This window comes from Roseococcus suduntuyensis (assembly GCF_014196305.1).
Taxonomy (GTDB): Bacteria; Pseudomonadota; Alphaproteobacteria; order Acetobacterales; family Acetobacteraceae; genus Roseococcus; species Roseococcus suduntuyensis.
The window spans coordinates 1,067,999-1,121,967 of record NZ_JACIDJ010000001.1; the positions used below are offsets into that span (position 1 = coordinate 1,067,999).

Sequence of the window (53,969 nt, forward strand, 5' to 3'; positions counted from 1 at the left end):
CCTCGGTGCCATAGGCCATGATGGCGCCGATCGCGCCCATGTTCGCCTCGACGGCGATGCGGCCGCAGACGGCGCAGGCCTTGGCGAATTCCTCCACCACCAGCACGGCATCCAGGTAGGACCCGCCACGCCCGCCCCATTCGCGCGGGATGGTCAGGCCCATGAAGCCGCCCTCGGTCATGCGGCGGACCATCGGCCAGGGATAGTGGGTGCTGCGGTCGGTCTCGGCGGCCTGGGCCGCGGCTTCCTGCGCCATCTCGCGCGCGGCGGCGCGCAGCTTCTCCTGGTCGGCGTTCAGGCTGAACATGGCAGTTTCTCCCGCGCCGCGCGCGGGCGGCGTCACATGCTGTGCAGCCGCGCCTCGATCGCCTGGCGGGCCGTCGCGTCCAGTTTGAGGGCCGTGCCCAACTGGTCAAGCCAGGCGCGCTCGGGTTCCGTCATGTCGGCGGCGGCGAAGACGGCGGCGGCATAGACCTGGGCGGCCAGCATGGGGTCGCGCACGGCGCGGCCCAGCTCCTGCGGGGTGGCGGGGCGATCGAAATCGGCCAGCAGGGCGTCGCGCTCCTGGTCGGTGAAGCCGCCGGCGTTGAGCTGTTCCAGGATGGCGGCGCGCTCGTCACGGTCCACCACGCCATCGGCCTTGGCGGCGGCGATCATGGCGCGGAGCATCAGCCGGGCCTCGGCGCTTTCGACGCGCACTTCGGGCACGGGTTCCGGCCTGGCGGCGGGCGCTGTCTCGGGCACGCGGCGGGCGGGCGCGGCGGGGCGGGGTGGCTCACCGGCCGTGGCGCGGGTCCTGGCCGGCGCGCGTGGGGCGGGGGCGGGGGCAGCGCCGCCCTTGCCCGCCATGGCCGCGGCCGCCGCGGCGGCCAGCGTGCCCAGCGCGCGGCCGATCTGCCGCGTCTGCGTCTGGGTCAGTCCGAAGGCGCCGGGGCGCGCGGCACGGCGGCGCGGCGGGGCGGCACCCCGCAACAGCGCCTGCAGCACGCGTCCGAAATTCACCTCAGGCCTCGACCTGTTCCACGGCCAGCACCTCGGGGATGTAGTGGCGCAGCATGTTCTCCACGCCGTGCTTGAGCGTGGCGCGCGAGGAGGGGCAGCCCGAGCACGCACCCTGCATCTTCAGCTTCACCACACCGTCGCGGAAGCCGCGGAAGACGATGTCGCCGCCATCCCCGGCCACGGCCGGGCGCACGCGCTGGTCGAGCAGTTCCTTGATCTGCGCCACGGCGTCGGAATCGGCCGGGTCGAAATCTTCGTCCGCGTCCTCGCCCAGGCCGTCCAGCACGGGCAGGCCGGCCAGCATGTGCTCCATCACCGCGCCCAGGATCTGCGGGCGCAGCGCCTGCCATTCCGTCGCGTCGGTCTTGGTGATGGTGATGAAGTCCGCACCCAGGAACACGCGGGCCACGCCGTCCAGCGCGAAGAGACGCGCGGCGAGCGGCGAGCGCGAGGCATCCTCGCCCGCCACGAAATCGGCCGTGCCCGCGCTGCCCATGACGTCGCGCCCGGGCAGGAACTTCAGCGTGGCGGGGTTGGGGGTGCTTTCGGTCTCGATGAACATGATGTCCCTGGCGCTCTCTTTCTGGTGACGCGGCATGGGCCTCGCGGCCTGCGCGCTGCTTTCCGGACGGATGTTGTCCTGTTTGCGCCCGGATGCAAGCACTCCCTGCATGCCCGGCGGGAATGGCCGCCCCCGGGTGGCGGTGGGCTGGCACGCCGGTTGCGTGGTGCGGCGCGCAGACCGAAAGGCCCCCGCATGACGCAGCCCATCCCCGCCCGCGCGCCCATGACCACCCATGGCGCGCAAATCCTGCGCCCCGCCGAGCCGGGGGGGATGTTCCGCGCCCGGCTGGAGCCGCAGATCTTCCGCAACAGCCCGGCGCAAATCATTCGCACCACGCCGTCCTGGACCCCGCCGGCGCGGCCGCCCGTGCCGCCCCCGGCGGCACCGCAGGCCCCGGCGCAGGCCGCATCCCCGCCGACACCGGCGGCGCCCGCCGTGGCGCCGGCCGCCGCGTCCCCGCCTGCGGCCGCGTCTCCGGCCCCAACCGCACCCGCCGCCACGCCGCCTGCGGCCGAACCCCCCGCCGGCACGGCCGCGCCCGCCGATGGCGGCCCGCCGCTCGGCCCGGACGAATACGCCCCCATCCCCGGCGAGATGACCTTCCGGCAATTTCTCCAGGGGCTGAACCCGCTGCACCATCTGCCCGGGGTGGGCATGATCTACCGGGCGGTGACGGGGGCGGAGATCCATCCCGTCATGCGCGTGCTGGGCGGCGCGGCCTTCGGGCCCATCGGCATGATAACGGCGGCGGTGGGGGCGGCCTTCGAAGCCACCCGCCCGATGGAACGGCTCAGCGCCACATGGGCGGGGCGGCCGGACCCGAACATGCCCGCGCCCGGCTCGGCCGCCGCGCGCGCCGCCGCGGCCTATGCCCGATTCGGTGAGTCCAGCTAGCGCCTGATCCGCGGAGGCGGCACCCGGAGCGGTGAATCAGTCGCGGCCAAGCGCCTGATCCGCGGAGGCGGATGCCGGAGCGGTGAATCAGTCGCGGCCAAGCGCCTGATCCGTGGAGGCGGGAGCCGGAGCGGTGAATCAGTCGCGGCCAAGCGCCTGATCCGCGGAGGCGGGTGCCGGAGCGGTGAATCGGTCGCTCAAAAACCCAGTCAGCCGCGCGCCCCGAAGATCGCGCTGCCGACGCGGACATGGGTGGCGCCTTCGGCGATGGCGGCCTCGAAATCCCCGCTCATGCCCATGGAGAGGATGGGCAGGCCCTCCCGCGCGGCCAGGCCGGCCAGCCAGGCGAAATGCGGGCGCGGGTCGCCCTCGGCGGGGGGGATGCACATCAGGCCGCGCACGGGCAGGTTCCATTCCTCGCGGCAGGCGCGCAGGAAATCGGCCGCCTCGGCGCGCGGGATGCCGGCCTTCTGCGCCTCCTCGCCCACATTCACCTGCACCAGCACGTCGGGGCGGCGGCCTTCCTTCGCCATGGCGTCCATCAGCGCGACAGCCAGCTTCGGGCGGTCCAGGCTCTCGATCATGTCGGCGATCCGCACCGCGTCCCGCGCCTTGTTGGTCTGCAGCGCGCCGATGATGTGCAGGCGCAGCCCGGGATGGGCGGCGCGCAGGGGGGGGAACTTCTCCGCCGCCTCCTGCACCCGATTCTCCCCGAAGAGGAGCTGGCCCGCCGCCAGCGCCTCCACCACCGCTTCCCCCGGGTGGGTCTTGGAGACGGCGACCAGCGACACGGCATCGGGGCCACGCCCCGCGGCGATGCTGGCTTCGGCGATTCGGGCCCTGACCTGGGCGAGGCTCTCTGCGATGCTCATGGCATGACCTTTATACGGCACGCGCCGCGCCGGGGGCAGCCGCCCGCCAGGCTGCTTCTGTCCGACCCCGCCCGCCTGCCGGACCCGCGGGCGGCGGCCGCGCGCCTGCCGCCTGGTTCGGGCGTGCTGGCGCGGGATGTGGCGCCGGGCCTTCTGCCGGGACTGGCGCGGCTGTGCCGGGCGCGGGGGCTCGTGCTGCTGGTATCGGGCGAGGGCAGGGTGGCGTTGCGGCTGCGCGCCGGGCTGCACCTGCCCGACCGCCGGCCCGCCCGGCACCTGCTGCCCTTCCTGGCCGCGCGGCGGGCCGGCGCGCCCTGGGCCGCGCTGTCGGTGGCCGCGCATGGGCGGCCGGGGCTGGCGCGGGGGCGGCGGCTCGCGGCGGATTTCGTGCTGCTCTCACCCGTCTTTCCCACGCGCAGCCACCCGGGCGCGCCATCCCTGGGCGTGTGGCGCTTCGCCGCCCTGGCCGCGCGGGCCGGGCGGCCGGTGCTGGCGCTGGGCGGCATGACGCGGCGCAACGCGAGGCGGGTGCCGACGGCGGGCTTCGCGGCCATTGACGGGCTGGGCTGATGGGGGTGTGTGTTATTCGCGCCACAGTGTCTCGCGGAAGTCGCGCCGGGCGCATTCAGTAGGTTGCCCCGGAGTAACCGCCTGAACCATAGTCCGCTCGCAGGTGAGGCCGGTACCAAGCGCATGATCTCCGTGGGGGGGCGGCGGGCGGCGGACGAACCAGTGAACCGCCGGGGCAACCTGGCACCAAGGAGGGATAATATGCGCAAGCTTCTGCTTGGCACGACCGCTGTGGTCGGTGCCGCGCTGCTGAGCACGGGTGCGTCGGCTCAGGAAGCCCCGACCGTGCGTATCGGCGGCTACATGGACTTCTCCTACACGTTCCTGAGCGACACCGCGGACCGTGGGACGCAGACCTTCAGCCCGACGGCGCGCCGTCCGCGCACCTCCGACTTCCGCTCCGACATGGAAGTCCACGTGCTGGTCAGCGGCAAGACGGCCGGCGGCATCACCTACGGTGCGCGCATCGAGTTCCAGAACGACAACATCCCGGGCTCGGGCCAGACCGCCGTCGACACCGACGAGACCTGGCTGTTCGTCAGCTCGCCCACGCTCGGCACGGTTCGCTTCGGTGACACCGACGCCGCCGCGTTCGTGATGCAGGTGCGTCCGCCCCGCTACCCCGCCTTCTACCGTCCGTCGTGGTACGTGGCGCGTCCGGGTGGCTTCAACTACGTGAACTCGGGCCTCACCGACGGCTCCGACATCACGAAGATCACCTACATGTCGCCGCAGTTCGCCGGCTTTGACTTCGGCGTGTCCTACGCGGTCAACGGCAACGAAGGCCCCCGCAACAACAACGGCACGACGACGGGTCTGATCGACCGCGACCGTCAGGGCCGCCAGAACGAGATCACGGCCGCGATCCGCTACCGTGGCAACTTCTCGGGCGTGGGCGTCGCCGCCGGCTTCGCGATGACGCATGCCGAGTCCGGTGCGAACCAGCGCGCCGCCGCGAGCCTGGTCAACGCCGGTGCCCGCAACACGATCACCTCCTACGGCGCGGGTCTGACGGCCAGCTTCCAGGGCTTCACCTTCGGTGGTGAGTACGTGTTCGGTAACTACCGTGGCGCCTCGGTCGGCACCGCGCCGACCGCGCGTGGTGCGGACATGAGCTGGCACTACCTGCTGGGCGCGTCCTACACCTTCAGCCCGGTGACCATCACGGCGAACTTCGGCCAGGGCTTCCAGGACGGCCGCCGTCCGACCGCCGCGGCCACCGTGCGTGACATGCGCCACACCCATGTCGGCGTGGGCGCCAGCTACACGATCGCCCCGGGCCTGCTGGGCTACATCAGCTACGAGTACCAGCGCTTCCGCGGCTGGCCCGGCAGCAGCGTCGGCAGCGTGGCCGCCGGCGGCAACCGGACCATGCAGGCTCTGACGGTCGGCACCACCCTCTCGTTCTGATCCTTCGGGACAAGAACGGGCCGGTTGGTCCAGCAAAGGGGGCGGCGGGGAAACCCGCCGCCCTTTCTGTTTTGCGGGCTTTCGCGTGGGTTCCCTTTTGCGCGCTTTCGCGAGACGCCCCATGGACGGCGGCCGCTGCCCTGCCCTACAAGGCCGCGTGATGATCACCACGAGGACCCGCGCCATGACGTCGCAGCCCCAGATTCCGAGCGCCCCGAGCCCGGCCGGCGCGCGCCTCCTCGCCGCCTTTACCGCGCTCGCCCTCCTGGCGGGCTGCGGCGCCGGCCAGCTCCGCACGCCCGGCGATGACGAGTACAACGTCTCCAACCGCCGCGACGAGGCGCTGCGCCTTTCGGGCTCCGCCTCCGATGGCATCCTGATCTTCGGCACCGATCGCACGCGCCGTGGTGGCGCCGATGCCGGCGGCGGGCCGGGGCTGGGCGTGAACGCCTTCCTCTGGCGCGCCACGCTGGACACGCTGTCCTTCATGCCGCTGGTCAGCGCCGACCCCTTCGGCGGCGTCATCATCACCGACTGGTATTCGCCCCCGCAGGCGAGCGGCGAGCGCTTCAAGGCCACCGCCTATGTGCTTGGTCGCCAGCTCCGCTCCGACGGGGTGCGGGTGCAGGTGTTCCGCCAGGTGCAGCAGGGCGGGCAGTGGCTGGACGTGCCCACCGCTTCCAGCACCAACACCGAGATGGAAGACCGCGTGCTGACCCGCGCGCGTGAGCTTCGGGTGATGTCGGCGGGGCGCTAAAGCCTCAGGCGCTAGCCTCCGCCGCAGCTTCTCCGCCGCAGCCCGCGCGGTGCGGCCGGTTCCGGCGCGCGCAGCAGCGTCAGCACGCAGGCGCCATAGTCGCGGGTGAAGCGCCAGTCGCGCGCGCCGGAATGGCCGCGCGCCGGGCCATTGGGAAACAGCGCCAGGGTGGGCGCCGCCCGCCGCGCCGCCAGCCCCGCCACCGCCTGGGCCCGCGCGCCCGGGTCCGGGTCGAACTCATCGCCCTCGAAGGTGATGACCAGCAGCCGCGCGGGCGAGGCGGCCATCCCGGCCAGCAGCCGCTGGAAATCGGCCAGGGCATCGGCGCGGGTCTCGTTCTCCTCCACCTCTCCATGCGCGGCGGGGGCGGCGGCGATTACGGCGTCCACCAGTTCGGGCCGTTCGGCCGCGGCCATCAGGGCCTGCCAGGCCCCGCGCGATTCGCCCCCCAGCACCACCTGGCGGTAGCCCTGGGCACGCAAGGCGGGCAGGCCGCGCACCAGGCGCGGCTGGGAGATGAACAGCGCGTCGTCGCCGGGGTGGCGGTCGAAGCGCAGGATGTCGAAGCCGGCCTCGTTCAGCGCGGTGACGAAGCCGGGCAGGGGCTTGCCACGGAAATCCTCGTCCGGCCCGCCATAGCCGTGGCCCCAGACCAGCACGCCCGCGGCCTCGGCCGGGCCGCGATGGCGGTGGAAGGGGCTGCGCTGGAAAGGGCCCAGGCCGCCGCGCTCCACCCGGATGGTGCCGCCATCGCGCAGCGCGCCATCGGTGGCGAGCAGCTGGCAGGACTGGTCTGGGGCGCTACGCATCTGGCGCAGGCGGCGGGTGCAGGAGTCCAGCGCCTCGGCTTCGGCCTCCGACGGCGTGGCGTGGCCCGAGGACATGGCCCAGACCGCCCGCCCATCCGCCCCCTGCGCGAAGGCGAAGGCCGCGTGCGGCACGGCGCCGCGATAATGCTGGGTGAAGCCGATGGCGAGGCTGGCGGTCGGCAGCCCGCCCCGCAGGATGCTCCCGGCCGAGAAGACGCGCTGGTGCGCCGCCTCCTCGTCGGCCCAGGCGGGCGCGCTCGCGGGCAGGGCCAGCAGCAGACCGAACAGGAGCGGGAGGACGGCGCGCACGGGATGACAGGTTGGGCAAAGCCACGGCCGATGCAAGCGCCACATTTCCGCGCCGCGCGTTCTGCTTTATGGAAGCTCCATGCCCGATACGCCCGCCCCCGCCAGCCTCGATGCCCGCTATGATTTCCGCGCCGCCGAACCGCGCTGGCAGCAGGAATGGGATGCGGCGGGCTGCTTCCGCGTGCCCGATGTGCCGCCCGCCGATGCGCGCAAATACTACGTGCTGGAGATGTTCCCCTACCCCTCGGGCAAGATCCACATGGGGCATGTGCGGAACTACACGCTGGGTGACGTGGTGGCCCGCTACAAGCGGGCGCGCGGCCACCTGGTGATGCACCCGATGGGCTGGGACGCTTTTGGATTGCCCGCCGAGAACGCCGCGCGCGAACGCGGCACGCATCCGGCCAAATGGACCTACGCCAACATCGCCAACATGCGCGCCGAGCTGAAGCGCATGGGGCTTTCGCTGGAATGGGAACGCGAATTCGCCACCTGCGACCCCGAATACTATGGGCAGCAGCAGAAGCTCTTCCTGGATTTCCTGCGCGCGGGCCTCGTCGAGCGCAAGGAAAGCTGGGTCAACTGGGACCCGGTGGACAACACCGTGCTGGCCAATGAGCAGGTGATTGACGGGCGCGGCTGGCGTTCCGGCGCGGTGGTCGAGAAGAAGCTGCTGAGCCAGTGGTTCCTCTCCATCACGAAGTTCGCCCCCGACCTGCTGGAGGCGCTGGGCGGCCTGGACCGCTGGCCCGAGCGCGTGAAGCTGATGCAGGCCAATTGGATCGGCCGCAGCGAGGGCGCGCGGCTGCGCTTCAAGCTGGCGGAGCCGGCGGATGGGGTGGGCCGTCCTGATGACCCGACGCCTTCGGCGGAGGGTCTGAATCAGGCCGGCGCGCCGCAGGCGCCAAAGGACATTGAAGTTTTCACGACGCGGCCGGACACATTGTTCGGCATGTCCTTCCTGGCCGTCGCCGCCGAGCACCCGCTGGCCGCCGCGGCCGCGGCCCGCAACCCGGACGCCGCCGCCTTCATCGCCGAATGCCGCGCCATGGGCACGAGCGAGGCCGTGATCGAGCAGGCCGAAAAGCGCGGCTTCGACACGGGCTTCACCGTGATCCATCCCTTCACCGGCGAGACGCACCCCGTCTGGATCGCGAATTTCGTGCTGATGGAATACGGCACCGGCGCGCTGTTCGGCTGCCCCGGCCATGACCAGCGCGACCATGACTTTTCCACCAAGTACGGCCTGCCCATCCTGCCCGTGGTGAAGCCGCGCGAGTCGGGCGAGGATTTCTCGGTGGCGAAAGCCCCCTTCACCGAGGACGGCGTGCTGATCAACAGCCGCTTCCTGGACGGGCTGGACGTGCCCGCCGCCAAGCGCCGCGTGATCGAGGAACTGGAAAAGCTCGGCCAGGGCCAGGGCGTGGTGAACTGGCGCCTGCGCGACTGGGGCGTGTCCCGCCAGCGCTACTGGGGCTGCCCCATCCCCGTCATCCATTGCGATGATTGCGGCGTGGTGCCCGTCCCGGCCGACCAGCTGCCCGTGGTGCTGCCCGAGGATGTGGATTTCTCGAAGCCCGGTAACCCGCTGGACCACCACCCCACGTGGAAGCACGTCAACTGCCCGTCCTGCGGCAAGGCCGCCCGGCGCGAGACGGACACCTTCGACACCTTCGTGGATTCGTCCTGGTATTTCGCGCGTTTCTGCTCGCCCCGCGCCGGCGTGCCGGTGACGCCGGAGGCCGTGAATTCCTGGCTGCCGGTGGACCAGTATATCGGGGGCATCGAGCACGCGATCCTGCACCTGCTCTATTCCCGCTTCTTCACCCGCGCCATGCGCGCGGCCGGGCATGTCACGCTGGACGAACCCTTCGCCGGCCTCTTCACGCAGGGCATGGTCCAGCACGAGAGCTACAAGGGCGCCGATGGCCGCTGGCTCTACCCCGAGGAGGTGGAGAAGCGCCCTGACGGCACCGCCATCGTGAAGGGCGGCAATGAGCCCGTGACGGTCGGCCGCATCGAGAGCATGTCCAAGTCGAAGCGCAACACGGTGGACCCGGGCGCCATCATCGACCGCTTCGGCGCCGACACCGCGCGCTGGTTCATCCTGAGCGACAACCCGCCCGAGCGCGACATGGAGTGGTCGGAGGCCGGCGTCGCCGGGGCGTCCCGCTTCATCCACCGCGTCTGGCGCCTCGCGCAGAACCTCGACGGCGGCGCGGACGAGGCCGCCGGCAAGAAGCTGCGCCAGGCCACCCACCGCACCATCGCCGCCGTGACCGAGGCGCTGGAGGGCTTCGCCTTCAACGTGGCGGTCGCGCGCATCCATGAACTCGCCAATGCCGTCGCGGAGGCTGGCTCCGCCCCCCGCGCCGCGCGGGCCGAGGCGCTGGAGGCGCTGGTGCGTCTCGCCTCACCCATGATGCCGCATCTGGCCGAGGAACTCTGGTCCACCCTTCGCCCCGATGCCGGGCTGGTGGCGAAGCTGCCCTGGCTGGAACCCGACCCCGCGCTGCTCGCCGCCGACACGCTGACGCTGGCCGTGCAGGTGCTGGGCAAGCTGCGCGCGACCATCGAGGTTCCGGTGGACGCGACGGACGAACAGGTCTTCGCGCTGGCGGAGGCCGAACCCAATGTGATCCGCGCGCTGGACGGCAAGCCCGTCCGCAAGCGGATCCATGTGAAGGGGCGGGTGGTGAACCTTGTGGCATAGGCGCAACATCCTGGCGCAAGGGGTCATCCTTGGGGGCGCCACCTTGCTCGCCGGCTGCGGCTTCCGGCCGCTCTACGGCCCCGACGGCGCGCGTGGCGGCGGCGATGATTTCCGTGGCGAACCGCGCCTCGTGCAGGAAATGGCCGCGGTGCGCGTGGCCAATATTCCGGAGCGCGGCGGCCAACTGCTCCGGCGCATGCTGGAGCGACGCTTCGAATCCCTCAGCCCCGGCACCGCCGCGCGCTACCAGTTGCAGACGAGCTTCGGCGTGACGACCGAGGCGCTGGGCTTCCTGCGCGATGGCAACACCAGCCGCGTGCGCGTCATCGGCAGCGCGCCCTGGACGCTGACCGATGGCGGCACGCCGCCCACCGTGCTGGGCCGCGGCCTCGCGCGGACGATCGATTCCTACAACATCCCCACGCTGCAGTTCTTCGCCGCCGACATGTCGCGCGAGGACACCGAGCGCCGCATGATCGAGGAGCTGGGCGACCGCATCGTGCTGGGCGTCGCCGCCGCGCTGCGCCGGCGCCTGCAGGCCTGAGGCTTGGCGGCCAAGCTCGACGCGCGGAAGCTGCCGGCATTCCTGGCGGCCCCGCCGGCGGATTGCCGGGTGGTGCTGCTGGTGGGCGATGACGCGGGGCTGATCAGCGAGCGCGCCGCCAACCTCATCGCCGCCGCCTCGGGGGGCGACGCGCTCTGTGTCACCGAGGCGGGGCGGGAGGCGCTGAAGGATGCGGCCTTCCTTGCCAACACCGCTGCCTCCACCCCGCTGATGGGGGGCCGCCCCGCCATCCGCGTGCGCGACGCCAAGGATGGCTGGGCGGAGGCCGCGCGGCTGGCGCTGGCCGGGCCGGGGCCGGGGCTGGTGGTGATGGAGGGGCTGGGCCTGCCCGGCCGGTCCAAGCTGCGCGCCCTGGTGGCCGCCGATGCGCGCGGCCAGGTCATCGAATGCTATGCCGAGCGGGGGCGGGACCTCGCGGCCTCCATCGCCCGCATCCTGAATGAGCTGGAGGCGCGGACCGAGCCCGCCGCGCTGGACTGGCTGGCCGAGCGGGGTGGCGAGGACCGCCTGGCGCTGCGCCGCAACCTGGAGGTGCTGGCCCTGCACGCCACCCCAGGCCAGCCCATCACGCTGGAAGACGCGATGGAGGTGCTGGGCGAGGGCAGCGCGCTCGACCTCGACGAGGCGCTGCTGGCCGCGACCGAAGGCAATGTGGCCGCGGCCGACCGCGCCATCGCCAATGCCTTCGCCGAGGGCGCCAACCCGGTGCAGGTGCTGCGCGCGGCACTCCGCCATGTGCAGCGGCTGCATCAGGCGGCGCTCGCGGTGCAGGGGGGTGCTTCGCCCGACGAGGCGCTGGGCGCGCTGCGTCCCCCGGTGTTCTGGCGGAACAAGCCCGCGATGGAACGCGCGCTGCGCCGCTGGCCCGCCGCGCGGCTGGAGGCGCTGGGCGCCGCCCTGCTGCGCGCCGAGCGCCAGTCCAAGACCACCGGCCTGCCCGACGAGGTGATCGCGCGGCAGGTGGTGCTGGGGATGGCGCGGCGGTAACGCCGTTTTGGCGACTGATTCACCGCTCCGGCGATGCCGCCTCCGCGGATCAGGCGCCGGCCCCGCGCCGGCGCGGGGCACCCCCGCGCGATTCCCCCTTGATCGCCGGGGGTGGCTGTGGTTCATGCGCCCCACCCTGCCGCCGGCGTTGGCACGCCCGCGGCTATGCCCGTTTGCGCGCCCCGATCCCCGGGGCTCAGGGCTGAGCATCCAGAGGGAGATCCCATGCCACTCTACGAATGCGTGTTCATCGCGCGCAACGACATCACCCAGCAGCAGGTCGAGGCGATCGCCGACCAGATGGCCGAAGTGCTCACCGAGCAGGGCGGCGAGGTGAAGAAGCGCGAATACTGGGGCCTGCGCGGCCTCGCCTATCGCATCAAGAAGAACCGCAAGGGCCACTACATGCTGCTGGGCCTCGACTGCCCGGCGCCGGCCATGCAGGAGATCGAGCGCCAGCTCGGCCTGAACGAGGATGTGCTGCGCGAGATGACCATCCGCGTGGAAGCCATCACCGAGGAGCCCTCGGCCGTTCTCGCCAAGCGCACCGATGACCGTGACCGTGAGCGCGGCTTCCGCGGGCCCAAGCCCGCCGGCCGCTTCACCTCCGGCCGCGGCCGCACGGGTGGTGACGATCGCGAGGAATTCCGGGCCCGTCCGCGCGACGAGATGGACCCCTCCATGAACGACGAGATGTGAGGACGCCATGAGCGAGTCCGCCGAACCCAACATCGCCGCCCGCCGCCCCGCCGTGGGCGCCCGCCGGCCCTTCTATCGCCGCAAGAAGTCCTGCCCCTTCTCCGGCGCCAACGCGCCGAAGATCGACTACAAGGACGTGCGCCTCCTCTCCCGCTTCCTGAGCGAGCGCGGGAAGATCGTGCCGAGCCGCATCACGGCCGTCAGCGGCAAGAAGCAGCGTGAGCTGGCCCAGGCCATCAAGCGCGCCCGCTTCCTGGCCCTGCTGCCCTACGTCATCAACGACTGACGCAGGAAAGGCCGGCGGCGTGAGCGGGTCTTCGGGACAGGGTGGCATGTTCAGCCAGCCATGGGCGCTGGCCGCGGGTGCGGCCGGGCTGCTCTCGGCGCTGTTCGCCCTGTTCGCGATGCGCGGCATGCCGTTCGGCGGGTTGCTGATGTGGGTGGCGCCGTTGCCCATCCTGGCCGCGGGGGCTGCCTTCGGCGGCCGCGTGGCGGGGGCGGCGACGGGGCTGGCGGCGGCGGTGGTGCTGCTGGGCAGTTCGCTGCTCGGCATGGGCATGTACCTCGTGATGTTCGGCCTGCCGGCCGCGCTGATCGCCATCACGGCGCTGCCGCCCGGCAAGGGCCGGATGGTGCTGTCCACGCCGCTGGCGCTGCTGGGGCTTTGGCCCACGGCGGTGCTGCTGCTGGTGGCCCTCTTCGTCACCGACCTCGAGGGCGCCATGCGCTCGGCGGTCGAGATGGGCGTGGCCCGCATGGGCGTGGACATGCCCGAGGCGATGATGGACCAGGTGGCGCGCGTGAAGGCGGCCGCGGCGGGGCTCTGGCTCGCGCTGCTGCTGCTGGGCAACGGGCTGCTGGCGCAGCGCTTCGTGGAGCGGCGGGGGTTGGCCCTGGCCGCCCTGCCGCCCGTGGACGATCTGCGCCTGCCCGGCTGGTACGCGCCGCTGCCCCTGGTGGCCCTGGTGCTCTGGACCGTCTCGGACGGGGTGCTGGCGCTGTCGGCGCTGCTGCTTCTGCTGCTGCCCTTCTTCCTGCTGGGCGTGCTGGGGGTGCATCGGCGGCTGCGGAACCGTCCCGGCCGGCGCGCCTTCCTGACCGGCTTCTACCTGCTCATGCTGCTCTTCCTGCAGCTCATGGCCCCGCTGATGGTCGGCGTGGGCCTCTTTGACCAATTCCGGCGGCGCCCGGCGCCGCCCAACCCGTGATGTGAGGCCTGTGCCATGATTGACCTGATTTTGATGCAGCGCGTGGACAAGCTCGGCCAGATGGGCGAGCTGGTGAAGGTGAAGCCCGGCTACGCGCGCAACTTCCTCCTGCCCCAGGGCAAGGCGATCCGCGCCACCAAGGCGAACATCGCCAAGTTCGAGGTGGAGCGTGCCCAGCTCGAGGCGCTGAACATCAAGCGCCGCGAAGAGGCCGAGCGTATCGCCGAGCGCATGGAGGGCCTGTCGGTCGTCCTAATCCGCTCGGCGGGTGAGAGCGGTGGCCTCTACGGCTCCGTCTCCGCGCGCGACATCGCCGATGGCTGCACCGCCGGCGGCCTGACCGTCACGCGCAGCCAGGTGCTGCTGGAGCAGCCCATCAAGACGCTGGGCCTGACCACGGTGAAGGTGGAGCTGCACCCCGAGGTGCACCTGCCCATCATCGTGAACGTCGCCCGCAGCCCGGAAGAGGCCGAGCGCCAGGCCCGCGGCGAGGAGATCGAGCGCGAGGAGGAGATCACCCTCGAAGCCGAGCTGGTGGCCGAGCTGGGCGCCGCCGCGCGCGATTGATCGCGGCGCCGTCCAGGCCTGAAGGAGGGGAGGCGTCGTCCTCCCCTTTTTTCATGCGCGCCCTTTTTCATGCGCCGGCGTGATGTGTCAGTCTTATTGACCTAAATCCCGCCACCGCGTCATGCTGGGGCCATGGACAGCCTGCTGGCCCTTATCGCTTTTGCCATCGCGACCTCGGCCACGCCGGGGCCGAACACGCTGATGGTCTCGGCGGCCGCGGCGCGGTCCGGGCTGCGGGCGGTGGTGCCGCACATGCTGGGCATCACGCTGGGCTTCCCGGCCATGCTGGTCGCCATCGCGGCCGGGCTGGGCTGGCCCTTCCAGAGATTCCCCTGGCTGCACCCGGCCTTGCAGATGGTGGGCGCCGCCTGGCTCGTCTGGCTGGCCTGGAAGATCGCCCAGGCGCCCCCGCCCGATGGAAGGCCGGCGGCGCCGCCCCTGGGCTTCTGGGGGGCGGCCGCCTTTCAATGGGTGAACCCCAAGGCCTGGATGATCGCGCTGGCCGCCGTGCCGGCCTTCACCCGGCCGGAGGCGCCGCTGCTGCCCCAGGCGCTCGGCATGGCGGCGGTGTTCGCCCTGGTCTCCCTGCCGTGCCTGCTGATCTGGGCCGGGGTGGGGCTGGGCGCGCGACGCTTCCTGGCCACCCCGGCCCGCCTGCGGACCTTCAATCGCGTGATGGCCGTGCTGCTGGTGCTGAGCCTGGTGCCGGCTTTTCTCTGACCCTCCAGGTTGCGGGACGCCCCTTGGCAGGGCATAGCGGCGCGTCCCGATGTACCTCCCCTCCATCCTGCCCACGCTGCTGCTGGCGCCCTTTCTCGTGCTCGTCTCGGCGGTCGCGGTGCGGGCGATGATCGCGCGGCCCATCCTGGACCACCCCGAGGCGCGCAAGATGCACGACCGCCCCACGCCCAAGGGCGGGGGCGTGGGGCCGGTGCTGGCCTTCGTCCTGGGCATGCTGGTGCTGTTCCACATCATGCCGGCCAACCCCATGGCCGATGGGCGCTATGTCGGCGTCATCCTGGCCGCGGTGGCCATCGCGGGCGTGGCGCTGGCCGATGACGTGCGGGATTTCCGCTTCCTGGTGAAGCTGGCCGCGCAGACCCTGGCCGCGCTGGTGGCGCTGGGGGCGGGGCTGGTGCTGCACACCCTCTCCCTGCCGGTGATCGGCCCGCTGCCGCTGGGCGTGCTGGGCCTGGCCATCACGCTGTTCTGGATCGTGGGCTGCACCAATGCCGTGAACTTCATGGACGGCATGGACGGGCTGGTGGGCGGCGTGGTGGTCATCGCCTGCGCCGCGCTGGCGGCCATCGCGGCCTTGCAGGGTGGCTGGTTCATCCATGCGGCGGCGCTGTTCCTGCTGGCGGGCTTCCTGGGCTTCCTGCCCTACAACCTCCACCCCGCGCGCATCTTCATGGGCGATGTGGGCAGCCAGTTCGCGGGCTTCATGCTGGCGGTGCTGGCGGTGGCGGCGGCCGGGCTGGAGAGCAGCCAGGTCAGCTTCCTCATCGTGCCGCTGCTGCTGTTCGGCCTGTTGTGGGACGCCGCCTTCACCCTGGCCCGCCGCGCCCTGATGGGCGAGGCCGTGGCGGAGCCGCACCGCACCCACCTCTACCAGGTGGCGACCGCGACGGGTCTCTCGGTATGGCAGGTGGTGGCCACGCATTGGGGCTTCGCCCTCTTCCATGTGGCGCTGGCCTTCCTCTTCCTGCGCCTGGGGCCGGAGCTGAAGCCCTACATCGTCCTGCCCGCGCTGGCGGTGCAGCTGGGCTGGACGGGCTATGTCCTGGCGCGGATGCGCCGCACCGGCACGCGCTTCCGCGCGCCAGCGTAAGCGTTCACGCCCGGCGGATCATCCCCCAGCCCGGTTCCTCCGCCACCAGCGCCCCCAGCCCGGATTGCCGCAGCATGGCGGCGGTGGCGGCCTCGGCCTCGGCGACGATGGCGCCCTGGTCCAGGTGGGGAACCTGGCGCCCCTGCATCAGCACGCTTCCCTCCACCACCACGTCGCGCACATCGGCGCCCGTGGCGAAGTGGATGACGCGGGAGACGGGCATGTTCGCCGGCGCCATGTGCGGGGCCGTGAGGTCCACCGTGATCAGGTCCGCGCGCTTGCCGGGCTCCAGGCTGCCGATCTCCTTCTCCATGCCCAGCGCGCGGGCGGCGTTGATGGTCATCATCTCCAGGATACGGCCCGGCGGCAGCAGCTTGTCGTCGCGGGCGTGCTGCTGGGCGTAGCGCATGGCCGCGAAGCCGTGGCGCAGCATGTCGCCGCTGCGGTCGGGCGCCGTGCCGTCGCTGCCTATGACGACGTTCACGCCGGCCTCCAGCATCCGCACCACGGGGCAGAAGCCGCGCACGGCGGCGATGGCGGTCGGGTTGTGGACCACATGGGCGCCGGTGCGGGCCAGGGTCTCGATGTCCGCGTCGGTGAGGTCCACGCAATGCGAGAGGAAGGCGTCCGGCCCCAGCAGCCCGAACATGGCGTCCGCCATGGCGATGCTGCCATTGCGGTGCCCATCCTGGTGGAAGCGCGCGCCGAAGCGGGCGCCCAGGGCCCGCACCGCATCGCCCTGGGCGCGGATTTCCGCGACCTTGGCGGCATCGTGCTGCGCCTCGCGGTAGACGGGCATGAGCGTGCAGAGCCGCATCAATTGTTGGCCGTGCAGCCGTTCGAAGAGCAGGCCCATCACCTCCAGCTGTTCGGCAAAGGACACGTCGCGGTCGTCATAGCGGCGGGGGAAGGGGGGGCGCGTGGGGCCCACCGCCATCACCTCGCGGATGCCGATCTCGGCGATGGCCTGGGCGCGGGCCTCGCCGGCCGCGGTGCTGTCCACCCGCATGATGGAATCGCCGCCGCCCAGCAGCGAGACGCCGGTGGTGACACCGGCCATCAGCCGTTCCAGCCCTGCCAGCCGCGCCTCCGCCGCCCAGAAGGAGGGGGGCGAGGCCGTGGTATAGATGACACGGCAGGCTTCCATCCAGGCGGCGCTGTCGCCATTGCCCATGGTCTTGACCAGGCCATGCCCGGCATGGGCGTGGGTGTCCACGAAGCCCGGCAGGATGGCCTTGCCGCGCGCGTCCAGCACGCGGTCGGGGGCGGGGAGGGTGGCCTCCACCTCGGCGCGCGGGCCCACGGCCGTGATGCGCCCGCCCTCGATGGCCACGGCTCCGTCGGGGATGACGCGGCGCGCGGGGTCCAGCGCGATCAATACGCCGCCGGTGACGAGAAGCGTGCCCATCAATGCCTCCAGACCACGTTCTCGGGCGCGCCGGCCGTGGGGTCGGCCTCGATCATCTGCCCGTTCATCACCGATTGCCCGGTGAAGGCCAGGATGAAGCCCCAGTGGGAGACGACCAGCGTGTGCGCCCAGTCGTCCAGGGCCGCCATCTCGGCCCGGAACAGGGCGGCGCGGGCCAGCACCTGGTCCTCGGGCTCCTCGATGGGGGGCCACCAGATCTCCTCGATGGCGTGGAAACCCACGCCCGGCCAGTCGCGTTGGAGGTGGCTGACGGGCGTGCCCACGTCGCAGGAGAAGGCGTAGCGCTCGCGCACCGTGGGCGTGACCGTCAGCGGCAGGCCCAGCGCGCGGGCCACGGGTGTCGCGGTCTGCAAGGCGCGGGTGTAGGGCGAGGTGATGACACGGCGGATGTCGCGCTTCGCCAATTCCTCGGCCGCGCGTTCCGCCTGTTCATGGCCCAGCAGGGTCAGCTTCGGGTCTATGATGCCGGGGTCGCGACGCGTCTGGGTGAAGAGAAGGTTGAACTCGCTCTGGCCGTGGCGCAGGAAGATCATGTCTCGGCTCATTCCCCTTGGATGGGTTCCGGGTAGCGGCGGCGCGGCTGGCGGGCAAGTCGGCTGGTGGAGACGTGGAGACATTGCGGCCACGCCACGTCATGCCTAAGTAGATGGCTCCAGAGGAGGTCCCGATGCAGGGCGGTTTCCCGATTGATCTGATCCTCTTCGCCATGGTGGCCGCTTTCCTGGTCCTGCGCCTGCGCAGCGTGCTGGGCAAGCGCACCGGCTATGAGCGGCCGCCGCAGCAGCCCCAGGGCGTGCAGGGCCCCACGGCCCGTGCCGAAGGCGTGGCGGAGGAGATCATGCCCGCGCAGCGCAGCAACACGCGCCGCGTGGTCCCGGATGTGCGCTCGGCCACCGGCGCGGCCTTGGCGCGCATTTCCAGCGCGGATCCGCAATTCGACCCGAACACCTTCCTCGACGGCGCCGAGGGCGCCTTCGCGATGATCGTGAACGCCTTCGCCCAGGGTGACCGCGAGACGCTGCGCGCCCTTCTCTCCGACGACACCTATGCCGGCTTCGAGGGCGCCATCACGGCGCGCGAGCAGGCGGGCGAGCGTCAGCGCACCGAAATCCGCTCCATGCACGAGATGGTGGTGGAGGGCGCCGACCTGCGCGGCACGGTGGCCGATGTGACCGTGCGCTTCATCTCCGACCAGGTGAACATGACCACGGGCCGCGATGGCGAGATCGTGGCGGGTTCGGACGCCATCACCGAGGTGATCGACATCTGGACCTTCCAGCGCGATGTCGGCACCGATGACCCCGCCTGGCGCCTGGTGGCCACCCGCTCGGGCTGAGCCGCCCGATGCCCACGAACAGCCCCGCGCCGGATCGCCCGGTGCGGGGCTTTTTTGTCAGCGCAGCGCGACGAGGCCGGGCAGCGCCGAGCCCTTCCACAGGGCCTCCAGCAGCGCCTTCGCCTCGTCATCGCCCGTCTCGGGCCCCACCAGTTCGAGAAATTTCTCGGAGAGGTCCTGGTCGGTCAGCGGCGCGTCGGGGTCGCCCTTGCGGGTGGGCTGGAACTGATACAGCTCCCGCTCGTCGCGCAACCTGATGGTCACCTTGGCGCTGCGCTGGGCGGGGAAGGCCGCTTCGCACTCCGCGTCCTGGCTGACGGTGATGCGGGGCATCACGGCGCGGATGGCGGGGTCGGAAAGTCGCACCGCGTCGAAGGCCGACAGCCGCACCGCCCCATGCAGCAGCATGGTCGCCACCGTGAACTGGGTGGAGAAGCGGCATTCCTGCTCGGTCCGGGCTTCGGGCCGGTCGCAGACATTTTTCGTCGCTGCGTAGCCGGCCACATGCACCCCCGCCACATCCTCGGCCGTGAAGCCATGAGCGCGCTGCAATTCCCGCACGGCGTCGAGGGCGGCGAAGATATGCCCGCAGCAGCCATGGTTCTTGATGGTCATCTCGGTGATGGCGAGCGGCTTGCCGATCAGCGAGAGGGGCTTGTCCCACTTGCCGGTGTCCTCGCTGGTGGCGGCGGCGAAGCCCGCTTCGCCATGCAGCACGTCCAGCGCGCCGGTCATGCCCTCGCGCGCGGCCATGGCGGCGAGTGCGCCGGCCTCGGCCGCGTGTCCCGGGTGCAGGGGCTTGCTCATCCCATCGCCCCGGAAGGCCTGTTGCAGCCCGCCCGCCATGGTGGCGGCGGTGGCGATGGCGTGCGCCGTCTGCTCCGCATCGCAATCCAGCAGCACGGCCACGGCGGCGGCGGCCCCGAAGGTGCCGACGGTGCCGGTGGTGTGCCAGTAATCGTAATGCGAAGGCTGCACCGCCTGGGCGATGCGGCACGAGACCTCATACCCCGCCGTCATGGCGCGCAGCAGCGCGGCCATGTCCGTGCCGCGCGTCTGCGCAGCCGCCAGCGCCGCCGCGATGGTGGGGCAGCCGGGGTGATAGACGCCCCAGCGCCAGATGTCGTCGAACTCCACGATGTGGCTGGCGGTGCCGTTGATCAGCGCCGCGTGGCGCAGCCCCGTCCGCGCGCCATCGGTGTAGCTGACGGCCTGGCCCGTGCCGCGTTCGGCGGCCAGCGCCCGCGCCATGGGCGTGGCCGGTTCCTTGCGCGCGCCGGCCAGCACGCAGGCGAACCAGTCGATCAGCGCGCGGCGGGCGTGGCGGTCGAGGTCCGCGTCCAGCGTCGCGCCGCGCCAGCCGGCCGCATGCTCGGCCAGGACCAGAAGCGGGTTCATCGGTTGCCCCGCAGCACTTCCTTGTTGATGACCATGTCCTCGTCCAGCTCGCCCTTGAAGTGGCCGATGATGGAGGACACGGCCGAAAGCCCCATCCGCCGCATGCCCTGGTCCGTGCCGGCCGCCGAATGCGGTGTGGCGATCACGTTGGGCGCGTTCAGCAGCGGGTTGGAGGCCTTCACCGGCTCCTCCCAGAACACGTCCACGCCGGCGGCGCCCACCTGGCCGGTGCGGAGTGCGGCGGCCAGCGCCTCCTCGTTCACCAGCGTCCCGCGCGCGGTGTTGATGAGGCGCGCGCCGGGCTTCATCGCCGCCAGGAATTCCGCGTTCACCATGCCGCGGTTCTGCGCGTTGGACGGGCAGTGCATCGTCACCCAATCCGCCTGGGCCAGGCCTTCCTGCATGGTCTTGGCGTAGCGGAAGCCCGCGCCCTTCACGGTGTTCATCGGGATGGCGGGGTCATGCACCAGCACATCCATGCCGAAGGCATGGCACAGCCGCGCGACGCGCCCGCCGATGCGGCCGAAGCCCACCACCAGCACCGTCATGCCCGAGAGGTCATAGGCCTGGGGCGCGTCAATCGTGCTCCACTTCTCCGCGCGGGTGTTGATGTCGAAGGTCTTGAGCTGCTTCGCGATGTTCAGCATCAGCATCATCGCGTGCTCGGCCACCGAGAGTGCGTTCGCATCGGCCGTCACGGTCAGGGGAATGCCGCGCTTCGTCAGCTCCGGCACGTCCACCGCGTCATAGCCCACGCCATGCCGCGCCACGATCGAGAGCTTGGGCGAGATGTCCAGGAAATCCGCGTTGATCGGCGTGGCGCGCACGATGATCGCGTCCGCCTTCGCCATGACCGCCGGCAGATTGTCCTTGTTGGGATTCAGCAGCGTCTCGACCGTGTAGCCAGGCTCCGCCTCCAGCCGCGCGAGCGCATCGGGGTGGACAGGACGCAGGAGAACGACATGGGGCATCGGGGGCCTCTCGGTGTGGCGATGTGGTGGGCGGGCACCCCGGGGAGGACGCCGTCCTCCCCGGACCCCACCTGCCAAGGGCCAGTGGGCCCTTGGAACCATTGAGTTTTGTTGGGTTTCGGGAGGGGGTTTAACCCCCTCCCGAAACCCAACCAGGCTGAACGAGGTCCAGGAGCCCACCGGCTCCTGGCAGGGTGGGTTCGGGAGGGGCGGCGCCCCTCCCGAGGTGCCGTCCCCACAAGGCTCACGCCAGGTGCGCCTGCGGCCCCATGAGGTGTTCCCGCATCCTGGCCTGCAGGATGGCGCCTTCGCGGGGCGGCAGGACGAGGGGCTTGTTGCCCGCGTCCACCTTTACCACGCCGAAGAAGGGGCCGTCGCTTTCGCGGGCGGCCTTGACCAGCGCGGCCACGTCTCCCGCCTCGGTGACGAGCATGGTGTTCTTGATGCCCGCCCCGCGCGCCATGGTGGCGAGGTCCGTGCCGTGGCGCGTCGCCGTCTCCTGCATGCCCGTCTCGCCGTAATGCTCATTGTCCTGCACGACGATGGCGAGGTTCTTCGGCGCCTGGTGCGCGATGGTGGCGAGGCTGCCGATGCCCATCAGCATTTCGCCATCGCCCGTCAGCACCAGGACGCGACGCGAAGGCTGGGCCAGCGCGAGGCCAAGCCCGATCATCGCCGCCCCCCCCATGCCGCCCCAGAGCGGCAGGTTCTGCGGCCCGTCATCCACGGCCGTGATGTCCCAGGCCGGCGCGCCGAGGCCCGCGATGACCAGCATGCCGCCACGGTCTGTCAGAAGCGCGCGGGTGAGTTCGCGCCGGTCGATCTTCCCCGAGGGTGCGAGCATGGCTCAGTCCTTCCCGAAGGTCTTGGCGCCCAGCACCCGCTGGCCGATCAGCGTGGCGGTGGGTCGGAAGGTGTTGAAGGCGAGCTTGAGGGAGGCTTCCACGGTGGGCAGCACGTCCTCGGCGCGGTCGGCGCGATGGACGAGGGTGCCCATGGCCTCCAGCACGCTCTGCGTGGCCTGGCCCATGGCGACCTGCGCCGGATTGAACTCGCCGAAATCGCCGCGCATCGTCACGATCATCGGCATGGGCGTGCGGTGGATCGAGGAGAGGGAGAGCATGTTGATGCAATTCCCCACGCCCGAGGACTGCATCAGCAGCACCGAACGCTCGCCGCCCAGCCAGGCGCCCTGCATGAGGGCGATGCCCTCTTCCTCGGTGGTCAGCGTCACCACGCGGAGTTCGTTGTCCGCGAGGCAGCGCTTGATGAGGCGCGAATGCCCCGCATCGGGCACCAGCGCCACCTGGCGGATTGAATACTGCTTGAGCAGCGCATAGATGCCATCGGGCCAATCGGCCTGGGCATCGGGCGCGGTCTCGACCGTGCTGTGACTCATGAACGTCCTCCGTTGCCGGGGAGTTTCCGGCCCGCGCGGGGATATGGCAAGCGGGGCGGGCATGGCATTCCGGCAGAGCGTGGCGGGCACCACCCATGTGTTCCAGGATTTGCGGACGCTGCTGGCCCGCGCCACGCCCTTCCGCTCGGGCGATGCGCTGGCGGGCGTGGCCGCGCAAAGCGGGGCCGAGCGCGTGGCGGCGCAACGCGCCTTGGCCGACCTGCCGCTCAAGCATTTTCTGAATGAGGCGGTGATCCCGTATGAGGCGGATGACGTGACCCGCCTCATCATGGACGGGCATGACCCCAATGCCTTCGCGCCCATCGCGCACCTGACGGTGGGCGGCTTCCGCGACTGGCTGCTGGCGGCACCCCCTGAGGCGCTGCCGCCCATCCGGCGCGGGATCACGCCAGAGATGGCGGCGGCTGTCTCCAAGATCATGCGCGTGTCTGATCTGGTGGCGGTGGCGGCGAAGTGCCGCGTCGTCACGCGCTTCCGCAACACCATCGGGCTGGCAGGGACGCTCTCCATCCGCCTCCAGCCCAATGACCCGACGGATGACGCGCGCGGTGTGGCCGCCGCCGTGCTGGATGGCTTGCTGCTGGGCGCGGGCGATGCCGTGATCGGCGTGAACCCCGCCACCGACAATGTGGCGCAGGTGATGACGCTGCTGGAGATGCTGGATGGGGTCCGCACCCGCTTCGACATCCCCACGCAAAGCTGCGTGCTGTGCCATGTGACGACGGCGCTGCTGGCCATGGAGCGCGGCGCGCCGACCGACCTGGTGTTCCAGTCCATCGGCGGCACACAGGGCGTGAACGAGAGCTTCGGCGTCACCATGGCCCTGCTGGCCGAGGCGCAATCCGCCGCGCTGGCCTTGCAGCGCGGCACGGTCGGCCAGAACGTGATGTATTTCGAGACCGGCCAGGGCAGCGCGCTTTCGGCCGACGCGCATCACGGCGTGGACCAGCAGACCATCGAGGCCCGCGCCTATGCCGTGGCCCGCGCCTTCGACCCGCTGCTGGTGAATTCCGTGGTGGGTTTCATCGGCCCCGAATATCTGTTCGACGGCAAGCAGATCGCGCGCGCGGGGCTGGAGGACCATTTCTGCGGCAAGCTGCTCGGCCTGCCGATGGGGGTGGATGTCTGCTACACCAACCACGCCGAGGCCGACCAGGACGACATGGACGCGCTGCTGATCAACCTGGCCGTGGCGGGCGTCACCTACATCATGGGCGTGCCGGGGGCGGATGACGTGATGCTGGCCTACCAGTCCACCAGCTTCCATGACGGGCTGACGGCCCGCGCCCTGCTCGGCAAGACGCCCGCGCCCGAATTCGCCGCGTGGCTGGAACGCATGGGCATCGGCGATGGCGCGCAGATCCCCGCGCGCATGGCGCCGGCGCTGATCGGCCTGTCATGACATTGATCCCCGCCAACAGCCTGCGCCGCTTCACCACCGCGCGCGTGGGGTTGGGCCGTGCTGGCACCTCCCTGCCCACGGCGGCGCATCTGGACTTCCAGGAGGCGCACGCCGCGGCGCGCGATGCCGTGTGGTCCGCGCTGGACCCTGTCGCGCTGGGGCTTGAAGCGCCGGTGGTGCAGAGCGAGGCGCGCGACCGGCGCGAATACCTGTTGCGCCCCGACCTGGGGCGGCGGCTGCGCGAGGCCGACCGCGCGCGCCTGCCACGAACGGGCGGCGTGGTGGTCGTGGTGGCGGACGGGCTTTGCGCCACCGGCGTGCAGTCCCAGGCCGCCGCGCTGCTGCGCGCCCTGGGCGCGGACTGGCCCGTGGTGGTGGCGCTCCAGGCCCGCGTGGCCCTGGGCGATGACATCGCGCACGCCATGGGCGCCGCCGCCGTGGTGGTGATGATCGGCGAAAGGCCAGGGTTGTCGGCGCAGGACAGCGTGGGCCTCTACCTCACCTGGGCGCCCCGCCCGGGTCGCACCGATGCCGAGCGCAACTGCATCAGCAACATCCGCCCCGGCGGCCTCTCCCACGCCGACGCCGCCGCCAAGCTGCACTGGCTGCTGCGCGGCGCCCGCGCGCTGGGCGCCAGCGGCGTGGCACTGAAGGACGACATGCCCGCCCAGAACCGGTTGGCACCCTGATGCCCGTCACCATAGACCCCGCGCTGATCGAGGAGGACTTCCTCCGGTCCTCCGGCCCCGGCGGCCAGAACGTCAACAAGCTCGAAACGGCCGTCCAGCTCCGCTACAACGCCGCCGCCGCGAACCTGTCCGAGCGGGTGATGATGCGCCTCACGACGCTCGCCGGCCGCCGCATGACCAAGGACGGCGTGGTGGTGCTCACCGCCCAGCGCCACCGCCTGCGCGAACGCAACCGCGAGGACGCGATGGAACGCCTCCAGGCCCTGCTGGACGAGGCCGCGGCCCCGCCACCCCCCATCCGTCGCGCCACCAAGCCCACGCGCGGCTCCCAGCAGCGGCGCATGGACAGCAAGACGAAGCGTGGCACCACCAAGCGGCTGCGGGGCTCGCCTCCACCGGAATGACGCAGCATTCACCCCCGGCCCATGGGGGGGTGAAGCGCCAAGGCGCATATGTTCCCCATGCGGTCCATTCTGGCTCTTTTCTCGTTGGTGGTGCCGTTGCTTGCCTCGTCGGAGCACGCGCCGGCGGCCAGTGGCGCGGTCCGCATCACCACCATCACCCCGGAATATTGCGCCACCCTCTACGAACGCCTCGCCGGCCTGCCGGGCGCCGAGGCCGAGGCGCCGCGCGTCATGGCCGAGGAAGGCCGCCGCCTCTGCGCCGAGGGTCAGGTGCGCGTCGGCATCGCCTGGCTGCGCCGCGCCCTTCGCATCGCGTCGGGGCTGGAGTAGCGGCCGGTCAATCCGGCAGGGTGCCGTCCGCCTTCAACACCTCGCCCGCCAGATAGAGGCTGCCGCAGACCAGGATGCGCCCCGGGGCGGCACCCGCCAGCAGTCGGGGCAGGGCGGTGGCGAGGTCCGGCCCCGCCGCGGCCTGCCCGCCGCTGGCGGCGATGATCTCCTCCACCGGCATGGCCAGGTGCTGCCCGACCTCGCGGATGGCGGTCAGCGTGGTGGCCAGCGGCATGAGCGGGGCCAGGAAGCCCTCCACCGTCTTGCCCTGCTTCATGCCGACGACCAGGTGCAGCGGCCGGTCGCGCCAGCCGGCCAGCGTCTCGGCCAGCGCGCGCCCCGCGCCCTCATTGTGCCCGCCATCGAGCCACAGTTCCCAGGGGGCCGGGGGGGCGAGGCGCCCGTGCAGGCGTTGCAGCCGGGCGGGCCAGCGGGCGGAGGCGACACCCTCGGCGCAGGCGGCATCGGTCAGCCAGGTCGGGTTCCAGGCGCGCAGCGCGGCCAGGGCGATGCCGGCATTGTCCGGCTGGTGGGCGCCGGGCAGGCCGAAGCGCGGCAGGGGGATGCTGCCCTGGGCGTCACGGTAGCCGCTGGCATTCATCTCCCAGGCCGCGCCGCGCGCCAGCAGGGGGGCGCCCAGTTCGGCCGCGCGGGCGGCGATGACGGACAGCGCCTCGGGGGCCTGCGCACCCGTCGCGCAGGGGATGCCGGGCTTGATGATCCCCGCCTTCTCGAAGGCGATGGAGGCGAGGTCATTCCCCAGGAAATCCATGTGGTCCATGGAGATGCTGGCGATGGCGGTGGCGGCGGGGTCGCGCACCACATTGGTCGCGTCGAAGCGGCCGCCCAGCCCCACCTCCAGCACCAGCAGGTCGGCCGGCACGCGGCTGAACAGCAGGAAGGCGACGGCGGTCGTGATCTCGAAGACGGTGATGGGCGTGTCGCCATTCACCCGCTCGACCTCCTCCAGCGCGGCCGCCAGCGCCTCGTCGGAGACGAGGTGGCCCGCCAGCCGGATGCGCTCATGGAAGCGGACCAGATGGGGCGAGGTGTAGGCATGCACGCGCCGGCCGGCGGCCTCGGCCACCGCGCGCAGCACGGCGCAGGTGCTGCCCTTGCCATTGGTGCCCGCCACATGGACCACGGGCGGCAGGTTGCGTTCCGGATGGCCGAGCTTGCCCAGCAGCGCCTCCAGCCGGCCGAGGCTCAGGTCGATCAGCTTCGGATGCAGCGCGTGCATCCGCGCGATGATGGGCTCGCTCCGGCCCCCCGTCAGTGCGTTCATGGTTTCAGCGCGTTCATGGTTTCAGCGCGTTCATGGCCGCTGCGTCAGGCCGCCTCGGCGCGGGGTTCGCCGCGCAGCAGGCCCAGCAGGCGGGCGAGGGTGGCGCGCATCTCGGCCCGCTTCACCACCATGTCCAGGATGCCATTGGCCAGCAGGTATTCGGCGCGCTGGAAGCCCTCGGGCAGCTTTTCCCGCACGGTCTGCTCGATGACGCGGGCACCGGCGAAGCCGATCAGCGCGCCGGGTTCGGCGATCTGGATGTCGCCCAGCATGGCGAAGCTGGCGGTCACACCCCCCGTGGTCGGGTCGCAGAGCACCACGATGAAGGGCAGGCCCGCATCCTTCACCATCTGCGTCGCGATGACCGTGCGCGGCATCTGCATGAGGCTGACGGCGCCTTCCTGCATGCGCGCCCCGCCAGAACTGGCGAAGACCACCAGCGGCGCGTCCTGCAGCACGGCCAGGCGGGCGGCCGTCACCAGCGCCTCGCCCACGCCGGCCCCCATGGAGCCCGCCATGAAGGCGAATTCGAACACCGCGACGACCGCGCGCTGCCCGGCGATGGCGCCATGGCCGACCATCACGGCATCTTCCATGCCGGACTTGGCCTGGGCCTCCTTCAGCCGTTCGGCGTAGCGGCGCTGGTCCTTGAAGCGCAGCGGGTCCACGGGGACCTTCTCGATGTCGGCGCGCTGCCAGCCCTCATCCAGCGTCGCGTCCAGCCGCTGCTTCGAGGAAAGCCGCATGTGGTGGCCGCAATGGGTGCAGACGCGCAGATTGGCTTCCAGATCGTTCTGGAAGATCATTTTTTCGCAGGAAGGGCATTTGTGCCAGAGATTGTCCGGCATCTCGCGCGGGGCGCCGAACAGCGTCTTGATCTTGGGCAGCGCCCACTCACTGATCCAGTTCATCGTCTTCCGGGCCTTCGGGGAGGCGGATGGAATGGTGCGCCGGGGCCTCCGGGTCAAGCCATGGGCCTCGCCTTGCCGCGCGCGGGTCTGCTAAGCTTGCTCCATGCCCCGCTCAGCGGCCCCCCGGCTGCGAACCGAGGCCCGTGCCGCCCCCCGCCCCCGACGGCACCCCCCGAGCGGGCCAAAACCCCGCGCCGCCAAACCCGCCCGCCGGCACCTCGGCTGGGCGCTGGCGAGGTTCGCCCTCATCGCCACCATCTGGGGCGGGCTGGCCTTGGCCGCCATCCTGCTCTTCTTCACCTGGGACATGCCGCGCGTGGACCGCGTGCTGGAGGAACAGCGCCGCCCCTCCGTCACCCTGCAGACCGCCGAGGGCAACCTGCTCGCCACCCAGGGCGACCTCTTCGGCGAGACGCTGCGCCTGCGCGACATGCCGCCGCACCTGCCCGCGGCCCTGCTGGCCATCGAGGACCGCCGCTTCCAGGCGCATTTCGGCCTGGACGTGGTGGGCCTGGCCCGCGCCGCCTGGGCCAACTGGAATGCGGGGGGTGTGGTGCAGGGCGGCTCCACGCTGACGCAGCAGCTTGCGAAAAACCTCTTCCTGTCCGGTGAGCGCAGCCTGCGCCGCAAGGTGCAGGAAGCCCTGCTGGCGCTGTGGCTGGAGCACCGCTTCACCAAGGACGAGCTGCTCGAGATATATCTGAACCGCGTCTATCTCGGCGCCGGCGTCTTCGGGATGGATGCGGCGGCGCGGGTCTATTTCGGCGTCTCGGCGCGGCGCGTGACGCTCTGGCAGGCGGCGGTGCTGGCCGGGCTGCCCCAGGCGCCCTCGCGCCTCAACCCGCGCACCAACCCCGATGGCGCGCTGGACCGCGCGCGGGACGTGCTGGCCGCCATGGTGGACACGGGCGCCATCACCGCCGCGCAATCGGCCCGCGCGCTGGAGGAGATGCGCATCCCGCCCCGCCCCTCGCGCAATGGCGGCTGGTTCGCGGATTGGCTCTTCGAGGACATCCCCCGCCGCTTCCCCGGCAGCCAGGACCTGACCATCCGCACCACCCTGCATGCCGGCTGGCAGGCGGTGGTGGAGGCGCGGCTCGCCGCCCTGCTGGACGGGCCGGGGGCCCAGGCGCGGGCGGGGCAGGGGGCGGTGGTGGTGCTGGACGCGGCCACGGGGGCGGTGCGCGCCATGGCGGGCGGGCGGGATTTCTCCCGATCCCCCTTCAACCGGGCCGTCTCGGCCAGGCGGCAAACGGGGTCCACCTTCAAGGCCTTCACCTATCTGGCGGCGCTGGAACGCGGCGCCTCCACCGGCGACATGGTGGCGGACGGGCCGGTGCGGATGGGCCGCTGGTCGCCCTCCAACGGGAATTGGCGCACCCGCGGCAGCGTGACGCTGGAGGAGGCCTTCGCCCATTCGGTGAACACGTCGGCCGTGCGCGTGATGCAGGAGGCGGGCGGCCCCGCCGCGGTGGCCGAGGTGGCGCAACGGCTGGGCCTGCGCGGGCCCTTTCCGCGCGACGGGTCCATCACGCTCGGCACCGGCGATGCCTCGCTGCTGGAGATGGCGGCGGCCTATGCCGCGCTGGTCAATGGCGGGCGGCGCGTGGCGCCGCATGGCATGGTCCGCGCCGAGGCCGCGGGCCGCGCGGCACCGCTGGCCCATACCGAGCCCGCCCAGGTGGTGCCCAGCAGCGCGGCGGCGCAGATGCGCGCCATGATGCAGGCCACCACCCGCTATGGCAGCGGCCGCGCGGCCGCCGTGCCCGGCGTGGTGACGGGTGGCAAGACGGGCACCACCCAGTCCCACCGCGACGCCTGGTTCCTGGGCTTCGCGGAGCTGGCGAGCGGCCCGGTCGTGATCGGCGTCTGGCTGGGCAATGACAACAACCGGCCCATGGATGATGTGCGCGGCGGCACCCTGCCGGCGCAGCTTTTCCGTGACATAGTGGAAGGGTTGCGCTGAGGGGGGGCCATGTCGGTCAGGTGGGACGTGCTTCTGGCCATCCTGGGCATGGCGGCCGCCAGCTACGCGCTGCGCGCCGGCGGCTATGCCCTGCTGCGCGCCACGCGCCCGCCGCCCTTCGTGCAGTCCATGCTGACCTACCTGCCGGGCTGCATCTTCGTGGCCTTCGTCACCCCTGCGCTGGTAGATGCCGGGCCGTCACGCTGGGTGGCGGCGGGCTGCGTGGTGGGCGTGATGCTCGCCACGCGCAACTACACCATCGCCATCCTGGGCGGGGTGGCGGCGCTGTGGCTGCTCACTCTTCTGCCGGCGTCGGCGCTTTCGCTTCCGTGGCCTTCCCTTCCATGATCATGCCGCGCCGCGGGTCGTAGAGCTTGATCCCGCGCTCCGTCGCCTGCTGCTTCACGCGGCGGTTCAGCTCGCGCATCACGGCCCAGCGGCGGATGGGCGGCGTCATCATGCGGGCGCGCACCAGGATGCCCTCGCCCGAGATGCGGTCCACGCCCAGCACCTCCAGCGGCGCCAGCAGCGAGGGCGCCCAGGCCTCGTCGTCGCGCATCTCTTCCGCGATGACGCGCAGCATCATCACGGCCTCGTCCGTGTCGGCGCTGTAGTCCAGCGTCAGGTCCACCAGCGCGAAGGAGAAGTCGCGCGTCATGTTGGTCACGGTGGTCACGGCGCTGAAGGGCACGATGTGGACCGAGCCGTCCAGCGCGCGCAGCTTGATGGACCGGATGGAGAGCTTCTCCACCGCCCCCGACAGCCCGCCCACCGAAACCACGTCGCCCACCGCCACCGCATCCTCCAGCAGCAGGAAGATGCCGGTGATGACGTCGCGCACCAGCGTCTGGCTGCCGAAGCCGATGGCCACACCCAGCACGCCGGCACCCGCCAGCAGCGGGGCCACGTTGACGCCGAGCTCGGATGCCGCCGTCAGCCCCACCACCAGAAGCAGCACGCCGCCCAGCACGGTGCGGAGCATGGGCAGCAGGGTCCGCACCCGGGCGCTGCGGGCGGCCGAGCCATCGGCCGGCAGGCTGTCGAGCTGGCGGGCGATGGCGGCATTGGCCGCCTCCCACACCGCCACGCAGATGAACAGCGTGATGGCCACCGTCAGCACCGCCACCAACGCGCGGCTGCCGAAGCGGCCCGTGTCGAACCAGGCCAGCGCGCCAAGCCCCCAGATCTCCAGCAGCGCCACGATGGACACCACCAGGATGAAGGAGGAGATCGCGGTCTTCACCGCCGGCTGGTAGAGGCCGACGCGGGTCTCCAGGTTGGGGTAGTGCTCGGCCAGCGCCGGGCTGACCTTGAAGGCGCGGATCAGCACGCGGCGCGCCAGCTCGTCCGCCGCCTTGGCCACCACCAGGATGACGAGGGTGAACAGCGAGGCCGTGCCCAGCCGCTCGAAGCCGCGGTCGATCTGCAAGGCCCAGACCGCCCAGGCCGCCAGCATCCAGAGGATGACGATGACATGCCACAGCCCGGCCACGCGGTCGCGCAGGGCGCGCATGGCCACGCGCGCGCGGTCCGGCACGTCGCCGGCGGCGAGCGGCGGCGCGGCCAGCTTCGCCGCCACCACCGTGCGGAATTGCAGGATGACCATGGCGCCCATCACCGAGAGCACCAGCAGCCCCACGCGCCAGATGGCGTCGCGCGCCGTGATGGGCAGGCCCAGCAGCAGCCCCCCCTCCGACGCCGCGTAGAAGATGATGGTGGTGACGGCCAGCCGCCGCGTCCATCGCGTGGCCGTGATCGCCGTGGCGTCGCTGCACGGGATCAGGCGCAGGCGGTTGCTCTTGGGCGCCAGCGCCAGCCTGGCCGCGGCCATGACGGTGCGGGTGGCCATGTAGGCCAGCACCAGCGCCTCCATGATGAGGCGGCTGGAAGGCCACATGCTCTGCCCGCCGACGACGCCCAGCGCCACCACGCCGAAGGCCATGATGGGCAGCAGGCTCAGCGCCAGGTTGCCCACGACATAGGGCGTGAGGCGGATGCCGCGCAGCGGCCCCTCCACGGTCGCGGCCCTGTGGTCCAGCCAGCGCTGGGGGCGGCGCAGCAGCAGGTTCACCAGCTGCTCCGCCAGCATGCCGGCGGCGAGGACCAGCAGCATCTGCCAGGCGGCGGAGAGAACCTGCGCGCGCAGCAGCTCGTCATCCCAGAGGTTGCGGGCCCAGACGCGCAGGGAGTTCACGTCGGTGATGTCGGCGGCAGCGTCGAAGGCGCGGCCGGCCAGCTCGGTCGCGCGGTCGCGCAGCCCGGCCAGCAATTCGGCGGGGGAAGGGAGGTCCGTCAGCGTGTCGGTGAGCGCGGACGTGGGCGCGGGTGTGGCGGGGGCGGCCGCGGGGGGCGTGGTCGCGGCGGGTGCGGGCGTGGGTGCCGCGGGGCGGACGGGTTCGCCGCCCTCCAGCGCGCGGATCAGCGCATCGCGCCGCGCGGGGTCGCGCAGCAATTCGAGCAGGGCGCCCAGCTCGGCCGGGGCCGGCGCGGCAGGCTGGGCCTGGGGCGCGACCGGCGCGGCGGCGGGCTGCTGGGCCGGCGCGGTGGCGGCCGGGGCTGGTGCGGGTGCGGGCGCGGGTGCGGGTGCCGCCACGGGCGGGGCGACGGCCCCAGGCGGTGGCGTCGTTCCCACCACACCGGCTTCGGCGGGCGCGGGGGCAGGCACGGCCGGGGCCGGCGCGGGAGCGGCGTCGGCGGGCTCGGGGGCGGCCTGGGCCGGGGTTGGGGTTGGGGTTGGGGCTGGGGCCAAGGCTGGGGCGGGTGCGGCTTCGGGGGCCGGTGCCGGCGGGGGCCGCCGCTCGGGTGTCTGCGGCACGGGCGCCTGCACCGCGCCGGGGGCGGGCGCGACCGGGCTCAGCACCGAGGCATCCGCCGGCGCGGGCCCGCTCAGCACATCGGCCGAGGCGCCGGCCGGGGCGGGCGGCGGGGCGCCTTGCGCCAGGACCCCCTGCACGGGAGCCAGCACGAGCAGCAGCAGAATGGCGAGGGCCGCCTTGGGAAGACGCGTCATGCCGTCCTGTTCTCCCGCATGGGGGGGCGGGTCAAGTTGCGGCCCGTCACGTTGCGTCGCAACATGCAACGGCCCATGTCATCTTCCCCCGCGCCGGCCGGAATTCCGGTTGATCCCGCCCCAGTCCTGCCTGGCCCCTCCATCTGGGTCGTGATGCTGGCCCTTCTGGGCACGCATATGGCCGGAATGGGCGCCTTCCTGACCGTGCCCGTCCTGGCGCCGGCCATCGCGGCCGAGACCGGGCTTTCCTCCAGCCTGGCCGGCGTCCACACGGCGCTGTGCTATTTCGGCGCGTTGCTGTCCGGGCCGCTGAGCCAGGGCTTGCTGGTGCGGCATGGCGGTGTGCGGGTGTGCCAGGCGGCCCTGGTGGGCATCGCCATCGGGCTCGCGCTGGCCGTGCTGGGCAGCCCCTGGGCGCTGGTGCTCTCGGCCGTGGTGGCGGGGCTGGCGCATGGGCCCATCACCCCCGCGGGCAGCCACCTGCTGGCGCCGCGCGTGCCGCCGCGCCGCCGCAGCCTGATCTTCGGCCTGAAGCAATGCGGCGTGCCGGCCGGGGCCATGCTGGTGGCGGCCACGGCACCCCTGGTGGGCGGCATATACGGCTGGCGGGCGGGGGTGCTGACCATGTCGGGCTTCGCGCTGCTGCTGGCGCTGGCCCTGCAACCGCTGCGAGCGACCCTCGACGCCGACCGCGCGCCCCATACCGCGGGCCGCTTGCGCCCCTGGCATGATGCGCGGCAGAGCCTTTCCCTGCTGCGGGAGGGCGGGGCGACGCGGGCACTGACCATCGCCTCCTGCGGCTATGGGGTGGCTCAGTTCTGCTTTTCCTCCTTCTTCGTGGTCTGGCAGGTCGAGACGCGGGGCGTGGCGCTGGAGGCCGCGGGGCTGCAACTGGCGCTGGCCCAGGGGGGCGGGGTGGCGGGGCGCGTGCTCTGGGCGCTGATCGCGGACCGGGTGGGGCCCATGCGGGTGCTGGCGGGGCTGGGCTTCGCCATCGTGGCCACCTGCCTGGTTTTCGCGCTGGCGGGGCCCGACTGGCCGGGGTTGGTCATCAGCGTGGCGGCGGTGGCCATGGGGGCGTCGGCCATCGGCTGGAACGGGGTGCTGCTGGGTGAGGTGGCCCGCGTCGCCCCGCCGGGGCGCGTCGGCGCGGCGACGGCCGCGCTGGGCTTCGCCTTCGCCGCCACCATGATCGTGATGCCGGTGGTGTTTTCGCTGCTGGTGATGGCGACGGGGGGCTACGCATGGGCCTTCGGCATGTGCGCCATGACGGCGGCGACGGGCACGCTGGCCTTGTTGCGGTTGCGTCCGGCGGCGGCCGCGCCAAGATAGGCGAATGCAAACCTTCCTGACCTTTCTTGTCGGCCTGGCCATGCTCGCCACGCTGGGCGTGCTGGTGGCCGGCATGGTCGGCATGGCGCGCGGCGGCGACGCTGGCTTCTCGCAGAAGCTGATGCGCTACCGGGTGCTGTTCCAGTTCCTGGCGCTGGCGCTGTTCGCGGTGCTGATGCTGCTGGTCAGGTAGGCGCGACCCGCGTGATCGCCGCAGGGCGTATGCCCGGAGGCGTCAATCACGCCGGCGGCAAAGCGTGATCGCCGCAGGGCGTATGCCCGGAGGCGTGAATCACGCGGGCGGCAAAGCGTGATCGCTGCAGGGCGTATGCCCGGAGGCGTAAATTACGCGGGTGGCAAAGCGTGATCGCCGCAGGGCGTATGCCCGGAGGCGTGAATCACGCGCTCAAACAACACGGGCGCGCCATGCTCCCACCGCCGCTCCTAGCAGCGCCCCCGCCAGCACCGGCCAGGGCTGGCCCAGCCCTGCCTTGTGCGCGGCCAGCGCGGTGAGGCCTGCGACGGCCCAGGGGAGGATGTCCACCCGCCCGCGAAACAGCGGCACCATCAGCGCCAGCATGGTGGCCAGGCTGGCGAACAGCACCGGATGCCCCGCCGGCAGCCGGATCACGCCCGCGAAGGCATGCCCCACCATGGTGGAGGCCACCCAGAACACCCACAGCCCGAAGCCGATGCCCAGCAGCAGCGCGGCATCGCGCCCGCCCGCCCGCTGGTCGGCCACCGACATGGCGAAGCTGTTGTCCACCAGCGTCGCCAGCGTGCCCCAGAGCTTCCAGCCGCGCAGCCGATCCAGCCAGGGCGCCAGCGCCGCGCCCATGGGCGCCATGCGGAGGTTCACCACCAGCGCGGCCAGGGTGGCGCCCAGGATGGGGGCGGGGTCCGCCCAGAGTTCCAACGCCACCAGCTGCGCCGTGCCGGCGAAGACCAGCGCGCTCATCAGCGCCGATTCGAGGGTAGAGAGGCCCCGCGCATCCGCCAGCACGCCCACCACCAGGCCGAAGGGCAGCATGGCGGGCATGAGGGCGAGCGCCCCGCGGATCCCGCGCCAGAACCCCGCGCGGGTGAAGACGACGCGCGGCGCGTTCACGGCCCGCGTGCCGCGATGAGATGCGCCTCCGCCTCGGCCCGCTCCATGCCCAGCGCCTGCCGCGCCACGCCCCCGCCGAAGCCGCCCCGGCCCAGGATGCCCTGCCATTTGCGGCGCGTCTCGGGCGCGGGTTCGGCGGCGGTAAATGGCCCGATTCGCCGGCGCCGGCAGAGCAGGAGGGCGGCGGTCAACTCATCCGGCACCTCCTCATGGGCCAGGGCGGCGCGGGCCGTCTCGGCGGAGACCCCCTTGGCCGCCAGATGCGCCAGGGCGGCGGCGGAGGAGCGCCCCGCGCCGCGCAGCCGCCGCGCGCGGGCCACGGCGAAGGCCGCGTCATCCACGGCACCCGCCTGCACGAGGCGCGCGGCGATGGTGGCGGCGCGGGCCTCGGCGGCGCGGCTTTCGGTGCGGATCGCCTCGGGGTCCTGCCCGGCCTGTTCGGCGGCGCGTGCCCAGCGGCGGATGCGGTTGCCCAGCACGCGGCGCAGCCCGGCCTCGGTGGCGCTGAAGCGGGAGAGGTGCCGCAGCGCCGCCTCGCGCAGGCTGGCCTCGTCCAGCTTCATAGCTAGATGACGAAATCCAGCGCCTCGGGCGTGGGGCGGCGCAGCCCGGCGGCCTGGGCGCGGCGCAGCAGCGCCTCCAGCGTGTTGGCGCGCAGCGTGGCCAGGGCGGCGGCGTCCAGCTCCTGCCAGAGCGGCGCGGTCACGGCGGCGGCGAGGCGTCCGGGCGGGGCGGGGGCCTCCTCCTCGCAGACGGCCTCCACCACCTCGGCCGCCGTCACGTCGCGGGGCGCGCGGGCCAGGCGGTAGCCGCCGCGCGGGCCGCGCAGGCTGTGCAGCAGCCCCGCGCGCACCAGCGCCTGCAACAAGGGCTCGATGCCCCGGCGCGCCAGGCCCATGCGCGTCGCGATATCGGCCGCGCCGCTCACCTCGCCACGCCCGGCGGCGTGGAAGGCGATGTCGAGCGCGATGTCGAGCGCGAGCAAGGCGCGGTCCTGCCGCAACAGCATGGGGGCGGGTCTCCGATCCGGAAGAGGAGAAGGCTAAACCATCCCCGCCCATCGTGAAATGTGGCAAGGCGCGGAAAACGCGCCTTGTCGTGCGGTCAATGCGCCATCAACACCGGTGCGGTCATGGCGCCGAGCAGGCTGCGCGTCGCACCCCCCAACATGAATTCGCGCAGGCGCGAATGGCCATAGCCGCCCATCACCAGCAGGTCCGCGGATTGCTCGGCCATCGTGTTCAGGATCACGTCGGCCACCGAGATATCGGGCGCCACGGCGCGCTGCACCTCCACCTTCAGCCCGTGGCGGGCCAGGTGGCGCGCGATGTCCGCCCCCGGCTCCTGCCCATGGGTGTCGGGCGTGGCCTCGGGTTCCACCACCAGCACCGTCACGCGCTCCATCAGCTTCAGCAGGGGCAGGGCGTCATGGACGGCGCGGCTGGCCTCGCGGCTGGCGTTCCAGGCGATGAGGGCGTGGCGCATGGGCCCCGCCGGGGCGGCGGCATAGGGCACGACCAGCACGGGGCGGCCCGTCTCGAACAGCGCGGCCTCGATCAGGGCGCGGCCGCCGGGACGGGGCACGTCGGGGTCGGTCTGGCCGAGGATGATGAGGTCGGCATAGCGGCCATTCTCGGCCAGCAGCGGCACGGTGGCGCCCTCCAGCAGGCGCCATTCGCCCGAGATGCCGTCACGCGCCAGGCGTTCCTCGAACATGGCCTGCACCCGCTCGGCCTCGGCCACCGCCTCGCCGCGCATCTCCTCCATCAGCCCGGCGAGTGCGGCGCCGCCGCCGACATCGCCCGCCATGATGGGCACGGCCAGGTCCAGCATGTGCAGCCCCACCAGATGCGCGCCGCTGCGCCTGGCGATGCCGGCGGCGAGGTCGAGCCGCGCGGCGGCGGGGGCGGCGGCGTCGAGGTGCAGCAGGATCTCTTTCAGGGCCATGGGGCGTCTCCGGTTCTGTTGGTCTTCTGACGCGCGAGCCTGCCACGCGGTTGACCCCACGGCCATTGATCGGGCGCAGGTTGTCATGGCGTGTGTCATGGATGATTCACGCGGGACGCAAACTGGCCTAGGAAGCGTCCATGGACGCCTTCCCTCCGCGCAACCACACGCTGCACGCCAGCATCCTCGACACCGTGGGCCAGACCCCCTCGGTGCTGTTGCCGCGGCTGATGGCGGAGAAGGGCAGCCCCGCGCGCCTCGCCCTCAAGCTCGAATTCTTCAACCCGGGCGGCTCGGTGAAGGACCGCATCGGGCTGGCCATGGTTCAGGACGCCGAGGCGCGGGGCGAGATCGCGCCCGGGCGTTCGGTCATCGTGGAGCCGACCTCGGGCAATACCGGCATCGCGCTCGCCCTGGTGGCGGCGGCGCGGGGCTACAGGTTGATCGTGGTGATGCCGGGCGGCGCCTCGGTGGAGCGTCGCAAGATGCTGCGCCTGCTGGGCGCCACGCTGGAACTGACGCCCGCGCGGCGCGGCATGTCGGGCGCCATCGCCCGCGCCGAGGACATCCTGGCCCGCACCCCCGGCGCCTGGATGCCGCGCCAGTTCGACAACCCCGCCAACCCCGACATCCATGCCCGCACCACGGCGGAGGAGATCTGGCGCGACACGGGCGGCGAGGTGGACGTCATCATCGGCGGCCTGGGCACGGGCGGCACGCTGACCGGCATCGCCCGCGCGCTGAAACCGCGTCGGCCGGGTCTGCGCGTCATCGGCGTGGAACCCGCCGAATCGGCCGTGCTGAGCGGGGAGGAGCCGGGGCCGCACCGCATCCAGGGCATCGGCGCCGGCTTCCGCCCTGCCGTGCTGGAACAGGAACGGCTCGACGCCGTGCTGCGCGTGCCCGAGGCCGAGGCCTTCGCGGCGGCGCGCGAGGTGGCGCGGCTGGATGGCGTGCCGGTGGGCATTTCCTCGGGCGCGGTGGTGGCCGCCATGCTGCGGGTGGGGGCGGAGCCCGCCATGGCCGGCAAGCTGGTGCTGGGCATCGCGGCCTCCTTCGCCGAGCGTTATCTCTCCACCGAGCTGTTCGAAGGGCTCTAGCGTCTGATCGGCTTCGGTGGCTTCACCGAAGCCGTGAATCAGCCGCTCAAGACGCTATGAGTCGGAAATCTGGGTGAGCCGGAAATCTGGCGAAACGATCCCGCCTCTGTTACGCTGGCCCTCCCCCCGGCCGTTCTTCACCTCCCCCCCATGAGGTCGCGCCGCATGGCACGAGACGCCGCCCCGATCGCACCCACCGGCACGCTGCCCGGGTTGCGCCGCTTCGCCTCGCCCGCCATCCGGGCCGCGGCGGTGCGCCGCCTGCGCGAACTGGGCGCGCTGGTGCTGGCCACGCTGGGGCTGCTGCTGCTGCTGGCGGTGGGCAGCTACAACCCGGCCGACCCTTCGCTTTCCACCGCCACCGGGGCGCCCGTGGGCAACCTGGTCGGCTGGCGCGGCGCCGTGGCGGCGGACCTTTTGTGGCAATGGGTGGGGCTGGCCGCCTTCCTGCCTGGCCTGGTGCTGCTGGCCTGGGCGTTGCGCCTGGTCTCCCACCGGCCGGTGGGCGTCTGGCCGCTGCGGGTCATCTGCCTTGTGCTGGCCCTGCTGGCCGGGTCGGCCCTGCTGGCGCTGCTTCCTGGCGCTGAGGCGGGGGCGGCAGGTCCGATCGTGCTGGGCGGCGTGAGCGGCCTGTTCGTGGCCCTGCTGGGGGATTTCGCCGGGCTGGCGGCCGGGACCGTGCTGGGGGTCGGCCTGCTGGGCACGCTCTATGTCGCCTTCGGGCTGAGCTTCGGGGAATGGGGCCGCGCCGCGCGCGTCACCGCCGATGCCGCCATGGCCACCGCCGATGTCGCCGCGCGCGGGGCACGCGCCACGCGCGGCCCGGGCGAGGCGCTGTTCCTGGCGCCCCTGCGCGCCATGGGGCGCCTGTTCCGCCGCCCGCGCCGGGCCGAGCCGGCCGCCGACCTCGCCACCGTGCTGCGCGCCGCCGAGGCCGCCGCCGAAGCCCCCCGCCCCGCGCGGCGCGAACCCGCCGTGGCGCCCACCGCCGCCGCCGCGCCCGAACCCGCGCGCGCCGCGCCCCGCGTCGCCACCCCCGCCCGCGCCAAGCCCGGCGCACCGCTGCAACCCGCGCTGGACCTGCCGGTGGAGGGCTGGCGCACGCCGCCGCTCGACCTGCTCGCACCGCCGCCCGCCCGCGTGGCCGCCGGCCCCAGCGCCGATGCGCTGCAGGCCAATGCGCGGATGCTGGAGCAGGTGCTGAACGACTACGGGGTGAACGGGACGATCACGGAAATCCGCCCAGGGCCGGTGGTGACGCTCTATGAGCTGGAGCCGGCGCCGGGCACCAAATCCTCGCGGGTCATCGGCCTCGCGGACGACATCGCGCGGTCCATGAGCGTGGTGGCGGTGCGTATCGCCACCGTGCCGGGGCGCAACGTCATCGGCATCGAGCTGCCCAATGTGAAGCGCGAGACGGTGTTCCTCTCCGAGATGCTGAACAGCGAGGAATACCAGCGCAACGCCGCCCGCCTGCCGCTGGTGCTGGGCAAGGACATCGGCGGCACGCCCGTCATCGCGGACCTGGCGCGGATGCCGCATCTGCTGATCGCGGGGACCACCGGCTCGGGCAAGTCGGTCGGGATCAACACCATGATCCTCTCCTTGCTGTATCGCTTCAGCCCGGCCGATTGCCGCTTCATCATGATCGACCCGAAGATGCTGGAGCTGTCGGTCTATGACGGCATCCCGCACCTGCTGGCGCCCGTGGTGACGGAACCGCCCAAGGCCATCGGCGCCTTGAAGTGGACGGTGCGGGAGATGGAGCGCCGCTATCGCGCGATGAGCCAGGTGGGCGTGCGCGGCATCGCGGCCTTCAACGAGAAGGTGGACCAGGCCCAGGCCGCCGGCACGGTGCTGACGCGCCGCGTGCAGACGGGCTACGACCCCGAGACGAACAAGCCCGTCTTCGAGGAACAGCCGCTTTCTCTGGCCCGCCTGCCCATGATCGTCGTGGTCATTGATGAGATGGCGGACCTGATGATCGTGGCCGGCAAGGAGATCGAGGCCGCGGTGCAGCGCCTCGCGCAGATGGCGCGGGCCGCGGGCATCCATGTGATCATGGCGACGCAGCGGCCTTCAGTGGACGTCATCACCGGCACCATCAAGGCGAACTTCCCCACGCGCATCTCCTTCCAGGTCACGAGCAAGATCGACAGCCGCACCATCCTGGGCGAGCAGGGCGCCGAGCAGCTTCTGGGCCAGGGCGACATGCTGCACATGGCGGGCGGCGGGCGGGTCACGCGCGTGCACGGCCCCTTCGTGGCGGACATGGAGGTGGAGCGCATCGCCGACTGGCTGCGCGAGCAGGGCGAGCCTGACTATGTGGAGGAAGTGACCGAGGTGGAGGATGAGGACGGCAACCCGGGCCTGTCCGGCATCGCGGGTGGTTCGGACGCGGAAAAGTCACTCTTCGACCAGGCGGTGGACGTGGTGGTGCGCGAAGGCAAGGCCAGCACCAGCTTCATCCAGCGCCACCTGAACATCGGCTACAACCGCGCCGCCAAGCTCATCGAGCAGATGGAGCGCGAGGGCATCGTCAGCCCCGCGAACCATGTGGGCAAGCGGGAAATCCTGGCGCGGCGTGTGGGGGCGGACGAGTAGGGCGGCCCCCACAGCGAGGGCGGCACCCCAGGAGAATCCGGCCGCAAGCGGCCGGCGCGCCCCGACCCACCGCGCCGCACGCACACCAGCGCGCGGCGCGAAAGCCAAGCGCGCGGAGGCGGCGCCCGGCGTCTGAGGGCTGCAACATCAACAAATCCGGCCGCAAGCGGCCGGCGCGCCCAGACCTACCGCGCCGCGAGCACACCAGCGCGCGGCGCGAAAGCCAAGCGCGCGGAGCGCGCGCCCGGCGCCTGAGGGCGCTAAAACATCGCCGCCGGCGCCACCGTGCTCCCGGTGAACCCCCTGGCGCGCAGCGGCTGCATCACGAAGCAGAATTCGCTCCGCCCCGCCGCCACCAGCTCGTCCAGCTTCATGTTCTCCAGCAGGTGCACGCCATGCACCACCAGCGCGATCTGATGCACGGGCAGCGAGGCATGGGGCATGGTGCGCGACGGCGCCACCTCCACCGGCCAGTTGTCGGCGCCCAGCAGCAACGGCCCGCGCTCGATCAGCCATTCGGCCGCCGCGACGCCGAGGCCCGGGCAGCCCGAGACATAGCGCGCATTGTCCCGCCCCCACAGCGCGGCCCAGCCGGTGTTGATCAGCATGGCGTCGCCCTCGCGCAGTTCCACGCGCTGGCGGTCCAGCGCCTGCTGCAGATCCTGAGGGGTGATCTCGTAGTCGATGGGCAGGGTCTGCGTGCCCTTCAGCCCCGCGATGTCCATGACCACGCCGCGTGCCATGATGGTGCCGACCGTCTCCACACCCATCTCGGTGAAGCCGCCGCGGCTGCTGATGCCGGGCACATTCACGCAGTTGTAGGTCTCGTCGCCGATGGTCTGGTGCGGAAAGGCGTCGAGCTGCGTGCCCACCTGCGCGAGCTCCGTGATGACGATCTCCTCGTTGGAGCCGCGGCGGTTGGCCTGCGGGTTCATGAATTGCTGCTTGAGGTGCACGTCGAAGCGCCGCGTGCCGAAGAAGGGCATGGACTGCGTCAGCATGTGCCCGATCTCGATCTTGCGGCCCTCGCGGATCATCTGCGCGGCGTCGCGCATGCGCTCGGGCGTCATGTGGTTCATCGAGCCGCGGCGGTCATTGGCGCCCCAGCGCGAGGGGCAGCGCTGGGCCGAGGCTGGGGGCGACCAGCCCCCACTCCCTTGGGCCTGGACCGGCGTGGCGGTCAGCCCCGCATGGGCGGCACCACAGGCCATGCAGGCGCCGAACAGCGCCCGCCGGGAAATACTCCGCATGGCAGTTCCTCCGTTATATTATATCTTGTCGGCCGTGACTTGGCCGGGCAAGAATAAGGACAACAGAGGCAAGTCCACCAAGCCATAAAGCCTTGACTCGGGCAGTTCAAAACCTGGGGGGCGCCCGCCTGGCGGTGAGCGCACCTGTGGTTGCTACATATAGGCGGGCAGGGGCTGGGTCTCGTCCTTCACACCCTTCACGCCCGGCACGCCCTCGGCCAGCACGCGCAGGCCGCGCGCCACGCCGGCATCGCGCATGAAGCCGTGGAAGGTCACCACGCCATCCTGCACGTCCGCCAACAGATAAAAGCTGTTGGCCCAGGGCTCGCGCTTCATGGCGGCCAGGACGGCGCGGCGGATGCGGTCGTCGCTCATCGCCTCGCCCTCGGCCATGGGGGTGACCAGGGCGCGCAGCAGGTCGGCCCGGCTGACGATGCCGCGCAGCTTCCCACGCTCCACCACCAGCACGCGGCGGATCTTCTTCTCCTCCATCAGGGCCGCGATGTGCGCGGCCGTCTCGTCCAGGCCCACGGCCACGACATCGGCCGTCATCACGTCGCGCGCCACGGCGCCATGGGTGCGGGCGTAGCGGTCGGCCTGGCTGCCGGGGGTGCTGAACATGGCCGAGAACCAGCTCGGCCGGTGCTCGACATCCTCATCGGCCAGGCGGCGGATCAGGTCGGCCTCGGTCACCAGGCCCAGCAGCGCGCCATCGGCGGCGAGCACGGGCACGGCGCTGATGCCGCGATCGGCCATCAGCTTCGCCATGGCGACGACGGGGGTCTCGGGGGGCACGGTGACGACGTCGGGGGTCATCAGGTCGCGCGCGGTCATTTTGCTGGGCATGTTCTGGCCTCCGGTGGATACTGTGGGAAGCCTAGGAGGGGGTGGGCGCCCCGCGCATTGCGCTGGCGCAACCCACGGGCGTGGCAACACGTTCTTTCACATCGGTGCCGGGGAAGGGAAAACGGGACGGGCCAAGGATGGAAGTCTCGTAATTCTCGCGCCACTGGGCCATATTGCAGCGAAGAAAGTTTTCATTTCGGAGATCGCCCCGACCATGCGCCGTCCCGCCACGATCATGACCGCGCTCGCGGTCGCCGCCTTCGTCCTCGCCCCCGCCTTGGCGGAAGCCCAGCGCGCGCGCGGCGGCTTCGGCGGCAGCCGGGGTGCCCGCACCTACCAAGCGCCCCCCCCGACCAGCACCGCGCCCCAGGCCGCGCAGCCCATGCAGCGCACCCAGCAGCCGCCGATGGCACCGGGCGCCAGCACGGCCGGTCGCCCCGCGGCCGGTGCCGCGGCGGCGGGTGCGGCCGCGCGGCCGGGCTTCTTCGCGCGCAACCCCTTCATGGGCGGGATGATGCTGGGCCTGTTCGGCGCGGGCATCTTCGGCCTGCTGGCGGGCTCGGGCTTCTTCTCGGGCTTGGGCAGCCTCGCCGGCATCCTGGGCTTCATGCTGCAGCTGGCGCTCATCGCCGGTGTGGTCATGCTGGTGATGGCCTTCCTGCGCCGGCGCCAGCAGCCGCAGCCGGCGGGCATGGCGCGCGACATGCAGGGCGGCGGCAACCCCCCGCCCGGCCCCGGCAGCCTGGGCAATCTGAGTGGCCGTGGCACGATGGGTGCCGGTATGGGCCTGGGCGCCCGCCCCGCGCAGGAAGCCCCCGTGCAGGTCGGCCCCGCCGACTACGAGGCCTTCGAGCGCCTTCTCGCCCAGGTGAACGACGCCTGGACGCGCGAGGACATGGCCGCGCTGGGCCGCGTCGCCACGCCCGAGGTGGTGCAGTATTTCCGCGACGACCTGGCCGACCTCGCCGCGCGCGGCCTGAAGAACGAGACGACCGATACGAAGCTGGAGCAGGGCGACCTGGCCGAGGCCTGGCGCGAGGGCGCGCGTGAATACGCCACCGTCGCCATGCGCTATTCCATGATCGAGGTGACGCGCGAAATCGCCAGCGGCCGCGTGGTCGAGGGCAGCGCTACCGAGCGCGGCATGGGCACCGAGATCTGGACCTTCGTGCGCGTCCAGGGCGGCCCCTGGACCCTCTCCGCCATTCAGCCCGCGGGCTGATTGGTCCCGTGCCGGGGGGCGGCCCCATCTCGGACCGCTCCCCGGAGGCGGCGTCAGGCGCCTTCGCAGCCCTTGGCCTTCAGGGCCTCGGGCACCCAGCCGCGGGCCCACTTGCCGGCCTTGATGTCGGCCTCGGACTTGATCTCCTTGGCCTGGTGCGCCTCGGCCGCGGTGATCACGGCCTCGGCCTCCTCCAGCGGCACCACCACGATGCCATCCTCGTCGCAGCAGATCAGGTCACCGGGGGCCACCACCTGGCCGCCGCAGGAGATGGTGGTGCCGATCTCGCCCGGGCCTTCCTTCCAGGGGCCGGCCGGGGTGTGGCCGCGTGCCCATACGCCGAATTCCATCTTGGCGAGCGAGGACACGTCGCGCACCGCGCCGTCCAGCACCGTGCCCGCGATGCCGCGCACCATGGCGTGGCCCAGCATCAGGTCGCCCATCAGCGCCACCGACAGGTCGCCATTGCCGTCGCAGACGATGATGTCGCCCGGTTCGGCCAGATCCACCGCGCGGTGCAGCATCAGGTTGTCGCCCGAGCGCGCCTTCACCGTGAAGGCCGGGCCCACCATGCGCTTGCGGCCGCCATAGGGGTGGAAGGTGCCGCTGAAGCTTTGCAGGCGGTTCATCACGTCGCCGATATTGGCCACGGGAATGGACGCGGCGCGCTGGATCAGCGCGGGCGAGACGCGTTGCGTGATGGGCTTGATACGAAAGCCGATGGTCATGGAATGCCTCCCTCTGAGGCCCCGATCCGACCATGGGTGGCGCGCGCGGGGAAGGGGCGGGTGGGCCGCCTGGCGCCGGAAACGCCCCGCATGGCACGCAACCCAGGACGGCGTGATGATGTTTTGGTGTCAGCCCCGAGACATGCGCCCAGCGCAGGCGTCACCGAAGATTCACGTGCGAAGCGCGTGCGGCGGCCGCAATGCCCCTCGCACAGAAAGCAGGAGCGCCGCTGATGCCACCCCGAGACCGGATGATGGTGGAACGCACCATGGATGTCCGCACGGTGTTCATCTCCGACCTGCACCTCGGCACGCGCGGCGCGCGCTCCGACATGCTTCTGGACTTCCTGGCGCGGGTGCGTTGCGAGCGCCTCTATCTGGTGGGCGACATCGTGGATGGCTGGCGCCTGCGGAAGTCCTGGTACTGGCACGCGGAGTTCGACGCGGTGATCCGCGCCATCCTGGACCTCGCGAAGAACGGCACCGAGGTGATCTACATCCCCGGCAACCATGACGAGATGTTCCGCGAATGGCTGGGCCTCGAAGTGGCCGGCGTGAAGCTGATGGGCGAGGCCGAGCACCTGGCCGCCGATGGGCGCCGCTACCTCGTGATGCATGGCGATGAGTTCGACGGCGTCATCCGCTACGCGAAGTTCCTCGCCTATCTGGGCGACCAGGCCTACACGGTCGCGCTCATCATCAACCAATGGTTCAACTTCGCCCGGCGGCGGCTCGGCTATCCCTATTGGTCACTGAGCCAATGGCTGAAGCGCCAGGTGAAGGAGGCGGTGAAGGCCATTGACCGCTTCGAGGGCGCGCTGGCCGCCGAGGCGCGGCGGCGCGGCCTGGACGGCGTGATCTGCGGCCACATCCACCACCCCGAGATGCGGATGGTGAACGGCATCCTCTACATGAATGATGGGGACTGGGTGGAAAGCTGCTCCGCCCTCGTCGAGCACCATGACGGCGCCTTCGAACTGCTCGACTGGGGGGCGCAGCAGCGCGAACGCCACCTGCTGCGCGAGGCGGTGCCGGCCTGATGCGTCCCCCCTCCATGCGTTTGGTTATCATCACCGATGCCTGGCGGCCCCAGGTCAACGGCGTCGTCCGCACGCTGGAGCGCGTGGCGGGCGAGCTGGTGGCGCGCGGCGACACGGTCGAGATCATCGGCCCCGACCGCTTCGCCAACTTCCCCATGCCGGGCTATGCCGACATCCGGCTCGCGCTGCGGCCGCGCGCGCGGCTGCGCGCCCTGATGGACGCGGCCCGGCCCCAGGCCGTCCATATCGCCACCGAAGGCCCGCTCGGCCTCGCCGCGCGCGCCCTCTGCCGGGAGCGCGGCTGGCAGTTCACCACCAGCTTCCACACGCGCTTCGCGGAATACGTGACGGCGCGCACCGGCATCCCGCCGCGCTTCACCTGGGCGTTGCTGCGGCGTTTCCACAATGCCGGCGCCGGGGTCTTCGCCGCCACGCCCTCGCTGCGCGACGAGCTTTCGGGGCGCGGCTTCGAGCGCATCCTGCCCTGGACGCGCGGCGTGGACCTCGGCCTCTTCTCCGACCAGGGCGAACGCGACACCTTCGCGGAGCTGCCGCGGCCCATCTTCCTCTATGCCGGGCGCGTGGCGGTCGAGAAGAACATCACCGCCTTCCTCGGCCTCGACCTGCCGGGCAGCAAGGTGGTGGTGGGCGACGGGCCGCAGCGCGCGGCCCTGCAATCCAGCTACCCGCGCGCGCATTTCGCCGGCTGGCGGCATGGCGCGGCGCTGGCCGACGCCTATCGCGCGGCCGATGTCTTCGTCTTCCCCTCGCGCACCGACACCTTCGGCCTGGTGCTGCTGGAGGCCATGGCCTGCGGCACGCCGGTCGCCGCCTATCCCGTGATGGGCCCGCGCGACGTGGTGGGCCCGGCCGGCGTGCTGGACGAGGATCTGGGCCGGGCCGCGCTGGCGGCGCTGGACGTGCCGCGCGCCACGGCCCGCGCCCAGGCGGAGCGTTTCTCCTGGACCTCCTGCGCCACCACCTTCCGCGACCAGCTCGTCCCGGTGGAGGGGCCTATCGCCGGTTGAGGGGCGCCCCTTGCGCCGGGGCGGCCCTCGTGCGACCCGGACAGGCAGGATGATGTACCGACTGCCATGCTCCGAAAGCTGATCCGGCATCCTTCCGTGCTGGCCGCCGGGGCCTGGCTGCTGGGGGCCTATCTCGCCTTCGTCTATCGCACGACGCGGTGGGAGCTGCGCGGCTATGACGCGGCGGCCGCCTCGGTGCAGGCGAATGGCGCCGTCATCCTCGCCTTCTGGCATGAGAACCTGCCATTGATGCCCTGGGTGGTGCTGGAATGCCGCCGCCGGGGGCTGCTGCGGCGCGGGCATGTGCTGGTCTCGCACCACCGGGATGGCATGTTCATCGGCCGCGCGGTGGCGCGCTTCCATGTGGAGCTGGCCTATGGCTCCTCCTCGCGCGGGGGGGCGGCGGGGCTGATCGCCCTGGCGCGGCTGCTGGAGGCGCGGGAATCCGTCGCCATCACGCCCGACGGGCCGCGCGGCCCACGCCGCCAGGCGGCGGCCGGGGTGGCGGAGCTGGCCGCCAGCAGCGGCAAGGCCGTGGTGCCCGTCGCCGGCCGCTGCCGCCACGCCATCGGCATCAAGAGCTGGGACCGCATGGAAATCCCGCTGCCCTTCGGCCGCGCCCATGTGGTCGCCGGCCCGCCCATCCTGGTGCCGCCGGGGGGCGGGGAGGCGGCGCTGCCCGCCATCGCCGCCGCCATGGACGCGGCGGCGGACGCCGCCGATGCCGCCGCCGGGCGCGCGCGGCGCTGAGGCTGTCCTGATGCTCCGGTTCTGGTCCGTCCTGGCCCGCCTCGCGGCGCCGCTGCTGCGCCCGCATCTGCGGCGCCGCGCGCGGCGGGGCAAGGAGGAGGAAGCCCGCCTGCCCGAGCGCGAGGGCCATGGCGCCGCCCGGCCCGAGGGGCCGCTCATCTGGGTCCATGCCGCCAGCGTGGGCGAGGTGCGCGCCCTTCTGCCGGTGCTGGAGGCGCTGGTGGCCGGGGCCCCGCGCCTGCATGTGCTGCTGACCACCGGCACCGTCACCTCCGCGCGGCAATTGCCCGACTGGCTCTCGCCCGCGCTGGCCGCGCGGCTGACCCACCGCTACGCGCCGCTGGACGTGCCCGGCTGGGTGGCGCGCTTCCTCGATGGCTGGCGCCCCGACGCGGCGCTGCGGATCGAGAGCGAGATCTGGCCCAACACGCTGGAGGCGCTGCGCGTGCGCGGCGTGCCCGTGCTGCTGGTGAACGGGCGCATGTCGGCGCGGAGTGCCGCGATGTGGCGGCGCTTCGCCCCCGGCCTCGCGCGGCGGATGCTGGAGGGGTTTCGCGGCATCATCCCCCGCTCGGCCGAGGATGCGGCGCGGTTTTCGGCGCTGGGTGCCACGCGGCTCGGCCCGCCCGGTGATCTCAAATTCGCGGCCGAACCCCTGCCGGCGGACCCGGCGAAGCTGGAGGCGCTGCGCGAGGCCATCGGCGCCCGCCCCGTGCTGCTGGCCGCCAGCACCCATCCCGGCGAGGAGGCCCTGGTGCTGGAGGCCGCCGCCGGGTTGCGCGGCCGCTTCCCGGACCTGCTGACCATCCTGGCCCCCCGCCACCCGGAGCGCGGCGCGGCCCTGGCCCCGGAGGCGCCCCACCGCGCCACGGGCGCGCTGCCCGATGGCGGCCCCGCCTATGTGGCGGACACCATGGGAGAGCTCGGCCTGTTCTACCGCCTGGCCTCGGTGGCGCTGGTGGGCGGCAGCCTGGTGCCGCATGGCGGGCAGAACCCGCTGGAGGCGGCGCGGCTGGGCTGCCCGATCATCCTCGGCCCGCACATGGCGAATTTCATGGAGGCGGTGACGGCATTGGAGGCCGAGGGCGGCGCGCTGCGCCTGCCCGATGCCGCGGCGCTGGCACCGGCCGTTGCCGATGTGCTAACGAATCCGGAATTGTCCCGGTCCCTGGTGGCCGGGGCCGCGCGGGTCGCGGCCCGGATGGGTGGCGCCTCGGCGGCCCGGCTGCCCGAGCGGGTGGCGGAGGCGGTGCTGGCCCTGCTGCCCGAAGGCGGCCGGGGCTGATGGCAAGCAAGGCGGCGGCCCCCTTTCGGGGCGCGCCGGAAGAAGCGGAAGGAAGGTCGGTCAAACGCATGCGGGCTCCGGATTTCTGGGGCCGCGACGGGGGGGTGTGGCCTGTGCTCCTCTCCCCCATCGCGGCGATCTATGCGGGGGCGACGGCGCGGCGCATGGCGCGGCCGGGCTGGGAAGCCCCCGTGCCCGTCTTTTGCTGCGGCGGCGCCACGGCGGGCGGCGCAGGCAAGACGACGCTGGCGCTCGATCTCGGCCGGCGGCTGTCCACCCTGGGCGTCTCGGCGCATTTCCTGATGCGGGGCTATGGCGGCAGCGTGAAGGGCCCGCTGCGCGTCCGCCCGGAGCAGCATGGCAGCGAACAGGTGGGCGACGAGGCGCTGCTGCTGGCGGCACTCGCCCCCACCTGGGTCAGCGCCGACCGTGCCGCCGGCGCGCAGCTTGCCGTGGAGGCGGGGGCGGGCGCCATCATCATGGATGACGGGCTGCAGAACCCGACGCTGACCAAGACGCTCTCCCTGCTGACCATTGATGGCAATTACGGCTTCGGCAATGGCCGCGTGATCCCGGCCGGGCCGCTGCGCGAGCCCGTGGCCATGGCCGCCGCCCGCTGCGCCGCCGCCGTGCTGATCGGCTCGGACGAGACGGGGGCGCTTTCGGCCCTGCCGCCCGGTATGCCCGTGCTGCGCGGCGACCTGGCGCCCGGGCCGGAGATGGAGGCGCTGGCGGGCGAAAATGTCTTCGCCTTCTGCGGCATCGCCAACCCGCGCAAATTCCTCAACACGCTGCGGCTGGGGGGCGCGGTGCTGGCGGGCAGCGAATGCTTCGCCGACCACTACCCCTTTGACGAGGGCGATATGCGCGCCCTGCTGGAACGCGCGGCCGGGCTGAACGCCATCCCTGTCACCACGCGCAAGGACTGGGTCCGCATCCCGATCGCGTTCCGCGACCAGGTGCGCGTGGTCAGCGTGGGGCTGGTGTGGGAGGCGGAATCGGCGGCGATGCTGGATGCCATGCTGGCGGCGCAGTTCCAGCCTGTGGTGGCGTAGCGTCTGATCCGCGGAGGCCTATCGCCGGAGCGGTGAATCAGCCGCTCATCTAAGCGTCTGATCCGCGGAGGCGGGACGCCGGAGCGATGAATCTGCCGCTCATCCAAGCGTCTGATCCGCGGAGGCGGGACGCCGGAGCGGTGAATCAGCCGCCGCTAAGCCCACTATACCGACCGGACGGTTGACAAACCGTCCAGCCGGTCTAGCTCAGAGGCATGCTGGAACGCCCCCCGCCGCCCCCTGACGCGCCCACCCGCATCCTCGACGCCGCCGAGCGCATCGTGCAGGCGCGCGGTGTCACGGCACTCACACTGGAGGCCGCGGCGCGCGAGGCCGGGGTGTCCAAGGGCGGGCTGCTCTACCATTTCGCCTCCAAGGAGGCGCTGCTGGCCGGGTTGCTGGGGCGCCTCGCCGACCGCGTGGCCGCCGAGTTCGAGGCGGTGCTCGACGCCCAGCCCCCGCACCTCGCCCGCACCACCCGCGCCATTCTGGCCTGGACCTTCGACGACCCGCATATGGTGTGCGAGCAGCACCAGCGCGCCGCCGCCGTCTTCCTCGCCGCCTTCCACCATGACCCGGCGCTGCTCGACCCCATCCGCCGCGTCTTCGCCGACATCCGGGCGCGGCTGCGCCAGGACGCCCTGCCACCGGGCCATGCGCTGGCCATCATGGCGGCGGGCGACGGGCTGTTCATGGGCCGCATCTTCGGCATGTACGAGATGGACGCCGAGGGACTGGCCGCCATGCGCGCCGCCCTCGAACGCCTCGCCGTGCCGCAGGCGGGGTCGCCATGAAGCGCCCCCTTCTGCTGGCCCTGGTGCTGGGCGGGGCCGCGCTGGGCGGCGCCTGGCTCATGCTGGGCCAGGGTGCCCCCCCGCCCGAACCCGCCCCCGCCACTGCCGCGACCCTGCCCGAGGCCATGGGCGTGGGTGCGCTGGGCCGCATCGAGCCCGCCTCGCGCATCCGCCGGCTGAACCAGCCGGGGGGGATGAACGTCTCGCGCCTCTCCGCCCTGCATGTGGAGGAGGGGCAGGACGTTGCGGCCGGCCAGTTGCTCGCCGAATTCGCGGATGTGGCCCAGAAGGAAGCCGCCATCGCCCAGGCGCGCGGCCAGCTGGAGGAACAGCGCGCGGCCCTCGCCCGCACGCGCGAGGCCGCCCGCCCCTCGGAGCGCGAAGCCCAGCGCGCCCGCATCGAGAGCCTGGCCGCCCAGGTGGAGCTCGCCCGGCGCGAGGCGGCGCGGGCCACGCGCCTGGTGCCCTCCGGCGCCGGCGCCGAGGCGGCGGCCGAACGCGCCCGCTTCTCCCTGACCCGGCTGGAGGCTGAGCGCGCCCAGGCCGAGGCTGACCTCGCCACCCTCACCGCTGCCCGCCCCGAGGACCTGGCGCTGGCCGAGGCGCGGGTGGCGGTGGCGGAAGCGACACTGGCCAAGGCCGAGGCCGATGCCGAACTCTCCCGCGTGCGGGCGCCCATCGCCGGCACCATCCTGCGCATCTTCGCCCGGCCGGGCGACCAGGTGGGCAGCGACGGGCTGATGGAGATGGCCGACCTCAGCCGCATGGAGGTGGTGGCCGATGTCTTCGAGACGGACGTGGCCCGCCTGCGCCTGGGTGCCACCGCCGAGGTCATCATCCCCGGCGAGGCCCGCCGCCTGCCCGCCACCCTCAGCGAGATCGGCTGGCAGGTGCGCCGCACCACCCAGGCCGGCACCGACCCCGTGGCGGCGGTGGACGCCCGCACGGTGGAGGTGCGCCTGACCCTCTCCGACGAGGCCGCCGCCCTGGTGCGCCGGCGCAGCAACATGCAGGTGCAGGTGGCCATACGTCCCAATGGCCCGACGCCGCTGGCGTTCCGCCGATGAACGAGGTCCCGCCGCCCGCCAAACTCCTGCCGTGGGCGCCCGAGCGCAATGGCGAGGCCGTCGAACCCCCGCCAGCGCCCCGGCGCGACCCCGGCCTGCTGGCGGGGCTGCTTCTGGCGCTGCGGCTGGCGTGGCGGCAGTTGCGCGCCGACCGCGCGCGGCTGGCCACCGCCATCGCGGGCGTCATGTTCGCCTGCCTGCTGGTCTTCATGCAGCTCGGCTTCCGCGGCGCGCTGTTCGACAGCGCCACCAACCTGTTCCGCGCCATGCGGGCGGACCTGTTCCTGATGCACCCGCTGACGGAGGCCAGTTTCCGCGCCGAGGCCATCCCGCGCGCCCGCGCCTGGCAGGCCCTGGCCGATGCGGAGGTGGACCGCGCCGTGCCCGTCTATCTGGCGCAGGTGACGCTGCGAAACCCCGAGACGGGCAGCCGCCGCGCCGTGCAGCTCATCGGCCTCGACGCCGATGCGGGGGCGGTGGATTTCCCGGGCCTGGCCGATGTCGCGGCCGCACTCCGCCGGCCCGACACCTTCGCCTTCGACCGGCTCTCCCGCCCCGAATTCGGGCCGGTCGCCACCATGTTCGCGCGCGACGGCCCCTTCGCCATCCAGCTCGGCACGCGGGAGATGGAGCTGGTGGGTCTGGTCGAGGTCGGCCCCTCCTTCGGCGCCGACGGCAATGTGGTGCTGAGCGAGCAGAACTTCCGCCGCGTCTTCTCCCGGCAGGCCGCCAACGCGGACCTTGTCGCGCTGAAGCTGCGGCCGGGGGCCGATGTGGCCGCCACCCAGGCGCGGCTCGCCGCGCTGCTGCCCGGCGACGTGCTGGTGCTGACCCATGCCGAGATGGTGGCGCGCGAACGCCTCTACTGGGAGACGGGCACGCCCATCGGCTTCATCTTCCTCTTCGGCTCGGTGATGGGCCTCGTGGTGGGAATGGTGATCGTCTACCAGATATTGTTCGCGGACATCGCGGGGCACCTCTCGGAATACGCCACGCTGAAGGCCATGGGCTATTCCAACGGCTATCTCGCCCGCGTGGTGCTGGGGGCGGCGGTGATCCTGGCCGTGGTGGGGTTCATCCCGGGCTTCGTGCTGTCCACGCTGCTCTATGGCTATGTGGCCGGCGCCACCTTCCTGCCGCTGGAGATGTACACCGAGCGCGCGGTGGGCGTGTTCCTGCTGATCTTCGGCATGTGCTTCGCGGCCGGGCTTCTCGCCATGCGCAAGCTGCGCGACGCCAACCCGGCGGACATGTTCTGATGGACGCGGCCCCCGTCGAACTGTCCCCCGTCGAACTTAGGGGCGTGAACTTCGCCTATGGCGAGGGCGAGTTGCGCCGGCAGGTGCTGCGCGAGGTGGACCTCCGCATCGGGCCGGGCGAGATCGTGATCCTCACCGGCCCCTCCGGCTCGGGCAAGACGACGCTGCTGACGCTGATCGGCGCGCTGCGCGCCATGCAGGAGGGCGAGGCCCGTGTGCTGGGCGAATCCCTGCTGGGCGCGTCCGAAGGCCAGCGCGTGCGGCTGCGCCGGCGCATCGGCTTCATCTTCCAGAACCACAATTTGCTGGGCTTCCTGACGGCGCGGCAAAATGTGGCGATGTCGCTGGAACTGGATGGCCGGCATTCCGAGGCGCAGCGCCTGGCGCGCGCGGGCCAGATGCTGGGCGCGGTGGGCCTCTCCGACCACCTGGAGAAGCAGCCCGCGCAGCTTTCCGGCGGGCAGCGGCAGCGCGTGGCCATCGCCCGCGCCCTGGCCGGTGATCCTGGCCTGATCCTGGCCGACGAACCCACCGCCGCACTCGACAAGCAGACGGGGCAGGAGGTGGTGCGCCTGCTGCGCGACCTGGCGAAGGGGCGCGGCGTGCCCATCCTGCTGGTGACGCATGACCCGCGCATCCTCGACCTCGCGGACCGCATCGTGGACATGGAGGATGGGCGGATGGTGCAGGCGGACAAGGCCTCGGCCTGACACGCGCCGTAGCAATTCGGCGCTTGCGTCACGCGTCGGCGCGGGGGCAGACTTTGCACTGCAACAAATGAAAGGAGGTGATCCGGTGTCTCATCGTTCGCTTGGCCGGAACTGGTCCCGGCCCCGGGTCGTCGCTTTCGCCATTGTGGGTGCGGCGCAGGGGTAAACGGTCCAGGGCGCTGGCCCGACCGATGCGGCGGCGCGGAGCTTGGCTCCGCGCCGCTTTCTTATCTGCGGCCGATTCACGGCTTCGGCTTCGCCAGCGCCGATCGGGCGCTGGGGCGGGGCTGCCCTCCGCGCCGCTTTCGTTTGGGGGTTAATCCAGCCCGACGAGGCTCCGCGCAAAATCCCGCGCCTCGAAGGGCCGCAGATCGGCCGCCTTCTCGCCCACGCCCACCGCATGCACCGGCAGGCCGAATTCCTGCGCCAGCGCCACCACCACGCCGCCCTTGGCACTGCCGTCGAGCTTGGTGACGACGAGGCCCGTCACCTCCACCATCTCCTTGAACACCCGCACCTGGCTGACGGCGTTCTG

Annotated in this window: 56 protein-coding genes (2 of these 56 running past the window's edge); 34 read left to right on the plus strand and 22 right to left on the minus strand. The window is 72.2% G+C overall.

Going from position 1 to position 53,969, the window contains the following annotated elements:
• The 3 genes in view from acdA to GGQ83_RS05015 are tightly spaced (at most 32 nt apart) and all read right to left on the minus strand, a layout consistent with a single transcriptional unit that may run on beyond the window.
• Nucleotides 1-307 carry the start of a 3-sulfinopropanoyl-CoA desulfinase gene (gene acdA / locus GGQ83_RS05005; RefSeq protein ID WP_184382494.1) on the minus strand. 935 nt of this gene lie to the left of the window's left edge, so the window shows 307 of its 1,242 coding nt (coding positions 1-307); its start codon is at nt 305-307; the stop codon falls past the left edge of the window.
• A gap of 32 nt (nt 308-339) precedes the next feature.
• Complete coding sequence (locus tag GGQ83_RS05010; RefSeq protein ID WP_184382495.1) at nt 340-1,002, minus strand: DUF533 domain-containing protein; 663 nt, start codon at nt 1,000-1,002, stop codon at nt 340-342.
• Nucleotide 1,003: 1 nt separating this feature from the next.
• Nucleotides 1,004-1,564, minus strand: a complete 561-nt coding sequence (locus GGQ83_RS05015) for a NifU family protein (protein ID WP_184382497.1) — start codon at nt 1,562-1,564, stop codon at nt 1,004-1,006.
• A gap of 195 nt (nt 1,565-1,759) precedes the next feature.
• Between GGQ83_RS05015 and GGQ83_RS05020 the strand changes: the two genes are divergently transcribed.
• Nucleotides 1,760-2,461 (plus strand): hypothetical protein, encoded by a 702-nt coding sequence (locus GGQ83_RS05020; protein WP_184382500.1) that lies wholly within the window; start codon nt 1,760-1,762, stop codon nt 2,459-2,461.
• Nucleotides 2,462-2,670: 209 nt separating this feature from the next.
• Here the strand turns inward: GGQ83_RS05020 and GGQ83_RS05025 are convergent, their stop codons facing one another.
• On the minus strand, nt 2,671-3,333 hold the full coding sequence (locus GGQ83_RS05025; RefSeq protein ID WP_184382501.1) for a YggS family pyridoxal phosphate-dependent enzyme: 663 nt from the start codon (nt 3,331-3,333) through the stop codon (nt 2,671-2,673).
• A gap of 3 nt (nt 3,334-3,336) precedes the next feature.
• On the opposite strand from GGQ83_RS05025, the gene GGQ83_RS05030 reads away from it, so the two are divergent.
• The 3 genes from GGQ83_RS05030 to GGQ83_RS05040 all read left to right on the plus strand — a co-directional run bounded on the left by GGQ83_RS05030 (nt 3,337) and on the right by GGQ83_RS05040 (nt 6,070).
• Nucleotides 3,337-3,903, plus strand: coding sequence for a thiamine phosphate synthase (locus GGQ83_RS05030; RefSeq protein WP_184382503.1), 567 nt, complete (start codon nt 3,337-3,339; stop codon nt 3,901-3,903).
• Nucleotides 3,904-4,104: 201 nt separating this feature from the next.
• On the plus strand, nt 4,105-5,313 hold the full coding sequence (locus GGQ83_RS05035) for a porin (protein WP_184382505.1): 1,209 nt from the start codon (nt 4,105-4,107) through the stop codon (nt 5,311-5,313).
• A gap of 184 nt (nt 5,314-5,497) precedes the next feature.
• The gene (locus tag GGQ83_RS05040; RefSeq protein ID WP_184382507.1) at nt 5,498-6,070 is read left to right on the plus strand and encodes a DUF3576 domain-containing protein; all 573 of its coding nucleotides are present in this window, start codon (nt 5,498-5,500) and stop codon (nt 6,068-6,070) included.
• Nucleotides 6,071-6,081: 11 nt separating this feature from the next.
• On the opposite strand, the gene GGQ83_RS05045 is transcribed toward GGQ83_RS05040, so the two are convergent.
• Nucleotides 6,082-7,188, minus strand: coding sequence for an alpha/beta fold hydrolase (locus GGQ83_RS05045; protein ID WP_184382509.1), 1,107 nt, complete (start codon nt 7,186-7,188; stop codon nt 6,082-6,084).
• A gap of 79 nt (nt 7,189-7,267) precedes the next feature.
• Here GGQ83_RS05045 and leuS point away from each other — a divergent pair, with 79 nt between their 5' ends.
• The 9 genes from leuS (at nt 7,268) to GGQ83_RS05090 (ending at nt 15,758) form a co-directional block, all read left to right on the plus strand.
• Nucleotides 7,268-9,901 (plus strand): leucine--tRNA ligase, encoded by a 2,634-nt coding sequence (gene leuS / locus GGQ83_RS05050; protein WP_184382510.1) that lies wholly within the window; start codon nt 7,268-7,270, stop codon nt 9,899-9,901.
• 43 nt (nt 9,902-9,944) lie between these two features.
• Complete coding sequence (lptE, locus tag GGQ83_RS05055; RefSeq protein WP_184382512.1) at nt 9,945-10,445, plus strand: LPS assembly lipoprotein LptE; 501 nt, start codon at nt 9,945-9,947, stop codon at nt 10,443-10,445.
• A 3-nt stretch (nt 10,446-10,448) separates the two neighbouring features.
• The gene (holA, locus tag GGQ83_RS05060) at nt 10,449-11,453 is read left to right on the plus strand and encodes a DNA polymerase III subunit delta (RefSeq protein ID WP_184382514.1); all 1,005 of its coding nucleotides are present in this window, start codon (nt 10,449-10,451) and stop codon (nt 11,451-11,453) included.
• Between the two features lie 225 nt (nt 11,454-11,678).
• A complete protein-coding gene (gene rpsF, locus GGQ83_RS05065; protein WP_184382516.1) occupies nt 11,679-12,152 on the plus strand; it encodes a 30S ribosomal protein S6 in 474 nt (157 codons plus the stop codon).
• A gap of 7 nt (nt 12,153-12,159) precedes the next feature.
• The gene (gene rpsR / locus GGQ83_RS05070; protein ID WP_184382518.1) at nt 12,160-12,438 is read left to right on the plus strand and encodes a 30S ribosomal protein S18; all 279 of its coding nucleotides are present in this window, start codon (nt 12,160-12,162) and stop codon (nt 12,436-12,438) included.
• A 46-nt stretch (nt 12,439-12,484) separates the two neighbouring features.
• Nucleotides 12,485-13,360, plus strand: a complete 876-nt coding sequence (locus GGQ83_RS05075; RefSeq protein WP_184382520.1) for a DUF2232 domain-containing protein — start codon at nt 12,485-12,487, stop codon at nt 13,358-13,360.
• A gap of 15 nt (nt 13,361-13,375) precedes the next feature.
• Entirely contained in the window at nt 13,376-13,927 is a 552-nt protein-coding gene (gene rplI / locus GGQ83_RS05080) for a 50S ribosomal protein L9 (RefSeq protein WP_184382521.1), read from the plus strand.
• Nucleotides 13,928-14,059: 132 nt separating this feature from the next.
• Complete coding sequence (locus GGQ83_RS05085; RefSeq protein WP_184382523.1) at nt 14,060-14,647, plus strand: LysE family translocator; 588 nt, start codon at nt 14,060-14,062, stop codon at nt 14,645-14,647.
• 49 nt (nt 14,648-14,696) lie between these two features.
• A complete protein-coding gene (locus GGQ83_RS05090; protein WP_184382525.1) occupies nt 14,697-15,758 on the plus strand; it encodes a glycosyltransferase family 4 protein in 1,062 nt (353 codons plus the stop codon).
• A 4-nt stretch (nt 15,759-15,762) separates the two neighbouring features.
• Here GGQ83_RS05090 and GGQ83_RS05095 read toward each other — a convergent pair whose 3' ends face one another.
• Together GGQ83_RS05095 and GGQ83_RS05100 are read right to left on the minus strand one after the other, a co-directional pair.
• Nucleotides 15,763-17,166, minus strand: a complete 1,404-nt coding sequence (locus tag GGQ83_RS05095; protein ID WP_184382527.1) for an amidohydrolase family protein — start codon at nt 17,164-17,166, stop codon at nt 15,763-15,765.
• Nucleotides 17,166-17,720, minus strand: coding sequence for a histidine phosphatase family protein (locus GGQ83_RS05100; RefSeq protein WP_184382528.1), 555 nt, complete (start codon nt 17,718-17,720; stop codon nt 17,166-17,168). Before GGQ83_RS05100 ends, GGQ83_RS05095 begins: the two co-directional genes overlap by 1 nt.
• A gap of 134 nt (nt 17,721-17,854) precedes the next feature.
• Between GGQ83_RS05100 and GGQ83_RS05105 the strand changes: the two genes are divergently transcribed.
• Nucleotides 17,855-18,523, plus strand: a complete 669-nt coding sequence (locus GGQ83_RS05105; RefSeq protein ID WP_184382529.1) for a Tim44/TimA family putative adaptor protein — start codon at nt 17,855-17,857, stop codon at nt 18,521-18,523.
• Nucleotides 18,524-18,580: 57 nt separating this feature from the next.
• Here the strand turns inward: GGQ83_RS05105 and GGQ83_RS05110 are convergent, their stop codons facing one another.
• The 4 genes from GGQ83_RS05110 to GGQ83_RS05125 all read right to left on the minus strand — a co-directional run bounded on the left by GGQ83_RS05110 (nt 18,581) and on the right by GGQ83_RS05125 (nt 22,291).
• Entirely contained in the window at nt 18,581-19,921 is a 1,341-nt protein-coding gene (locus tag GGQ83_RS05110; protein ID WP_184382531.1) for an MmgE/PrpD family protein, read from the minus strand.
• Nucleotides 19,918-20,892, minus strand: a complete 975-nt coding sequence (locus GGQ83_RS05115) for a hydroxyacid dehydrogenase (protein ID WP_184382533.1) — start codon at nt 20,890-20,892, stop codon at nt 19,918-19,920. The genes GGQ83_RS05110 and GGQ83_RS05115 overlap by 4 nt, the downstream gene beginning before the upstream one ends.
• Nucleotides 20,893-21,136: 244 nt before the next feature.
• Entirely contained in the window at nt 21,137-21,736 is a 600-nt protein-coding gene (locus GGQ83_RS05120; RefSeq protein WP_184382535.1) for a thiamine pyrophosphate-dependent enzyme, read from the minus strand.
• A 3-nt stretch (nt 21,737-21,739) separates the two neighbouring features.
• On the minus strand, nt 21,740-22,291 hold the full coding sequence (locus GGQ83_RS05125) for a phosphonopyruvate decarboxylase (protein WP_184382536.1): 552 nt from the start codon (nt 22,289-22,291) through the stop codon (nt 21,740-21,742).
• A 61-nt stretch (nt 22,292-22,352) separates the two neighbouring features.
• On the opposite strand from GGQ83_RS05125, the gene GGQ83_RS05130 reads away from it, so the two are divergent.
• Genes GGQ83_RS05130 through GGQ83_RS05145 form a run of 4 tightly spaced genes read left to right on the plus strand, consistent with a single transcriptional unit; the run spans nt 22,353 to nt 25,137 of the window.
• A complete protein-coding gene (locus GGQ83_RS05130) occupies nt 22,353-23,714 on the plus strand; it encodes an ethanolamine ammonia-lyase subunit EutB (RefSeq protein WP_184382538.1) in 1,362 nt (453 codons plus the stop codon).
• On the plus strand, nt 23,711-24,403 hold the full coding sequence (eutC, locus tag GGQ83_RS05135) for an ethanolamine ammonia-lyase subunit EutC (protein WP_184382540.1): 693 nt from the start codon (nt 23,711-23,713) through the stop codon (nt 24,401-24,403). Before GGQ83_RS05130 ends, eutC begins: the two co-directional genes overlap by 4 nt.
• Complete coding sequence (gene arfB / locus GGQ83_RS05140; RefSeq protein WP_184382542.1) at nt 24,403-24,807, plus strand: alternative ribosome rescue aminoacyl-tRNA hydrolase ArfB; 405 nt, start codon at nt 24,403-24,405, stop codon at nt 24,805-24,807. Before eutC ends, arfB begins: the two co-directional genes overlap by 1 nt.
• Before the next feature lie 57 nt (nt 24,808-24,864).
• Nucleotides 24,865-25,137: a hypothetical protein gene (locus tag GGQ83_RS05145; protein ID WP_184382544.1), complete on the plus strand. Its 273-nt coding sequence runs from the start codon at nt 24,865-24,867 to the stop codon at nt 25,135-25,137.
• Between the two features lie 7 nt (nt 25,138-25,144).
• Here GGQ83_RS05145 and GGQ83_RS05150 read toward each other — a convergent pair whose 3' ends face one another.
• Nucleotides 25,145-26,422: a bifunctional folylpolyglutamate synthase/dihydrofolate synthase gene (locus GGQ83_RS05150; RefSeq protein ID WP_184382545.1), complete on the minus strand. Its 1,278-nt coding sequence runs from the start codon at nt 26,420-26,422 to the stop codon at nt 25,145-25,147.
• Between the two features lie 44 nt (nt 26,423-26,466).
• Nucleotides 26,467-27,333: an acetyl-CoA carboxylase, carboxyltransferase subunit beta gene (gene accD, locus GGQ83_RS05155; protein ID WP_184382547.1), complete on the minus strand. Its 867-nt coding sequence runs from the start codon at nt 27,331-27,333 to the stop codon at nt 26,467-26,469.
• A 103-nt stretch (nt 27,334-27,436) separates the two neighbouring features.
• On the opposite strand from accD, the gene GGQ83_RS05160 reads away from it, so the two are divergent.
• On the plus strand, nt 27,437-29,299 hold the full coding sequence (locus tag GGQ83_RS05160) for a transglycosylase domain-containing protein (RefSeq protein ID WP_184382549.1): 1,863 nt from the start codon (nt 27,437-27,439) through the stop codon (nt 29,297-29,299).
• A 9-nt stretch (nt 29,300-29,308) separates the two neighbouring features.
• Nucleotides 29,309-29,647, plus strand: coding sequence for an AzlD family protein (locus GGQ83_RS05165; protein ID WP_184382551.1), 339 nt, complete (start codon nt 29,309-29,311; stop codon nt 29,645-29,647).
• Here GGQ83_RS05165 and GGQ83_RS05170 read toward each other — a convergent pair.
• Nucleotides 29,595-32,309, minus strand: coding sequence for a mechanosensitive ion channel family protein (locus GGQ83_RS05170; RefSeq protein ID WP_184382552.1), 2,715 nt, complete (start codon nt 32,307-32,309; stop codon nt 29,595-29,597). The two genes, GGQ83_RS05165 and GGQ83_RS05170, sit on opposite strands and share 53 nt — an antisense overlap.
• A gap of 153 nt (nt 32,310-32,462) precedes the next feature.
• On the opposite strand from GGQ83_RS05170, the gene GGQ83_RS05175 reads away from it, so the two are divergent.
• The gene (locus GGQ83_RS05175; RefSeq protein ID WP_184382554.1) at nt 32,463-33,641 is read left to right on the plus strand and encodes an MFS transporter; all 1,179 of its coding nucleotides are present in this window, start codon (nt 32,463-32,465) and stop codon (nt 33,639-33,641) included.
• Nucleotides 33,642-33,645: 4 nt separating this feature from the next.
• On the plus strand, nt 33,646-33,834 hold the full coding sequence (locus GGQ83_RS05180; RefSeq protein WP_184382556.1) for a twin transmembrane helix small protein: 189 nt from the start codon (nt 33,646-33,648) through the stop codon (nt 33,832-33,834).
• 213 nt (nt 33,835-34,047) lie between these two features.
• Here the strand turns inward: GGQ83_RS05180 and GGQ83_RS05185 are convergent, their stop codons facing one another.
• The 4 genes from GGQ83_RS05185 to GGQ83_RS05200 form a co-directional block, all read right to left on the minus strand.
• Complete coding sequence (locus GGQ83_RS05185) at nt 34,048-34,749, minus strand: AzlC family ABC transporter permease (RefSeq protein ID WP_311727275.1); 702 nt, start codon at nt 34,747-34,749, stop codon at nt 34,048-34,050.
• Nucleotides 34,746-35,312: a RecX family transcriptional regulator gene (locus tag GGQ83_RS05190; RefSeq protein WP_184382558.1), complete on the minus strand. Its 567-nt coding sequence runs from the start codon at nt 35,310-35,312 to the stop codon at nt 34,746-34,748. Before GGQ83_RS05190 ends, GGQ83_RS05185 begins: the two co-directional genes overlap by 4 nt.
• A gap of 2 nt (nt 35,313-35,314) precedes the next feature.
• Complete coding sequence (locus GGQ83_RS05195) at nt 35,315-35,758, minus strand: RrF2 family transcriptional regulator (RefSeq protein ID WP_184382559.1); 444 nt, start codon at nt 35,756-35,758, stop codon at nt 35,315-35,317.
• A 95-nt stretch (nt 35,759-35,853) separates the two neighbouring features.
• Entirely contained in the window at nt 35,854-36,696 is an 843-nt protein-coding gene (locus GGQ83_RS05200) for a universal stress protein (RefSeq protein WP_184382561.1), read from the minus strand.
• Between the two features lie 140 nt (nt 36,697-36,836).
• On the opposite strand from GGQ83_RS05200, the gene cysK reads away from it, so the two are divergent.
• Together cysK and GGQ83_RS05210 are read left to right on the plus strand one after the other, a co-directional pair.
• Nucleotides 36,837-37,796 (plus strand): cysteine synthase A, encoded by a 960-nt coding sequence (gene cysK / locus GGQ83_RS05205; protein WP_184382563.1) that lies wholly within the window; start codon nt 36,837-36,839, stop codon nt 37,794-37,796.
• Nucleotides 37,797-37,961: 165 nt separating this feature from the next.
• Complete coding sequence (locus GGQ83_RS05210) at nt 37,962-40,400, plus strand: FtsK/SpoIIIE family DNA translocase (RefSeq protein WP_184382564.1); 2,439 nt, start codon at nt 37,962-37,964, stop codon at nt 40,398-40,400.
• 260 nt (nt 40,401-40,660) lie between these two features.
• Here GGQ83_RS05210 and GGQ83_RS05215 read toward each other — a convergent pair whose 3' ends face one another.
• Complete coding sequence (locus tag GGQ83_RS05215) at nt 40,661-41,650, minus strand: cyclase family protein (RefSeq protein ID WP_184382566.1); 990 nt, start codon at nt 41,648-41,650, stop codon at nt 40,661-40,663.
• A gap of 153 nt (nt 41,651-41,803) precedes the next feature.
• Nucleotides 41,804-42,496 (minus strand): CBS domain-containing protein, encoded by a 693-nt coding sequence (locus GGQ83_RS05220; RefSeq protein WP_242535004.1) that lies wholly within the window; start codon nt 42,494-42,496, stop codon nt 41,804-41,806.
• Nucleotides 42,497-42,710: 214 nt separating this feature from the next.
• Between GGQ83_RS05220 and GGQ83_RS05225 the strand changes: the two genes are divergently transcribed.
• Nucleotides 42,711-43,718 (plus strand): TIM44-like domain-containing protein, encoded by a 1,008-nt coding sequence (locus tag GGQ83_RS05225; protein ID WP_184382567.1) that lies wholly within the window; start codon nt 42,711-42,713, stop codon nt 43,716-43,718.
• A gap of 53 nt (nt 43,719-43,771) precedes the next feature.
• Here the strand turns inward: GGQ83_RS05225 and GGQ83_RS05230 are convergent, their stop codons facing one another.
• Complete coding sequence (locus GGQ83_RS05230; RefSeq protein ID WP_184382569.1) at nt 43,772-44,446, minus strand: RraA family protein; 675 nt, start codon at nt 44,444-44,446, stop codon at nt 43,772-43,774.
• Nucleotides 44,447-44,679: 233 nt separating this feature from the next.
• On the opposite strand from GGQ83_RS05230, the gene GGQ83_RS05235 reads away from it, so the two are divergent.
• The 9 genes from GGQ83_RS05235 to GGQ83_RS05275 all read left to right on the plus strand — a co-directional run bounded on the left by GGQ83_RS05235 (nt 44,680) and on the right by GGQ83_RS05275 (nt 53,434).
• Nucleotides 44,680-45,486, plus strand: coding sequence for a UDP-2,3-diacylglucosamine diphosphatase (locus GGQ83_RS05235; protein ID WP_311727282.1), 807 nt, complete (start codon nt 44,680-44,682; stop codon nt 45,484-45,486).
• A 14-nt stretch (nt 45,487-45,500) separates the two neighbouring features.
• Nucleotides 45,501-46,514: a glycosyltransferase family 4 protein gene (locus tag GGQ83_RS05240; RefSeq protein WP_184382571.1), complete on the plus strand. Its 1,014-nt coding sequence runs from the start codon at nt 45,501-45,503 to the stop codon at nt 46,512-46,514.
• A gap of 66 nt (nt 46,515-46,580) precedes the next feature.
• Nucleotides 46,581-47,264, plus strand: a complete 684-nt coding sequence (locus tag GGQ83_RS05245; RefSeq protein ID WP_184382572.1) for a lysophospholipid acyltransferase family protein — start codon at nt 46,581-46,583, stop codon at nt 47,262-47,264.
• Between the two features lie 10 nt (nt 47,265-47,274).
• Entirely contained in the window at nt 47,275-48,549 is a 1,275-nt protein-coding gene (locus tag GGQ83_RS05250) for a 3-deoxy-D-manno-octulosonic acid transferase (RefSeq protein WP_184382574.1), read from the plus strand.
• Nucleotides 48,550-48,653: 104 nt separating this feature from the next.
• Nucleotides 48,654-49,604 (plus strand): tetraacyldisaccharide 4'-kinase, encoded by a 951-nt coding sequence (lpxK, locus tag GGQ83_RS05255; protein ID WP_456315297.1) that lies wholly within the window; start codon nt 48,654-48,656, stop codon nt 49,602-49,604.
• 215 nt (nt 49,605-49,819) lie between these two features.
• Nucleotides 49,820-50,398 carry a TetR/AcrR family transcriptional regulator gene (locus GGQ83_RS05260; protein ID WP_184382576.1) on the plus strand — a complete coding sequence of 193 codons (579 nt, stop codon included), beginning with the start codon at nt 49,820-49,822 and terminating at the stop codon, nt 50,396-50,398.
• Nucleotides 50,395-51,465 (plus strand): HlyD family efflux transporter periplasmic adaptor subunit, encoded by a 1,071-nt coding sequence (locus GGQ83_RS05265; RefSeq protein WP_184382578.1) that lies wholly within the window; start codon nt 50,395-50,397, stop codon nt 51,463-51,465. Before GGQ83_RS05260 ends, GGQ83_RS05265 begins: the two co-directional genes overlap by 4 nt.
• Nucleotides 51,462-52,724: an ABC transporter permease DevC gene (gene devC / locus GGQ83_RS05270; RefSeq protein WP_184382579.1), complete on the plus strand. Its 1,263-nt coding sequence runs from the start codon at nt 51,462-51,464 to the stop codon at nt 52,722-52,724. The genes GGQ83_RS05265 and devC overlap by 4 nt, the downstream gene beginning before the upstream one ends.
• Entirely contained in the window at nt 52,724-53,434 is a 711-nt protein-coding gene (locus GGQ83_RS05275) for an ATP-binding cassette domain-containing protein (RefSeq protein WP_184382581.1), read from the plus strand. Before devC ends, GGQ83_RS05275 begins: the two co-directional genes overlap by 1 nt.
• Nucleotides 53,435-53,750: 316 nt before the next feature.
• On the opposite strand, the gene ftsY is transcribed toward GGQ83_RS05275, so the two are convergent.
• Nucleotides 53,751-53,969 carry the end of a signal recognition particle-docking protein FtsY gene (gene ftsY / locus GGQ83_RS05280; RefSeq protein WP_311727423.1) on the minus strand. Its footprint extends 723 nt past the window's final position, so the window shows 219 of its 942 coding nt (coding positions 724-942); the start codon falls outside the window, past its right edge — the gene reads right to left on this strand; it ends in the stop codon at nt 53,751-53,753.

What these genes read in the sequence shown, in the direction of transcription:
- GGQ83_RS05015 (WP_184382497.1), bottom strand. Translation starts at nt 1,564, where the DNA reads ATGTTCATCGAGACCGAAAGCACCCCCAACCCCGCCACGCTGAAGTTC.
- GGQ83_RS05020 (WP_184382500.1), top strand. Translation starts at nt 1,760, where the DNA reads ATGACGCAGCCCATCCCCGCCCGCGCGCCCATGACCACCCATGGCGCG.
- GGQ83_RS05025 (WP_184382501.1), bottom strand. Translation starts at nt 3,333, where the DNA reads ATGAGCATCGCAGAGAGCCTCGCCCAGGTCAGGGCCCGAATCGCCGAA.
- GGQ83_RS05030 (WP_184382503.1), top strand. Translation starts at nt 3,337, where the DNA reads ATGACCTTTATACGGCACGCGCCGCGCCGGGGGCAGCCGCCCGCCAGG.
- GGQ83_RS05035 (WP_184382505.1), top strand. Translation starts at nt 4,105, where the DNA reads ATGCGCAAGCTTCTGCTTGGCACGACCGCTGTGGTCGGTGCCGCGCTG.
- GGQ83_RS05040 (WP_184382507.1), top strand. Translation starts at nt 5,498, where the DNA reads ATGACGTCGCAGCCCCAGATTCCGAGCGCCCCGAGCCCGGCCGGCGCG.
- leuS (WP_184382510.1), top strand. Translation starts at nt 7,268, where the DNA reads ATGCCCGATACGCCCGCCCCCGCCAGCCTCGATGCCCGCTATGATTTC.
- rpsF (WP_184382516.1), top strand. Translation starts at nt 11,679, where the DNA reads ATGCCACTCTACGAATGCGTGTTCATCGCGCGCAACGACATCACCCAG.
- rpsR (WP_184382518.1), top strand. Translation starts at nt 12,160, where the DNA reads ATGAGCGAGTCCGCCGAACCCAACATCGCCGCCCGCCGCCCCGCCGTG.
- GGQ83_RS05075 (WP_184382520.1), top strand. Translation starts at nt 12,485, where the DNA reads ATGTTCAGCCAGCCATGGGCGCTGGCCGCGGGTGCGGCCGGGCTGCTC.
- rplI (WP_184382521.1), top strand. Translation starts at nt 13,376, where the DNA reads ATGATTGACCTGATTTTGATGCAGCGCGTGGACAAGCTCGGCCAGATG.
- GGQ83_RS05085 (WP_184382523.1), top strand. Translation starts at nt 14,060, where the DNA reads ATGGACAGCCTGCTGGCCCTTATCGCTTTTGCCATCGCGACCTCGGCC.
- GGQ83_RS05090 (WP_184382525.1), top strand. Translation starts at nt 14,697, where the DNA reads ATGTACCTCCCCTCCATCCTGCCCACGCTGCTGCTGGCGCCCTTTCTC.
- GGQ83_RS05095 (WP_184382527.1), bottom strand. Translation starts at nt 17,166, where the DNA reads ATGGGCACGCTTCTCGTCACCGGCGGCGTATTGATCGCGCTGGACCCC.
- GGQ83_RS05100 (WP_184382528.1), bottom strand. Translation starts at nt 17,720, where the DNA reads ATGATCTTCCTGCGCCACGGCCAGAGCGAGTTCAACCTTCTCTTCACC.
- GGQ83_RS05105 (WP_184382529.1), top strand. Translation starts at nt 17,855, where the DNA reads ATGCAGGGCGGTTTCCCGATTGATCTGATCCTCTTCGCCATGGTGGCC.
- GGQ83_RS05110 (WP_184382531.1), bottom strand. Translation starts at nt 19,921, where the DNA reads ATGAACCCGCTTCTGGTCCTGGCCGAGCATGCGGCCGGCTGGCGCGGC.
- GGQ83_RS05115 (WP_184382533.1), bottom strand. Translation starts at nt 20,892, where the DNA reads ATGCCCCATGTCGTTCTCCTGCGTCCTGTCCACCCCGATGCGCTCGCG.
- GGQ83_RS05120 (WP_184382535.1), bottom strand. Translation starts at nt 21,736, where the DNA reads ATGCTCGCACCCTCGGGGAAGATCGACCGGCGCGAACTCACCCGCGCG.
- GGQ83_RS05125 (WP_184382536.1), bottom strand. Translation starts at nt 22,291, where the DNA reads ATGAGTCACAGCACGGTCGAGACCGCGCCCGATGCCCAGGCCGATTGG.
- GGQ83_RS05130 (WP_184382538.1), top strand. Translation starts at nt 22,353, where the DNA reads ATGGCATTCCGGCAGAGCGTGGCGGGCACCACCCATGTGTTCCAGGAT.
- eutC (WP_184382540.1), top strand. Translation starts at nt 23,711, where the DNA reads ATGACATTGATCCCCGCCAACAGCCTGCGCCGCTTCACCACCGCGCGC.
- arfB (WP_184382542.1), top strand. Translation starts at nt 24,403, where the DNA reads ATGCCCGTCACCATAGACCCCGCGCTGATCGAGGAGGACTTCCTCCGG.
- GGQ83_RS05145 (WP_184382544.1), top strand. Translation starts at nt 24,865, where the DNA reads ATGCGGTCCATTCTGGCTCTTTTCTCGTTGGTGGTGCCGTTGCTTGCC.
- GGQ83_RS05150 (WP_184382545.1), bottom strand. Translation starts at nt 26,422, where the DNA reads ATGAACGCACTGACGGGGGGCCGGAGCGAGCCCATCATCGCGCGGATG.
- accD (WP_184382547.1), bottom strand. Translation starts at nt 27,333, where the DNA reads ATGAACTGGATCAGTGAGTGGGCGCTGCCCAAGATCAAGACGCTGTTC.
- GGQ83_RS05160 (WP_184382549.1), top strand. Translation starts at nt 27,437, where the DNA reads ATGCCCCGCTCAGCGGCCCCCCGGCTGCGAACCGAGGCCCGTGCCGCC.
- GGQ83_RS05165 (WP_184382551.1), top strand. Translation starts at nt 29,309, where the DNA reads ATGTCGGTCAGGTGGGACGTGCTTCTGGCCATCCTGGGCATGGCGGCC.
- GGQ83_RS05170 (WP_184382552.1), bottom strand. Translation starts at nt 32,309, where the DNA reads ATGACGCGTCTTCCCAAGGCGGCCCTCGCCATTCTGCTGCTGCTCGTG.
- GGQ83_RS05175 (WP_184382554.1), top strand. Translation starts at nt 32,463, where the DNA reads ATGCTGGCCCTTCTGGGCACGCATATGGCCGGAATGGGCGCCTTCCTG.
- GGQ83_RS05180 (WP_184382556.1), top strand. Translation starts at nt 33,646, where the DNA reads ATGCAAACCTTCCTGACCTTTCTTGTCGGCCTGGCCATGCTCGCCACG.
- GGQ83_RS05190 (WP_184382558.1), bottom strand. Translation starts at nt 35,312, where the DNA reads ATGAAGCTGGACGAGGCCAGCCTGCGCGAGGCGGCGCTGCGGCACCTC.
- GGQ83_RS05195 (WP_184382559.1), bottom strand. Translation starts at nt 35,758, where the DNA reads ATGCTGTTGCGGCAGGACCGCGCCTTGCTCGCGCTCGACATCGCGCTC.
- GGQ83_RS05200 (WP_184382561.1), bottom strand. Translation starts at nt 36,696, where the DNA reads ATGGCCCTGAAAGAGATCCTGCTGCACCTCGACGCCGCCGCCCCCGCC.
- cysK (WP_184382563.1), top strand. Translation starts at nt 36,837, where the DNA reads ATGGACGCCTTCCCTCCGCGCAACCACACGCTGCACGCCAGCATCCTC.
- GGQ83_RS05210 (WP_184382564.1), top strand. Translation starts at nt 37,962, where the DNA reads ATGGCACGAGACGCCGCCCCGATCGCACCCACCGGCACGCTGCCCGGG.
- GGQ83_RS05215 (WP_184382566.1), bottom strand. Translation starts at nt 41,650, where the DNA reads ATGCGGAGTATTTCCCGGCGGGCGCTGTTCGGCGCCTGCATGGCCTGT.
- GGQ83_RS05220 (WP_242535004.1), bottom strand. Translation starts at nt 42,496, where the DNA reads ATGCCCAGCAAAATGACCGCGCGCGACCTGATGACCCCCGACGTCGTC.
- GGQ83_RS05225 (WP_184382567.1), top strand. Translation starts at nt 42,711, where the DNA reads ATGCGCCGTCCCGCCACGATCATGACCGCGCTCGCGGTCGCCGCCTTC.
- GGQ83_RS05230 (WP_184382569.1), bottom strand. Translation starts at nt 44,446, where the DNA reads ATGACCATCGGCTTTCGTATCAAGCCCATCACGCAACGCGTCTCGCCC.
- GGQ83_RS05235 (WP_311727282.1), top strand. Translation starts at nt 44,680, where the DNA reads ATGCCACCCCGAGACCGGATGATGGTGGAACGCACCATGGATGTCCGC.
- GGQ83_RS05240 (WP_184382571.1), top strand. Translation starts at nt 45,501, where the DNA reads ATGCGTTTGGTTATCATCACCGATGCCTGGCGGCCCCAGGTCAACGGC.
- GGQ83_RS05245 (WP_184382572.1), top strand. Translation starts at nt 46,581, where the DNA reads ATGCTCCGAAAGCTGATCCGGCATCCTTCCGTGCTGGCCGCCGGGGCC.
- GGQ83_RS05250 (WP_184382574.1), top strand. Translation starts at nt 47,275, where the DNA reads ATGCTCCGGTTCTGGTCCGTCCTGGCCCGCCTCGCGGCGCCGCTGCTG.
- GGQ83_RS05260 (WP_184382576.1), top strand. Translation starts at nt 49,820, where the DNA reads ATGCTGGAACGCCCCCCGCCGCCCCCTGACGCGCCCACCCGCATCCTC.
- GGQ83_RS05265 (WP_184382578.1), top strand. Translation starts at nt 50,395, where the DNA reads ATGAAGCGCCCCCTTCTGCTGGCCCTGGTGCTGGGCGGGGCCGCGCTG.
- devC (WP_184382579.1), top strand. Translation starts at nt 51,462, where the DNA reads ATGAACGAGGTCCCGCCGCCCGCCAAACTCCTGCCGTGGGCGCCCGAG.
- GGQ83_RS05275 (WP_184382581.1), top strand. Translation starts at nt 52,724, where the DNA reads ATGGACGCGGCCCCCGTCGAACTGTCCCCCGTCGAACTTAGGGGCGTG.